The organism is Deltaproteobacteria bacterium (assembly GCA_016874755.1).
Taxonomy (GTDB): Bacteria; Desulfobacterota; Binatia; order UBA9968; family UBA9968; genus DP-20.
In genome coordinates, this window is sequence record VGTH01000040.1 from 1 (window position 1) to 49,968 (window position 49,968).

34 protein-coding genes, 1 other RNA gene and 3 pseudogenes are annotated in these 49,968 nt (G+C 60.2%); 29 read left to right on the forward strand and 9 right to left on the reverse strand.

The window, feature by feature from the left end:
- Window positions 1-334 precede the first annotated feature (334 nt).
- The 23 genes from FJ145_20405 (at window position 335) to ftsZ (ending at window position 26,509) form a co-directional block, all read left to right on the forward strand.
- Window positions 335-766: a hypothetical protein gene (locus FJ145_20405; GenBank protein ID MBM4263772.1), complete on the forward strand. Its 432-nt coding sequence runs from the start codon at window positions 335-337 to the stop codon at window positions 764-766.
- Window positions 767-858: 92 nt separating this feature from the next.
- Window positions 859-2,238, forward strand: coding sequence for an FAD-binding oxidoreductase (locus tag FJ145_20410; GenBank protein ID MBM4263773.1), 1,380 nt, complete (start codon window positions 859-861; stop codon window positions 2,236-2,238).
- Between the two features lie 85 nt (window positions 2,239-2,323).
- The gene (locus FJ145_20415) at window positions 2,324-3,526 is read left to right on the forward strand and encodes a M48 family metallopeptidase (GenBank protein ID MBM4263774.1); all 1,203 of its coding nucleotides are present in this window, start codon (window positions 2,324-2,326) and stop codon (window positions 3,524-3,526) included.
- Between the two features lie 359 nt (window positions 3,527-3,885).
- On the forward strand, window positions 3,886-4,977 hold the full coding sequence (locus tag FJ145_20420; GenBank protein ID MBM4263775.1) for a hypothetical protein: 1,092 nt from the start codon (window positions 3,886-3,888) through the stop codon (window positions 4,975-4,977).
- A gap of 26 nt (window positions 4,978-5,003) precedes the next feature.
- A complete protein-coding gene (locus tag FJ145_20425) occupies window positions 5,004-7,319 on the forward strand; it encodes a polysaccharide biosynthesis tyrosine autokinase (protein ID MBM4263776.1) in 2,316 nt (771 codons plus the stop codon).
- Between the two features lie 245 nt (window positions 7,320-7,564).
- Window positions 7,565-8,278 (forward strand): hypothetical protein, encoded by a 714-nt coding sequence (locus tag FJ145_20430; GenBank protein ID MBM4263777.1) that lies wholly within the window; start codon window positions 7,565-7,567, stop codon window positions 8,276-8,278.
- A gap of 55 nt (window positions 8,279-8,333) precedes the next feature.
- Window positions 8,334-8,699: RNase P RNA component class A (rnpB, locus tag FJ145_20435), an RNA gene on the forward strand.
- Window positions 8,700-8,991: 292 nt separating this feature from the next.
- Complete coding sequence (gene mraZ, locus FJ145_20440; protein ID MBM4263778.1) at window positions 8,992-9,450, forward strand: division/cell wall cluster transcriptional repressor MraZ; 459 nt, start codon at window positions 8,992-8,994, stop codon at window positions 9,448-9,450.
- Window positions 9,447-9,827 carry an STAS domain-containing protein gene (locus tag FJ145_20445; protein MBM4263779.1) on the forward strand — a complete coding sequence of 127 codons (381 nt, stop codon included), beginning with the start codon at window positions 9,447-9,449 and terminating at the stop codon, window positions 9,825-9,827. The genes mraZ and FJ145_20445 overlap by 4 nt, the downstream gene beginning before the upstream one ends.
- Window positions 9,824-10,756, forward strand: coding sequence for a 16S rRNA (cytosine(1402)-N(4))-methyltransferase RsmH (gene rsmH / locus FJ145_20450; GenBank protein ID MBM4263780.1), 933 nt, complete (start codon window positions 9,824-9,826; stop codon window positions 10,754-10,756). Before FJ145_20445 ends, rsmH begins: the two co-directional genes overlap by 4 nt.
- Window positions 10,753-11,106 carry a cell division protein FtsL gene (ftsL, locus tag FJ145_20455; protein ID MBM4263781.1) on the forward strand — a complete coding sequence of 118 codons (354 nt, stop codon included), beginning with the start codon at window positions 10,753-10,755 and terminating at the stop codon, window positions 11,104-11,106. Before rsmH ends, ftsL begins: the two co-directional genes overlap by 4 nt.
- Window positions 11,103-13,064, forward strand: a complete 1,962-nt coding sequence (locus FJ145_20460) for a PASTA domain-containing protein (protein ID MBM4263782.1) — start codon at window positions 11,103-11,105, stop codon at window positions 13,062-13,064. Before ftsL ends, FJ145_20460 begins: the two co-directional genes overlap by 4 nt.
- A gap of 3 nt (window positions 13,065-13,067) precedes the next feature.
- Window positions 13,068-14,654, forward strand: coding sequence for a UDP-N-acetylmuramoyl-L-alanyl-D-glutamate--2,6-diaminopimelate ligase (locus tag FJ145_20465; GenBank protein ID MBM4263783.1), 1,587 nt, complete (start codon window positions 13,068-13,070; stop codon window positions 14,652-14,654).
- A gap of 3 nt (window positions 14,655-14,657) precedes the next feature.
- On the forward strand, window positions 14,658-16,067 hold the full coding sequence (locus FJ145_20470; protein MBM4263784.1) for a UDP-N-acetylmuramoyl-tripeptide--D-alanyl-D-alanine ligase: 1,410 nt from the start codon (window positions 14,658-14,660) through the stop codon (window positions 16,065-16,067).
- A 1-nt stretch (window position 16,068) separates the two neighbouring features.
- Window positions 16,069-17,145 (forward strand): phospho-N-acetylmuramoyl-pentapeptide-transferase, encoded by a 1,077-nt coding sequence (locus tag FJ145_20475; protein ID MBM4263785.1) that lies wholly within the window; start codon window positions 16,069-16,071, stop codon window positions 17,143-17,145.
- 16 nt (window positions 17,146-17,161) lie between these two features.
- Window positions 17,162-18,496: a UDP-N-acetylmuramoyl-L-alanine--D-glutamate ligase gene (gene murD / locus FJ145_20480; GenBank protein ID MBM4263786.1), complete on the forward strand. Its 1,335-nt coding sequence runs from the start codon at window positions 17,162-17,164 to the stop codon at window positions 18,494-18,496.
- Window positions 18,493-19,587: a putative lipid II flippase FtsW gene (ftsW, locus tag FJ145_20485; protein ID MBM4263787.1), complete on the forward strand. Its 1,095-nt coding sequence runs from the start codon at window positions 18,493-18,495 to the stop codon at window positions 19,585-19,587. The genes murD and ftsW overlap by 4 nt, the downstream gene beginning before the upstream one ends.
- Before the next feature lies 1 nt (window position 19,588).
- Complete coding sequence (murG, locus tag FJ145_20490) at window positions 19,589-20,656, forward strand: undecaprenyldiphospho-muramoylpentapeptide beta-N-acetylglucosaminyltransferase (GenBank protein ID MBM4263788.1); 1,068 nt, start codon at window positions 19,589-19,591, stop codon at window positions 20,654-20,656.
- 25 nt (window positions 20,657-20,681) lie between these two features.
- Window positions 20,682-22,055, forward strand: a complete 1,374-nt coding sequence (locus tag FJ145_20495; protein MBM4263789.1) for a UDP-N-acetylmuramate--L-alanine ligase — start codon at window positions 20,682-20,684, stop codon at window positions 22,053-22,055.
- 63 nt (window positions 22,056-22,118) lie between these two features.
- Window positions 22,119-23,117 (forward strand): UDP-N-acetylmuramate dehydrogenase, encoded by a 999-nt coding sequence (gene murB / locus FJ145_20500; protein ID MBM4263790.1) that lies wholly within the window; start codon window positions 22,119-22,121, stop codon window positions 23,115-23,117.
- Between the two features lie 7 nt (window positions 23,118-23,124).
- The gene (locus FJ145_20505) at window positions 23,125-23,952 is read left to right on the forward strand and encodes an FtsQ-type POTRA domain-containing protein (protein ID MBM4263791.1); all 828 of its coding nucleotides are present in this window, start codon (window positions 23,125-23,127) and stop codon (window positions 23,950-23,952) included.
- 50 nt (window positions 23,953-24,002) lie between these two features.
- Entirely contained in the window at window positions 24,003-25,229 is a 1,227-nt protein-coding gene (ftsA, locus tag FJ145_20510; protein MBM4263792.1) for a cell division protein FtsA, read from the forward strand.
- A gap of 35 nt (window positions 25,230-25,264) precedes the next feature.
- Window positions 25,265-26,509 carry a cell division protein FtsZ gene (gene ftsZ, locus FJ145_20515; GenBank protein ID MBM4263793.1) on the forward strand — a complete coding sequence of 415 codons (1,245 nt, stop codon included), beginning with the start codon at window positions 25,265-25,267 and terminating at the stop codon, window positions 26,507-26,509.
- Between the two features lie 192 nt (window positions 26,510-26,701).
- On the opposite strand, the gene FJ145_20520 is transcribed toward ftsZ, so the two are convergent.
- Both FJ145_20520 and FJ145_20525 read right to left on the reverse strand, forming a co-directional pair.
- Window positions 26,702-27,691: an ABC transporter substrate-binding protein gene (locus tag FJ145_20520; protein MBM4263794.1), complete on the reverse strand. Its 990-nt coding sequence runs from the start codon at window positions 27,689-27,691 to the stop codon at window positions 26,702-26,704.
- 12 nt (window positions 27,692-27,703) lie between these two features.
- Entirely contained in the window at window positions 27,704-28,705 is a 1,002-nt protein-coding gene (locus FJ145_20525; protein ID MBM4263795.1) for an ABC transporter substrate-binding protein, read from the reverse strand.
- Window positions 28,706-28,965: 260 nt separating this feature from the next.
- Here FJ145_20525 and FJ145_20530 point away from each other — a divergent pair, with 260 nt between their 5' ends.
- Window positions 28,966-29,694, forward strand: coding sequence for a Rieske 2Fe-2S domain-containing protein (locus FJ145_20530; protein MBM4263796.1), 729 nt, complete (start codon window positions 28,966-28,968; stop codon window positions 29,692-29,694).
- Between the two features lie 114 nt (window positions 29,695-29,808).
- Window positions 29,809-30,618 carry a mechanosensitive ion channel family protein gene (locus FJ145_20535; GenBank protein MBM4263797.1) on the forward strand — a complete coding sequence of 270 codons (810 nt, stop codon included), beginning with the start codon at window positions 29,809-29,811 and terminating at the stop codon, window positions 30,616-30,618.
- On the opposite strand, the gene FJ145_20540 is transcribed toward FJ145_20535, so the two are convergent.
- From FJ145_20540 to FJ145_20565, 6 genes and pseudogenes are all read right to left on the reverse strand, one after another.
- Window positions 30,615-33,527 (reverse strand): AMP-binding protein, encoded by a 2,913-nt coding sequence (locus FJ145_20540; protein ID MBM4263798.1) that lies wholly within the window; start codon window positions 33,525-33,527, stop codon window positions 30,615-30,617. The two genes, FJ145_20535 and FJ145_20540, sit on opposite strands and share 4 nt — an antisense overlap.
- Before the next feature lie 456 nt (window positions 33,528-33,983).
- Window positions 33,984-34,406 (reverse strand): peptide chain release factor-like protein, encoded by a 423-nt coding sequence (locus FJ145_20545; protein MBM4263799.1) that lies wholly within the window; start codon window positions 34,404-34,406, stop codon window positions 33,984-33,986.
- An 89-nt stretch (window positions 34,407-34,495) separates the two neighbouring features.
- The gene (locus FJ145_20550) at window positions 34,496-40,240 is read right to left on the reverse strand and encodes a hypothetical protein (GenBank protein MBM4263800.1); all 5,745 of its coding nucleotides are present in this window, start codon (window positions 40,238-40,240) and stop codon (window positions 34,496-34,498) included.
- A gap of 483 nt (window positions 40,241-40,723) precedes the next feature.
- Window positions 40,724-41,152 (reverse strand): site-specific integrase, encoded by a 429-nt coding sequence (locus FJ145_20555; GenBank protein MBM4263801.1) that lies wholly within the window; start codon window positions 41,150-41,152, stop codon window positions 40,724-40,726.
- A 171-nt stretch (window positions 41,153-41,323) separates the two neighbouring features.
- A pseudogene (locus FJ145_20560) lies at window positions 41,324-41,431 on the reverse strand (transcriptional regulator).
- Window positions 41,432-41,694: 263 nt separating this feature from the next.
- Window positions 41,695-42,723 (reverse strand): hypothetical protein, encoded by a 1,029-nt coding sequence (locus FJ145_20565; protein MBM4263802.1) that lies wholly within the window; start codon window positions 42,721-42,723, stop codon window positions 41,695-41,697.
- A gap of 581 nt (window positions 42,724-43,304) precedes the next feature.
- Here FJ145_20565 and FJ145_20570 point away from each other — a divergent pair.
- Together FJ145_20570 and FJ145_20575 are read left to right on the forward strand one after the other, a co-directional pair.
- Window positions 43,305-43,448 (forward strand): annotated as a pseudogene (locus tag FJ145_20570) (tellurite resistance protein).
- A gap of 179 nt (window positions 43,449-43,627) precedes the next feature.
- On the forward strand, window positions 43,628-44,683 hold the full coding sequence (locus FJ145_20575; protein MBM4263803.1) for an amidohydrolase: 1,056 nt from the start codon (window positions 43,628-43,630) through the stop codon (window positions 44,681-44,683).
- A 251-nt stretch (window positions 44,684-44,934) separates the two neighbouring features.
- Here FJ145_20575 and FJ145_20580 read toward each other — a convergent pair.
- Window positions 44,935-45,344 (reverse strand): annotated as a pseudogene (locus FJ145_20580) (hypothetical protein).
- A 233-nt stretch (window positions 45,345-45,577) separates the two neighbouring features.
- Here FJ145_20580 and FJ145_20585 point away from each other — a divergent pair.
- Window positions 45,578-48,913 carry a hypothetical protein gene (locus FJ145_20585; GenBank protein ID MBM4263804.1) on the forward strand — a complete coding sequence of 1,112 codons (3,336 nt, stop codon included), beginning with the start codon at window positions 45,578-45,580 and terminating at the stop codon, window positions 48,911-48,913.
- A 327-nt stretch (window positions 48,914-49,240) separates the two neighbouring features.
- Window positions 49,241-49,876 (forward strand): IS110 family transposase, encoded by a 636-nt coding sequence (locus FJ145_20590; protein ID MBM4263805.1) that lies wholly within the window; start codon window positions 49,241-49,243, stop codon window positions 49,874-49,876.
- The last annotated feature ends 92 nt before the right edge of the window (window positions 49,877-49,968 follow it).

Sequence of the window (49,968 nt, forward strand, 5' to 3'; positions counted from 1 at the left end):
TCGAAGTGAAACTCTTCCGGAGCGAAGGCAACAGATATCCGCTTCGACGCCGCCTCGTAGGGGCGACCGGCGGTCGCCCTGCTCTGCGAATCGCAGTGGAAAGGTCGAAGAAATGCCCAGCATCGGCGAATCAAACCGAACGATTTGCGCTGATGCCTGCGCTCCTCCAGAGTTCCACTTCGATCGACACAGTGTCATGGGTTTTCCCGGTCGCATGAATAATTCGGGCTAGGGTGACTAAACTATCGTCGATTTCGCCGATCTTCCGCGAAAATTGGCGCGTTAATAAATGAGAGTATAGAACGTCTAAGAAATGGGGCGCGCACCGCAGATTATGAAACGTATCCTACTAACAATCGCCGTGGTTATCCTGGCGCTTGGCATGGCCGCACAAAATATTGCCGATGCCAGCGGCGTGCGCGGTCGGCGTGAGACGCCGGCGGTTGGGGCTTCGCCGGCGCCGCGCGCGGCTCATGGGCGCAGGCCGGTGGTTCGAACTTATGTTTACCCGCCCCACTACTATTACGCGCCTTACGGTTATTACCCTTACCATCCACCGGCTTTCGTGGTGTCGCCCTACGGCTCCTACTATTACCCACCGACAGTTGTCGTCACCCAGCCCTACTTTTGTGTGCTGCACCAAGCCGGTTGGGTGAGCCGTGCTGGATTTCTCGATCATGTCGCCGGCACGCACAAACTGCCGCTGGAATCGGCCGCTTCCTTTTGTCCGGACGGCGTCGATAGCTGCTTGTTCCCGGCCTATTGACTGTTTGCCCGCGTCGCTGTCTGTCTTTCTCACGTCCGGTCATTTCGCTATATTCACTTCATGTCACTTAGCCAAGCCCGGCGCCGCGTGTCATGACGACGTTGGCGGAGAAACTTGCGGGGATCATCGATCCGGCGCGGATCGTCACCGATCTGGAGCGCCTCGATGAGCTATCGTGGGATGCGCTCTCTGAGGCGCGCATCGACCCGCGCCATCGGCCGTCGACAGGTTTGCCGATCTGTGCGGTGCTGCCGCAGTCGACCGAAGAGGTGCAGCAGCTGGTCCGTTTTGCGAATAGTCAGAAGATTGCGATCTTACCCTACGGCGGCGGTTCGGGATTGATGGGCGGCGCGCTGTCGATCGGTGCATGCCTTTTGCTCGACCTACGCAGCATGAACCGGATTCTGGACATTGACACAGCATCGCGCTCGGCGCGGATGCAAGCCGGGGTGGTGTTGGAGAGTTTGGATCATGGGCTAAGCGAAAAAGGCTTCATTCTGGGCCATGACCCGTGGACGGTGCCGGTGGCAACGGTGGGCGGAGCGATTTCCACCAATAGTGTCGGCTACCGCGCCGGGTTGTATGGTTCGATGGGCGATCAAGTACTGGGACTCGAAGCGGTTTTGCCGAATGGCGAAATCCTCCGCACCCGCGCCGTGGCGAAGTCTTCGGTGGGCATCGATTTGACAGCGCTATTGATCGGCGGCGAGGGCTGCTTTGGGATTATCACCGAAGCGACGCTGCGGATTTTCCCAGTGCCGGAGGAGCGCCGGCTCCACGCTTTGCGCTTCGATTCGTTCGAGATTGGCTATGGCGCCATTCAAGCAATGTTTCGCCACCGTTTGCAGCCGGCGCTGCTCGACTTCGGCGATTCCGGCGCTAAGTACGACGGCGGTGCCGTGCTCTATCTTGGCTTTGAAGGGAACCGTGCGGTGGTCGAGGGGGAAGCGCGGCTGGCGCTGGATATATGTAGGCGCCATGGCGCCGGTGAGTTGCCGGAGCAAGAGGCGGAGCGCTTTTGGCGCGAGCGCCACTCGATCGCACGGCGCTTTATGCAGAACCGGCGCGAGCGGCGCCAGCGCGGCCGCGACGGGGTTTATCGCGACTGGATTCACGTGGCGCTGCCGCCTGCACAAGTGCTGCCGTTTCGCGCCGCAGCTATTACGCTTATTCGCGAACGCGGCGTCGAGCTGCAAGAGAGCGGCCTGTGGATAGAGCCGGGGCTTTTCTCGATGCCGTTGGCGCTCGCCGACGGCGCGCCCAATGCTCAGCTCAAGCTCGAAGAAGCCATTGAAGCGCTGCTCCGTTTAGTGCATTCGATGGGAGGTTCGATGGAGTATACCCATGGGGTCGGGGTAAAGTTGGCGCCGCTCATGGCTGACGAGCATGGCTATGGTATGGAAGTCATGCGGCAAATTAAGCGGACGCTCGACCCTAACAATATTCTCAATCCTGGAAAAATGGGACTGTAGGGAAACTCGAAATCAAAGATTCTGGGTCGGCCAATTTAGAAAGCGGCACGGATGACGTCTAATCTTTAGCTCTAGGCACACTGCTATGAAACATATTTGCGCGCTCATCGTTGCGGTCTTGTTTTTTTCGGCCTGTGCTTCCGCGCCTTATACCGGTCGCAGCCAAGTGATCTTGGTATCCGAGGGCCAGGAAGTGGCGTTGGGTGAAGAGGCCTATCGCCATATTCTACGCGACAGCGTCGTTACCCGTCAGGCCGAGGCTGAGCGGATCGTGCGCAAAGTGGGCGAACGCATCGCGCGCGCCGCCGAAAAGCCGGAATACAAATGGGAGTTTAGCGTCATCAACGAGCCGGAAACCGTCAATGCTTTCGCCGTACCGGGCGGCAAAGTTGCCGTGTACACGGGCATTTTCGGACCGGCGCGCGACGAGGCCGGTTTGGCCGTGGTGTTGGGGCACGAAGTTGCGCACGCGCTGTTGCGCCATCCCGCCGAACGCATGAGCCAGGGGTTGCTCTTGCAGCTGGGCGGCGTCGGTCTTGGTGTTGCCTTGGGACGTAACCCGGCGCTGGCCAATCAAGTGTTGCAGGCCTATGGCCTTGGCGCGGGAGTCGGCATTGCCCTGCCGTTTGGCCGCTCGCAGGAATCGGAAGCCGACCGAGTTGGGCTGATTCTGATGGCCAAAGCGGGCTACGACCCGCGCGTCGCGCTGGAACTTTGGGAGCGCATGGAGATGGGCGACAAGAGAAAGGAAGGGGAGAAGGGCAGCAGGCCGCCGGAGTTCCTTTCGACCCATCCGGGATATGAAACTCGTGTGAAACAAATCCGCGCGTATCTACCTGAAGCGCTGTCGTACTCTCAGCAGAGCAGCGCAAAAATCGAAAACTTGCCTGCGCCGGCGTCGCTGGATACGGCGGCGGCCAAGTCGGAGCGCGAGCTGCTCAAACGGGTGCAGGCCATCAATGCGTACGTCCAGCAACAAAACGGTGAACGGCCAGTGGTCGAGGCTTTAGGCTACGAGCTGCGCTTGAATCCGCAAACCATCGTGCAGGAGCGCCATCAGTTAGGCATCGGTTACGGTCAATATGCGGCGCTGCGCGGTGTCTCCTATCTCGGGCGCGGCTCGATTAACCGCGTGGTTGACGACTATAAGCGCGGTCGCTCTTGGTCCGAAATCAGCGAGGCCAACGGTAGCCGCATCAGCGAGCTCACGGTGTGGGTTGGCGACGTCATTCGCACCACCAACAACCGCGCCCGCGACCTGCGCAATCAGCGGCCTAACCAGCGCTGAAGCGCCCACTGAATTGGTTCCCCCAACCGGCTTTGCGAGAGCTTGACCTGCCTGTTTGATTGTGATGAAAGGTAGCCAGCGATAGAGGAGTCCCTCGATCGGCAAGTCGAAGGCAAAACGCTGCAACGGGATAGGACTTGGCCTTCCACGGACAGAATACCGGACGGATGTTGCACGGACGCACACTGGTGACTAAGACCATCCGTCCGAACTCTGCTACCTAAGAACCCAACGTTTTCTATCCCTCCGCTTTTTCCTGATAGGCAGTTTATCCGCCTTCGGTTGCCGGCTGTGACCAGTTGGCTGCAGTTTGCAGTGCCACGGGAGCGGCCGGTGGCGCAACCAGGTGAAGACAGTGTATGGCCGCAAAAGCCTCGATAGTTTTCTTTTTGCTGCTATGGCTCGCTAGCTGCAGCACGGCGCATCATGACCGCCTTTCACAGGGTGGCGATGCGATTTGGGTCACCGAATCGATCCCGGGCCGCGACCTGGACCGTTTGGCGCGCCTCTGGCAGCAGCGGCGCCTCGAAGGGGCTAACACCGACTACGCGCTCGGCCCCGGTGACCTGCTGCAGGTATCGGTTCCCGGATTGGAAGATCTGAAAGACTTTTCTGTGCGGGTTTCCGAAGAGCGCATGATCGCGCTGCCCTACGCCGGTACGCTCAACGTCACCGGCCTCGGAGAACGAGGCCTGCGAGAAGAAATTCGCCAGCGGCTGCAAAAAGACTTCATGCACCACCCACAGGTGACGGTGCTGGTCAAAGAATCGCGCAGCCGGCAGATCGCGGTGGTTGGCGCGGTGAACAAGCCTGGTCTTTTCGATCTCGCCAGCCGCGGCGAAACGATTTTTAATATGATCTCCTACGCCGGCGGCCTGCGCAACGACGCCGCCGAGCGCATTCTTTTCATTCCGGCAGAATCGTTGGAGCGCGAACAGAGCAAAGACATTTTCACTTCGCTGCCGTCGCACCTGGTGCGCCAGGAAGCACTGGCGCCGGCGCTGAAGGCGGTGGAGCCGATTGTCATCAACGTCGATCGCTTGGCACGGGGCGGCGACGAGCTTTACCTCAGCCTGCCGGCGCGCCCCGGCGACGTCGTCATGGTGCCCATCGGCGGGGAAGTCTTGATCCAAGGATGGGTGCAGAAACCGGGAGGCTATCGAATCACCGCGGGCATGACGGTGCTGGGCGCCATCGCCGCCGCCGGCGGCGTGATGTTTCCCGCCGACCTGGCAGCGGTGCGTCTGATCCGCACGGAAAAGGTCGGCAGCAAAATGTCAAAAGTCATCGACCTCGAGGCGATTCAACGCGGTGAAGAACCCGACTTGCGCGTGGAGCCAGGCGATATCGTCGATGTCGGCGCCTCCGCGGCGCGGCTCATCGGCTACGGCGTCTATCAGTTCTTCGTCAACAAATTCAATGTCGGCGCCAGTGTTCCAATATTCAAATAGCTCATTACGACAAAGGGTGTACCGACATGAAAAACCGACCGATCAGACAAATCGAACCGCAGGAACTCCAGGGCCGTATCCTGGTTTATCAACCCAATGATTTACCAATGGCGCAAAGCCGGCTGACCCGTGCCGAAGAAACCCTGCGCTTGCGCGACTACTGGCACATCTTGCTCAAACACCGCTGGAAAATCGCCGCTTGCCTGCTGACGGCGTTGTTCTTGGCTTCTATTTATCTTTCGTTGCGCCGTCCGGTATATACGGCGCGGGCAACCTTGTTCATCGAGCGACGCGCGCCGCAGGTCGTCGAAATCAAGCAGGTGCTCGCCGACTCCACCGAAGTGGACGACACGAGTTTCTATCAAAGCCAGCACGAAATCCTAAGGAGCCGTAGTCTTGCCGCCGAAGTTATTCGGGGGCTGCGCTTGGATCGCAATCCAGGTTTCGCGGGGGGCAGCGGCTTTAGCGCGCAAGCCGCGTTCGAGGGCGACAGCGGCGTGTCAGTGACGAATAATCAGGGGCAGATCGTTTCGACCGTCGATGCCGGGCTGATCGATCGCTATGAGGGGATGCTGCAGGTCGAGCCGATCAAGCGCAGCCGTTTGGTGAAGATCGCCATCACGAGTCCAGATCCGGTGCTTTCGGCCGAAATGACCAACGCCCATGCGCAGGCCTTTATTCAGCAGGGCATGAAACTGCGCTCACAGGCGAGTCAGGAAGCGCGCAAGTTTCTCGAGGGAAAACTCGTCGAGCTGAAAAACCGGGCGCAGCAGTCTGAAAGGGCGCTCAATGAGTTCCGCCGCAGCAAAGGTTTTGTCTCCCTCGATGAAAAAGAAAATACCGTGGTCGATCGGCTGGCCGATTTGAACAAGCGGCTGACCGACGCCGAGGCGGAGCGCATCGGGCTCGAAGCCCAAGCGCGCTTGATTCGCCGACGCGACTACGATTCGCTGCCGGCGGTGATCAGCAACGTTTTGATCCAAACACTGAAGGGGCAGTTGGTCACGCTCGAAGGCCAGGCCGCCAACCTGGCGACCCGCTACAAAGACGGTTACCCGCCGTTGGCGCAGTTGAAGTCGCAGATCGAAGAGACGCGCGAGCGTTTGACCGTGCAGATGAAGAGTGTGGTCGAAGGCATCAACTCGGCTTATCTCGCCGCTGCGGCGAAAGAAGCCGAGCTGCGCGGCCAGGTGGAAAAGCAGAAGTTGGCGGCCTTGGCATTGAAAGACGCGACCGTGGACTACGCGATTCTCTCGCGCGAAGCTGACACCAACAACCAGCTTTACGACAGTGTGCTCGAGCGGCTCAAGGAAATCAGCGTCGCCGGAGAAATTCCCAGCTCGAACATATCGATACTCGATGCCGCCGAAGTGCCGCGCCAGCCTTCCGGGCCGCAAAAAAGGATCGCCATTTTGTTTGCGCTCGCGATCGGGCTGCTGGCCGGGCTCGGCTACGCATTTGCGAAAGAAATTTTCGACAATACGCTCAAGACGCCTGCCGACGTCGAGCGCTATCTGCGGCTGGCGAACCTGGCGGTGGTGCCGGACTATCGCAGCTTGACCCCGGCGCAAACCGCGTGGAGTTTTCTCAACGGGCGTGTCGACACGACCAAAGAATTGAGCATCTCGCCGCTCGACACCGAAAGCATCGCCAGCGATCGCCGCCTGTCGATGGTCACCGAGTCCTATCGCAAACTGCGCACGGCGATCTTCTTCTCGCAGCCCGACGAGCCGCCGAAGACGCTGTTGGTCACGAGCGCGACGACCAAAGAAGGTAAGACGATTACGGCGGTGAACACGGCGATCATGCTGGCGCAGATGGGCCTCAAGGTGTTGTTGATCGATGCCGATCTGCGCCGGCCCTGCTGCGATCAAATCCTCGATGTGTGGGCCACCGAAGGGCTGTCGGACTATCTGGTCGGCCAAGATGAGCTCGACAAGATTATCAGCCCGACCAAGATTGCTAACTTGGCGCTGCTGAGCTCCGGGACGATCCCGCCGAATCCGCCGGAGCTTTTGGGTTCCAAACGCATGCGCGAGATGCTCGAAATCCTTAAGCACCGCTTCGATTTCGTGGTGATCGACACGCCGCCGGTCATTCCGGTGACCGATCCGGTCGTGGTCTCGACAATGGTCGACGGCGTGCTCTTGGTTATTGGCGGTCAACAAACACCGCGCGATCTGGTGCAGGCGGCGGTGGCGCAATTGTGCGACAGCCAAGCGCGGATTTTGGGCGTGGTGCTCAATCGCGTTGACATGCGCAGCGCCGAATACACCGATTATTTTCGCTATAACTACGGCACCTATTATTCGCGTTTTTCCAATTTCCGCGCCGGCGCTTGAAGCGGTGTCGCGGTTTGGCGTCTGGGCAGTACCGGGAGGGCGCAAGCGATGCCCAGCCTGGCACGCCAACGTTGGTTGGCGCGCCCGTCCATTTTGACAACGACGAGGATTAGCGATAGAAATTGGGTTGGAGCGAACCTACGGAGTGAGCGTTACAGAGATACAATCTAGTCACTTGTCGCACTACAGAGCGAACGAATGCACCCCCCAAGGGTGCATTTTTTTTAATTAGGTGGGGAGTCGAAGTGCAAGCACAAATTGAAATCCTGGCGTCGTTGCAGACGGTGGATCGTGAGATCAAGGAGCAGACCGGCCTCAAACAAGGGCTGCTCGGCGAGCTTGCGACCAAGGAAAAAGAGATCGCGGCGAAGAAGCGGGAGATCGATCAACTGACGGTGGTGGTGGCGGAAAAAGAAAAAGCGCGCGCTGAAAAGGACCGAGTGTGGCAGGAAGAAGGACGCAAAGCCGTCGACAAGCGCATGCGCATGAACAAGATTAAAAACATCAAAGAGCTGCAGGCGTTGCAGCGGGAAATCGAACAGATCAAGCAAAGTAACGGCGAATTGGAAGAGGTATTGATCCAGCTCATGGAAGAGCTCGACGGCGTCAAGGCCAATATGAAGACCAAGCAGGACGAGATGACGGCGATGCAAGCGGAGTGGCAAAAAAAACAGCAGGAGTTGCAAGCGCAAATCTCCGGCATCGACCAGGCCGTTTCCGAAGCCGCCAACCGGCGTCAGTCCATTGCCGCGCAAGTGGGCCGCGATTTGATCTCGCGCTACGAGCTGATTTTTTCACGCCGCGGCGGCACGGCGGTGGTGGAAGTTTCGGGCGGCATCTGCCAAGGCTGCTACATGAATATTCCACCGCAGCTGGGGAATGAAATTATTCGCAGCGAAAAAGTTCATCTCTGCCCAAGCTGCCAACGCATTCTTTACTGCCGCCCCGCGACTGAGTAGGGGCGATTTACAAATCGCCCGACCGATCTACAATCGAAGTGTATTCCCGCGGGCTAGAGTGAATTGAGCGATCGCTCTCCGTCCTCTGGCGGAGGGAGGAAAGTCCGGACTCCACAGGACAGGGTGGCCGCTAACGGCGGCCCCGAGCAATCGGGGGAAAGTACCACAGAAAACATACCGCCCGCCGCTTCGGCGGCGAGTAAGGTTGAAAAGGCGAGGTAAGAGCTCACCGGTCCATCAGTGATGGTGGACGCATGGCAAACCCCACCCGGAGCAAGACCCAATAGGAGAGTTGGGTGGTCCGCCCAAAACTCTCGGGTAAGGTCGCTGGACGCCGCGAGCAATCGCGGCGCAAGATGAATGATCGCTGTGGCTCGGTTGCGAGCCATCACAGAATCCGGCTTATCGATTCACTCTAGCCCGCAGTTTTATCCTCGTTTCAGGCCCCACTCCACAGGGGCCCAATCACCACCATTCTGGATGAAATTTGGGCTTTCGATGGGAAAATCTCCCACCCATTAGTACGGCCCATGATCGACTGACCTACCCCAGATATTGCGGTTCTGAGTCGAATCTCTTTTCAAGGTTAGGAAAAAAAGCGCAAATTAGTGAAACAGTGGAAGATTTTTATTGACTTCACTTTCGCTATAAGGTTATAAGTGTGGCGTTCGCCCAAAAAGTGGAAGTAATGGCCATTTTGGGCCTAAAGCGCTATGTTTACCGGAACTTTCCAGCAGACCATCGATAGCAAGGGACGGATTAGCGTTCCGGTGAAGTTCCGTGAAGTACTAAACGATCCGCGCATCATGATTACCCACTTTACCATGAATGGATTGAATTGTCTCGATGTTCATCCCATGGCCGAGTGGGCGAAGTTTGCCGAGCAACTTGGCAAACAGAATCCCTTCGATCCGAATGTGATTTGGTTCGAGACTTTTTACATTGGCGCGGCTTGTGAGTGTGAGCTCGACCCGCAGGGGCGCATACTGGTTCCGCCGGCGCTGCGCGATGAAGCGGGCTTGAAACGCGAGATCATGCTGGCCGGCGCCATCGCTAAGTTTCGTATCTTCAGTCGGGAGGCGTGGCAGGAAGCCAAGAACAACGCCAAGGAAAAACTGATGAATGATGCCAGTGAGCTTCGACGTTTGAGTGAAACCATGGGCCGTCCATGAAAGGGGAGCCATTCATGCTGCAGCGAAAACCGCTTCAAGATATCTCGGTGATCGACGTTGCCGGCGATATCGATTTTCGCGAAATGATCCGCATCAAAGACACCATCGGTGGATTGATCGAAAAGGACCGCACCAAAGTCGTGCTCAACCTGCGCTCGGTGGATCACATCAACTATCTTAGCATCGGCGTGTTGCTCGAGCGTTTGAAAGTGCTGCGCAATTTGAACGGCGATCTTAAGCTCGCCGGCATGAGTCCGTTTCTGCGCGATATCTTTCGCGTCGTCGGCATGGATCGATTTTTTGAAGACTACACTTCGTTGGAAGATGCCATCGAAAGTTTCGATGACGATTGGGAGGGTGACGGCACCAGCCATTGATGGAACCGGCCCATGTCACGGTGATGGCGCGGGAAGCGATCGCTTTCTTGCAGCCGCAACCGGGTCGACGCTACTTGGATGGCACGCTGGGCGGGGGAGGTCACGCAGAGCGGATATTGGAGGAGAGCAGCCCGGACGGGCAGGTTGCAGGACTGGATTGGGACGATATGGCGCTCGACATGGCGCAACGACGCTTGGCGCGCTTTGGCTCGCGCTTCATGGCGCGGCGGGCGAGTTATGCGGCAGCTGAGCAAGTGCTAGGCGACATCGGCTGGGGCGCGGTGGACGGCGCGCTGCTCGATCTGGGCTTATCGTCAATGCAACTCGACAGCGCGGAACGCGGTTTCAGCTTTCGTGCCGAGGCGCGGCTCGACATGCGCATGGACAAGCGCCAAGCACTCGACGCCGACGAGATCGTCAATCGTTATTCGCGCGAAGCGCTCGAGCGCATTCTGCGCGAATACGGCGAGGAGCCGCAGGCGCGCCGTCTCGCCCAAGCGATGGTTGACGCGCGGGCGATCCGGGCGATCGAAAGCACTGCCGAGTTAGTCGAATTGATTGTGCGCGTCAAAGGGCGCGGCGCGCGCGAGCATCATCCGGCGACGCAAGTTTTTCAAGCGCTGCGCATCGCCGTCAATCGCGAGCTTGAGCAGTTGGAAAATTTTCTCAGCGACGGCTATCGGCTGCTGGCGCCGCGCGGGCGAATAGTCATTATCTCGTTTCACTCTTTGGAAGATCGCTTGGTGAAGACCGCTTTTCGTAAATGGAACGCCACTTGTCTTTGTCCGCCGCGCACACCGATCTGCGGTTGTGGCTGGGCGCGCAAGGCCAGGTTGCTAACCCGCCGCGCCGTCAAGCCGCAAGCTGACGAGGTGCAAACCAACCCGCGGGCGCGCTCGGCGCGTCTGCGCGCGGTGGAAAGGATATGACCATGGCCGGCACTGCCCAAGCGCAACTCCAGCTCGCTCCGGCGCGGCGCCGCGGGCGCGCCGACGGCGCGTCGCGCCAACGCAAGCGGCGCTACCATCTGTCAATCTTCGGTCTGGCACTGGCGCTGGTCGTGGTGGTCCTGATGCATGTCTGGCTGCGCCTGCAAGTCGTGCACATGGGCTATGCGCTGTCGAGCACGGCCAAATTGCAGCAGCAGCTCGAACAGGAGCAGCGCGAGTTGAAGGTCGAACTGACGAGCTTGACTTCGCCGGATCGTTTGGAAGCGATGGCGCGCCAGCGATTAGGCCTAACACCGCCTGAGAAAGGGCAGGTTATCGTATTGCCATGAGAAGAGCGCTGCGCGCCAACCGTCGCCGCTTGATCTGTTCCTGGGTATTGTTCGGACTATTTTTTGTTGCGGTGGCCGGCCGCGCCTTTCAGCTGCAGATCTTGCAGGGCGAAGACCTTAAGCGCCTGGGCGCGCGCCAGCACTTGAAAGAATGGATCGTGCTGCCCAAACGCGGCTCGGTCTACGACCGCGCCGGCGAGGCGCTGGCTCTGAGCTCAGAGGCGCAGTCGGTCTACGCCCGGCCGCGCCGGATCGACAATCCCACCGAGGTGAGCCGCAGCCTCGCCAAGATTCTGCATCTCAACGTTAACGAGGTGCGCGCCAAGCTCGAATCGGACAAACCGTTTATCTGGATCAAGCGGCAAATCGCCGCGGCGGAAGCCGAAAAAATGCAAGCGCTCAAAGTTGACGGGCTTGGCATGTCGTTTGAGCCCAATCGCTATTATCCGCAGGGGCAATTGGCCGGTCACGTGCTGGGATTCGTCAACCGCGACTCCGATGGCATGGAAGGCCTGGAATTGCGCTATAATAATTTTGTCCGCGGTGAAAGCGGTTCGTCGATGGCAGAACGCGATGCACTAGGCCGGCGCGTCTTGGTCCAAGGCGTCGAAGGGTTGCAGATTCCGCCCGGCGGCGATCTGCATTTGACGCTCGACATGTCGATCCAACACCTGGCGGAAAAAGAGCTTGAAGCGACGATCGTCAAGCATCGCGCTAAAGCCGGCGTGGCGATCGTGGTCGAACCGCACACCGGCGAAGTGTTGGCGCTCGCCAACTACCCGTTCTTCAACCCGAATGATTTTTCTAAACAGTCGGCGAGCGAGCGGCGCAACCGCGCCGTCACCGACAGCTTCGAGCCCGGCTCGACGTTCAAAACCATGCTGGCGGCGGCGGCGCTGGAGGAAGATGTCGTCGGCAAAGAGGATCTTTTTTACTGCGAGATGGGCAAATACGCTTACGGCGGACGGCTGATTCACGACAGCCATCCGCACGGTTGGCTGCCATTCCACAAGGTGCTGCAGGTGTCGAGCAATATTGGCTTCACCAAAGTTGCGCAAAAAATGAATCGCGAGCGCTATTTTCGTTACATCGAAAAATTTGGCTTCGGCAAAACCACAGGCATCGACTTGCCCGGCGAAGTTCCCGGCCTGCTACGCCGCGTGGAGTCGTGGTCGCAGGTCGATCTAGCGACCCATGCTTACGGTCAGGGCATTGCGACAACGCCCATGCAAATGGCCATGGCCTACGCGGCCATCGCCAATGGCGGGTTTCTCATGCGACCCTACGTCGTGCGCCGGGTCCTCGGTCCCAAGGGCGAGGTGCTGCAGGAAAACCAACCGCAGGTTGTGCGCCGAGTGATTTCCGAAAAAACCGCGAAGCTCGTCGCTTCCATGCTCAAAGGCGTTACCACCGAAGGCGGCACCGGAACCAGCGCGAGCGTCGAAGGCTTTGACGTCGCCGGCAAGACCGGCACCTCGCAGAAAGCCGATCTGATCCACGGCGGCTACAGCAAGAAGCGCATCGCTTCATTCGTCGGCTTCGTGCCGGCCGATTCGCCACGCTTCGTCATTTTAGTTTTAGTCGATGAGCCCGAAGGGGCGGTCTACGGCGGCGTCGTGGCGGCGCCGGCGTTTCAAAACATCGCCCGCGGCGCGCTGCGGCACCGGGGGGTGGCGCCGAAGCATCACGAGGCGATTCCATCGAAGGTGGTTCAGGAACAGGCGCAGGGGCAGCCGGTGCTCAAACGCGCGGCGCTCAAAGAAGCGGCGCCAGAGCGCAGCGACGGGGCAGCAACCCCCGATTTCGTCGGCTTGAGTTTGCGCGAGGCCGTCGACAAGGCGCGCTCTCTGAACGTGCGCGTCAAAATGCAGGGTGCGGGCTACGTCGTTAGGCAATCGCCGGCACCTGGGGGACGTTGGGGCAGCGATAATGTTTTGGTGTTGAAACTCGAAGGTTGAGCGATGCGCATCAGGGATTTTCTCGCAGTCGATACTATCGAGGAGAGCCACGGCGACTTAGAGCAGGAGGTAAGCGGTCTAACGTACGATTCGCGGCAAGCGGGTCCTGGGCGAGTTTTTTTCGCCATGGCGGGGGTCAAAGCGGATGGCCACGACTTCGTCAAAGAGGTTTTTGCGCGCGGCGCCGCGGCGGTGGTCGTCGAGCGCTCGGACGTTTGTCCCGCGGGCGCGACCTGGGTGCGGGTTGCTAGCACGCGCCGCGCGCTGGCCCTGTGGAGCGCGCGTTTCTACAGTCACCCGACCGCCGAGTTGCCGTTGGTCGGCGTCACCGGCACCAACGGCAAGACGACCGTCACCTACTTGGTCGAAGCGATTCTGCGCGCCGCCGGGCTGGAGCCAGGGGTGATCGGCACGGTCAACTATCGCTATTGCGGCCGCGAGCTGCCGTCGCATCACACCACGCCCGAAGCGCTCGACCTGCAGGCGCTCCTGGTTGAAATGCGCCGCGGCGGCGCCACCGCGGTGGCGATGGAGGTTTCTTCGCATGCGCTGGCGCAGGATCGCGTGCGCGGTTTGGAATTCGACGTTGCGGTGTTTACCAACTTGTCGCGCGATCATCTCGACTATCATCGCGACATGGACGACTACTTTTTGGCTAAGAGCAAACTGTTCACCGATCATTTACAGCACAGCCGCAAAGCGAAAAAAGCGGCGGTGATTTATGGCGCCGACCCGCGGGGGCAAGATCTCTTGGCCACCGTGCGTGGCTTGGGTTTGGAGTCGTGGAGTTATGGCGTGGAAAAACCTTGGGATGTGCACGCTGTCGACGTCCAAAGCGATGTCAGTGGGTTGCGCGGCAAAATCGCAGTCAAGGATCGACGGTTCGATTTTGCTTCGCCGCTGGTCGGCGCCGCCAATTTGCAAAATATCCTCGGTGCGGTGGCCGTCGGTTTCGCGCTCCGGCTGCCGGAAGAAAAAATCTTCGCCGGGGTGGGCGATCTGAAAAGAGTGCCGGGACGATTGGAAAAGGTCGAGCAGTCGCTGGGGATATCGATCCTCGTCGACTACGCGCATACGCCGGATGCCTTGGAAAAAGTATTGGGCGCGGTGCGGCCGTTGACGCGCGGCAAAGTGATTACCGTGTTCGGTTGCGGCGGCGACCGCGACCGCGGCAAGCGGCCGTTGATGGGCGAGATCGCCGGCCGCTTGAGCGATGTGGCGGTGCTGACATCGGACAACCCGCGCACTGAAGAGCCGCTGGCGATCCTCGACGAAGTGGAGGCCGGGATCAGAAAGACGGCTATGAAGAAGTTTCGGATTTCGGGTTCCGAGTTTCGTGTTGAGCATCAAACGAACGACCCTGCAAAACCCGAAACTCGAAACCCAAAACCTGAAACCATTTCAGGCTATTGCGTTGAAGCCGACCGGCGCGCCGCGATTGGCATCGCCCTTGAGCTGGCGCTGCCCGGCGACGTGGTGTTGATCGCCGGCAAGGGGCACGAGGATTACCAAATCCTGGGAACGACGAAAATACATTTTGACGATCGCGAAGTCGCGCGTGAAGAAGCCGGACGGCGCGCCGGTGCGTAGTTCATGGGCTGGAAGCTAGAGGAGATTTTAGCCGCCACCGGCGGCCGCATTGAGCGAGAAGGAACACTGACCGTGTTGGGTGAGGTGATCACCGATTCGAGCAAAGTAAGCAAAGGCGCGGTGTTCGTGGCGCTCAAGGGCGAGCGCTTAGACGGCCACGATTTCGCAGCTGCCGCCGTGCGCGGCGGCGCTGCCTGCGTGATCGCCCATCGCGCGCTGAAAAAAACCGCGGTGCGCGGCGCCACCGTCGTGCGCGTGCCGGACACGCTGCGCGCGCTCGGTGATCTGGCGCACCATCGACGCGAGAAGCTGGCGCCGCAGGTGCTCGCCATCACCGGTTCCAACGGCAAGACGACGACGAAAGAAATGGTAGCGGCAATCCTCGAAGAGGCGAATATCGGCGGCCAGCGGCTGCGCGGCAAGGTGCTCAAGACCGAAGGCAATTTCAACAACCTGGTCGGCCTGCCGCTGACTCTGCTGCGGCTGCGGCCCGAGCACAAAGTAGCGGTGGTCGAGGCCGGCACGAACCAGCCCGGTGAGATTGCGCGCTTGGGTGAAATCGCCGATCCCGATTGCGCGATCATCACTTCAGTGGCGGCGGCGCATCTCGAAGGTTTGAGTAGCTTGGCCGGGGTCGCGCGCGAGAAAGGCGCGCTCTACAAGAAAGTCCGCAGCGGCGGCACGCTCGCCGTCAATCTTGACGATGCGCGGGTGCGCCAGCTCGGCGCGCGCGCGACGCAGCGCAAAATCACCTACGGCGCGCGCGGTCAGGTGCGCGCGCTCGACGTCCGGCTGCGCCGCGGGCGCGGCATGCAGTTTGCCTTGCAAGCTCAGCAGCGGCGCTGCCGCGTGCAGTTGAACTATTTAGGCCGGCACAACGTGACCAATGCGTTGGGGGCGGCAGCGCTGACGCTGGCCGCCGGGGTTTCTTTGCCGGCGATTCAACGCGGCTTGGCCAAGGCGCGGCCCTTCGCCATGCGCATGCAAACCAGCTCTTGGCGCGGCGTGACGATTATCAACGACGCCTACAACGCCAATCCGGCGTCGATGAAAGCGGCGCTGCAGACCTTGGCGGAGATCGGTATGAAGGGACAGCGGATCGCGGTTTTGGGCGACATGTTCGAGCTGGGTAAGAAGAGCCGGCAGGAGCACCTGCTGCTCGGCAAAGAAATTGCTCGCTCGGGAATCGAACGGGTTTATCTGCTCGGTAAAGAAGCCGCGGCGGTGCGGCGCGGCGGCGAGAGCGCCGGCATGAGCGCCGAGCGTATTACGATCGGCAGCGATCACGGCGACATCGCCGAGCAACTACGCGCTCGGCTCAAGGCGGGCGATGCACTTTTGGTCAAAGGTTCACGCGGCATGGCGATGGAAAAGGTTTTGCAATCACTGCAGAGCCAGGGATTGAGAGGGTAGCATGCTGTACTACTTGCTCTACCCGCTCAGCTCGACCTACTCCGGCTTCAACGTCTTTCGCTACATCACCTTTCGCGCGGCGATGGCGGCGCTGCTCGCGCTGCTTGTGTCGTTTTTGTTGGGCCCGTGGCTGATCCGCGCCTTGATCGAAAAGCAGGTGGGGCAGCAAATCCGCGACGACGGGCCGGCTACCCATGCGGTCAAAGCCGGCACGCCGACCATGGGCGGCGTCTTGATCATATTAGCGCTAACGCTGTCGACCTTGATGTTGGCCGACGTCGGTAATTTCTATGTGTTGGTGGCGTTGTTCGGCACGGTGGGGTTCGGCGTGGTTGGGTTTCTCGACGACTATTTGAAATTGACCAAGAAAAACAGCAAAGGGTTGCCGCCGCGCATGAAGCTGCTCGGGCAATTCCTAGTGGCATTCATCGTGGCGCTGGTGCTCTATTACAATCCGCGTTTTAGCGAGCATGTGGCGCTGCCGTTTGTCAAAAATGTCAGCTTCGATCTGGGGATTTTTTATATTCCCTTTGCCATGTGCGTGATCGTCGGCGCTTCCAACGCCGTCAATCTCACCGATGGCCTCGACGGTTTGGCGATCGGCCCGGTGATGATCTCCACCGCCACCTACGCGATCATCGCCTACGTCACCGGCCGGCTCGATTTTTCCGCTTACCTGCAAATTCCCTACGTCGCCGGCGTCGGCGAGTTGACGGTATTTTGCGCCGGCATCGTCGCCGCCGGCTTGGGCTTTCTCTGGTACAACGCCTATCCGGCGCAAATGTTCATGGGCGACGTCGGCTCGCTTTCCCTCGGCGCGGCGCTGGGCATCGTCGCGGTGATGACCAAGAACGAAGTGATCCTCGTCATCATCGGCGGCGTGTTTGTCATGGAAGCGCTGTCGGTGATTTTTCAAGTGGCGTCCTACAAGCTGCGCCGCAAGCGGGTCTTTTTAATGGCGCCGATTCATCACCACTACGAGCTCAAAGGCTGGGCCGAGCCGCAGATCATCGTGCGCTTTTGGATTATTTCGATCATCTGCGCCGTCATTGGTCTGAGCACGTTGAAGCTGCGATGACACGGATGACAAACCCATGGAGGTCGCTGGCAAAAAAATCTTGGTGCTGGGGTTGGCGCGCACGGGGCGCGAGTGCGCGCGTTTTTTGGCGCAGCGTGGCGTGCAGGTCTTCTTGAGCGACCTGCGCACCGAAGCGGAACTTAAACCGGAAATGGAAACGCTGAGCGGACTACCGATTCAATACCGCCTGGGCGGCGAAGAGCTCGCCTGGGTGAACGGCATGGACTATGTGGTCCCGAGCCCCGGTGTGCCGATGGACAATCGGCTGCTGCAAGAGGCGGTGCGGCGGCGAATTCCGGTCTTGAGCGAAATCGAGCTCGCCCAGCGTTTTTTGCCGATGCCGCTGGTCGCGATCACCGGCACCAATGGCAAGAGCACGACGACGACGCTGATTGGCTTAATGCTGCAAGCCGCCGGCCTGAAGACTTTTGTCGGCGGCAACATCGGCACGGCATTGGTCAGCTTTGCCGGCGGCGATTGGCAATGGGGCGTGGCGGAAATCAGCAGCTTCCAATTGGAATGGGTCGAGGAGTTTCGTCCGCGCATCGCCGTGCTGCTGAACATCACCGAGGATCATTTGGATCGCTACGCCGACTTCGCGGCTTATTGCGCCGCCAAAGAAAGAATTTTTGCGGCGCAGACGAAAGACGACGTCGCAGTGCTCAACCGCGACGATCCGCTGGTGTGGGCGGTGCGCGGGCGCATCGCCGCGCAAGTGGTTTCGTTTGGCTTTGGCGAAGTCAGTGACGGCGTGTTTGCCAAAGACGGCGCGGTCGTCTGGCGCCGCGCCGGCAAAGAAGAAACATTTCCGCTCGCCAATGCGAAAATTCAAGGCGTGCACAACGTCGAGAACATGATGGCGGCCGTCGCCGCGGCCAAGGCTGCGGGCATCGAGCGAAGCGCAATTCAACAAGTGCTCGAAACGTTTCCTGGCCTGGAGCATCGTTTGGAATTTGTTCGCGAGAAAGATGGCGTGCGCTATTTCAACGATTCCAAAGGCACCAACGTCGGTGCGGTGGTGAAATCGCTGGCGAGCTTCAATGGACCGGTGGTTTTGCTCGCCGGCGGCGTCGACAAGGGCGGCGATTACAGCCCGCTCAACGATGAAGTGAAGCGCAAAGTGCGCCGCCTGGTGCTCTTTGGCGCGGCGAAAAAAATCATCGCCAGTGCTTTAGGGAGCTTGACTGAAACGGTGGTGGTCGACGATCTCGCGGCTGCGCTCGCCGACGCCGCGGCCCATGCGCGGCCGGGCGAAGTCGTGCTGCTTTCGCCGGCCTGCTCGAGCTTCGATCAATTCAACAACTACGCCGAGCGCGGCCGGCGCTTCAAAGAGTTGGTGCGGGCCGTATGAGAGACGGTTTGGCCATCGATAAGTGGATTCTTTTTCCCGTGCTCGCCCTGTTGGCGCTCGGCGTCACCATGGTGTTGAGCACGAGCTATCTCTATTCGCAGGAGCGGATGGGCGACGGCACCTATTTTTTTCGCAAACAATTGATCGCCATGGGACTGGGATTTTTAGCCTTGATCGTGTGTGCCGCCATACCGTCGGCGAAGTATCGCAATTTCGCCTATCCGCTGTTGGGGTTGACCGTGATTGTTCTGCTGGCGGTGCTGATTCCCGGCATCGGTGCGGTGCGTGGCGGCGCGCGCCGTTGGTTGACCATGCCGGGCTTTGCTTTTCAACCGGCGGAATTGGCCAAGCTCGCCGTCGTCGTTTACCTGGCGCACTCCATGGCGAAGAAAGAGAGCACGATTCAAACCTTTTCGATCGGCGTGTTGCCCCATCTCATTGTCACCGGCTTGGTTTTGGGGTTGCTGCTTTTGGAGCCGGATTTTGGCACCGCGCTGATCTTGGTGATGCTGCTTTATCTGTTGCTTTTTGTTGGCGGCGCCAAACCGCTCCACCTCCTGGCAACGGGGTTGGTCGCGTTGCCCGCATTGGCTTACATTTTGATTAAAGCACCCTACCGTTTGCAGCGGCTGCTGACCTTTCTCAATCCGGGCAGCGATCCGGAGAACAAAGGATTTCAATTGAACCAGTCGTTGATCGCCATCGGTTCGGGCCAAGCCTGGGGGCGCGGTCTGGGCGAGAGCCGGCAAAAACTTTTTTATCTACCTGAAGCGCACACCGATTTTGTTTTTTCCGTCATCGGCGAAGAGCTGGGTCTGCTCGGCGTGCTCGTCGTCGTCGCGCTCTTTGGCGTGATCGTCTTTCGCGGCTTGCGCCTGACCAACCGCATCGAGGAGCCGTTCGATCAGTATCTGGCGTTCGGCTTGACTGCGTTGCTTGGCTTGCAGGCGCTGATTCACATGAGCGTGGCGATGGGGCTTTTGCCGACCAAGGGGTTGGTGCTGCCGTTCATCAGTTACGGCGGCTCGGCGATGGTGATCAATTTAATGGAGGCGGGGATTTTGCTCAGTTTATCGCGCCGGAGAGTTTAGCATGCGCGTCATGTTGGCGGGCGGCGGCACCGGCGGCCATTTGTTTCCGGGGTTGGCGGTGGCGCGCGAGTTTCAGAAGCGCGATGGCAAGACGGAAATCATATTTGTCGGCACTCAGCAGGGTATTGAGTTTCGTGTGATACCGAAAGAGGGGTTCAGGCTGGAAACCTTGACGGTCAAAGGGATGAAGGGACGTGGGCTGCGCGGCTTGCTCGACGCGCTGGTCGGCGTGCCGGCGAGCGTGCTGCGCTCGCTGTCGCTCATCTCTGAGTTTCGTCCCGACTGCATCATCGGCTTGGGCGGCTATGCTTCGGGGCCGCTCTTGTTGGCGGCCAAGCTCAAGCGAGTGCGCTCTGCGATCATGGAACAAAATCTGCGCCCGGGTTTTACCAACAAGCATTTGGCGCGCTGGGTCGACCGGGTTTTTACCACCTATCGCGACAGCGCCGAGTATCTGCCGGGTGCCCATGTGGTCGAAGCCGGCAACCCGGTGCGCTGGCAAAAGCTGCCGCAAGTAGCGCGGCGCAATAAATTTTCACTGTTTGTTTTCGGCGGCAGCGGCGGTGCGCGGCGGATTAATTTCGCGGTGGTGGAGGCGCTACAAAAATTGACCGACTTACAAAATCAATTGTTTATTCGTCATCAGACCGGTCAGGCGGACCATGCCGCGATCAAAGCGGCTTACGAAAAACTGCCCTTCGAAGCCGCTGTGACGCCGTTCATCGATAAGATGGACGAAGCTTTTGCCCAAGCCGATTTGACGATTTGCCGCTCCGGCGCCTCGACGGTGGCCGAGCTGACGGTGTCCGGCAAGGCGGCGATTCTCGTGCCGTTTCCCTACGCGATTTACGATCATCAGCGCGGCAACGCCGAGGCTTTAGAGAAAGAAGGGGCTGCGGAGATGATCTTGGATCAAGAGCTCAGCGGCGAACGGTTGGCGCAGCGGATTCGCCATTACTTTTCAGACCGCGCGGGCTTAGAAAAAATGGCAACGGCGGCCAAAGCGCTCGGGCGGCCCGATGCTGCGGCGCGCATCGTCGATGAGTGCTACGCGCTCGTGGGCGCATGAAATTATGGTTTTTGAAAAGCGCTTCATGCTGCACAAGAAGCACAGGATTCATTTCGTCGGCATCGGCGGCATTGGCATGAGCGGCATCGCGGAGGTGTTGTTGAACCAGGGCTACGCAGTGTCGGGCTCCGATCTGCACGAGGGCGAAGCGACGGCGCGTTTGCGCAAGTTGGGCGCGCAGGTGTTTGTCGGCCACAAGGAAGAAAACCTGGCGGCGGAACCCTCGGTGGTGGTGATCTCAACGGCGGTGAAATATTCCAATCCCGAAGTGCTCGAAGCGCGGCGCCGCCATGTGCCGGTGATTCCGCGGGCGGAAATGCTGGCTGAGCTCATGCGCATGAAATATGGCGTCGCAGTGGCGGGGAGCCACGGCAAGACGACGACCACGTCGATGGTCGCCGCCGTGCTGAGCGCCGCCGGCCTCGACCCGACCATGGTGATCGGCGGCCGTCTGCACATGCTCGGCAGCAACGCCAAGATGGGCGCCGGCGATATTCTCGTCGCCGAAGCCGACGAAAGCGACGGCAGTTTTCTGTTTCTTTCACCGACGATCACGGTGGTGACCAACATCGACCGTGAACACATGGACTTTCATCAGACAATGGAAAAATTAACCGACAGCTTTCTCACCTTCGTCAACAAGATCCCGTTCTACGGCCTGGCGGTGCTGTGCGTCGACAACGCCCACGTGCAAGCCCTGCTGCCGAAGGTGCGCAAACGTTTTACCACCTACGGGCTGTCGGCGGATGCCGATTTCTCGGCGCGCGATCTGCGCATGCATCCGGGCGGCGTCGAATACACCGTGCTTTACCACGGCAAGCCCCTGGGCGATTTGAAACTGCGCTCGCCGGGGCGCCACAGCGCGACCAACGCATTGGCCGCGGTGGCGGTGGCGCAGGAGCTGGAGATTCCTTTTGCGCAGACGGCCGAAGCGTTGGCGGCGTTCAGCGGCATTCATCGCCGCTTCGAAGTCAAAGGCGAACCGAAGGGCGTGTTGGTGATCGATGATTACGGCCATCATCCGGCGGAGATCCGCGCCACCATCGGCGCCATTCGCGATAGTTGGAAGCGGCCGCTGACGGTGATTTTTCAGCCGCACCGCTACTCGCGCACCCACGACTTGTTCGAAGAGTTTTTGACCGCGTTCGAAGGCGCCGATCGTCTGGTGCTAACGCAGATTTACGCCGCCGGCGAAGATCCGATCGCCGGCGCCACCGGCGAGGCGCTCTATCAAGCGATCAAACGCCAGGGTCATTTGGATATCGAGTTCGTCGCCGACAAAAACCAGATCGCGGCGCAGCTGACGAGCAAGGTGACTCCCGGCGACGTGGTCTTGACGCTGGGCGCGGGGGATATCTACCGCGTTGGCGAAACGTTGGTGCAGCAACTGGCGGAGTAGGCGGGGAGACCGGAAGACTTGGAGCCGGGGAGACTGGGAGACACGGAGGTTCGGAGTGGCGTGATGGATTGTCGGGTGGCGCGCGGCGCAAGCGAGACATTTTACGCTGAGCATTTCATGGCGGAACCGACTGAGAATTCTGCGGCGACGGCACTGGGCGCCGAATTGGCGTTGGTGGCCGGACTGCGTGTCAAGTTCGACGAGCCGCTGGCGCGCTATACCTCGATGAAGATCGGCGGGCCGGCGGATTGTTTCGTCGAAGTCGAAACCATTGCCGCCATGCGGGCGCTCTTGCCGCTGCTGCGACTACACCAGGCGCGCATCACGTTTCTTGGCAACGGCAGCAATGTTTTGGTCAGCGACCGCGGCGTGCGCGGTGTGGTGGTACGCTTGACCGGGGAATTCAAGAAAGTCGAGTGGCGCGACGAGGAAAACCATGTGCGCGTGCACGTGGGTGCGGCCTGCGCGATTACCCAATTGGTGCGCGAAGCAGCGCGCAAAGGCTACGCCGGCTTGGAGTTTGCCGAAGGGATTCCCGGCACCATGGGCGGCGCGCTGGTGATGAACGCTGGCGCCTACGGCTCGGAGTTCGAAAAAATCGTTGCCCAAGTCGACGGCGTGCTACCGGACGGCAGCGATGCGCGATTTGCGCGCGCCGAGCTGAATTTCAGCTACCGCACCTCGAATTTGCCCGCCGGCATGGTCGTCACCGCGGTGCACTTGCGCCTCGCCAAGGACGAGGCGAGTCGCGTCAGCGCCAAGCTCAAAGAGTTGGTGACCAAGCGCAAGACCAGCCAGCCGGCAGGTTTTCCCAACTCGGGTTCGATGTTCCGCAATCCGCCGGGGGACTTTGCCGGCCGGCTGATCGAAGCGGCGGGCCTGAAAGGCTCGCGCGTCGGCCAAGCGCAGATCTCCGAGCGCCATGCCAACTTCATCGTCAACCTGGGCGGCGCCAAGGCGGCGGAAGTGAACCAGTTGATGGAACAGGCCAAGGCCGCGGTGGCGGAAAAATTCGGCGTGCAGCTCGAAGCCGAGGTGCGGCTGCTGGGCGACTGGGCCTGAGACGACAATGAACGTCAACGCGCTCAAAGTATTACGCAAGGACAATCGGCGGCGCCGCGCCAAGGATTGGCGCCGCTACCTGCGCGTTGTTGGCGTGATAGTTTTAGTTTGTATCGTTCTGGCGGCGGCCTTCGCGGCCCGCGATCGGATCGGAGTAGCATTGAACGATACTGCCGCGTTCATTCTCGACAATGAGTATTTCGCGGTGCGCGATATTCAGGTGCGCGGCAGTGAAAAAGTCGGCGGCAGCGAAATCGTTGCCATGACGGGCCTGCGCTACGGTGTCAATCTATGGAAGGTGGATGCGGCTAACATCGAGCAAAAAGTGCTGCGCCACCCCTGGGTGCGCCGCGTGCTGGTGCGCCGGGAGTTTCCACACCGCGTCGTGATCGACGTCGAAGAGCGCCAGCCGCGCGCCATCGTCGCTCTCGGCAAGCTTTATTACGTCGACTCGGACGGCCTGCTTTTCAAGGAGATCGACGCGGTGGAAAAAACTTCGTTTCCGTTGTTGACCGGATTGCGCGCCGATGAGTTGGCCGCCGGCGGGCCGGCGCTGCGCAAGCGGGTCCAGGAAGCGATGCGCCTGGGCGAGCTGATGACCCGCGATGCGCGGCCGCTGTCGGAAATTCATTTCGCCGGACCGGAACAGGTGGTGATCTACATGACCAAGTATCCCATCGCGCTGCGCATGGGCTGGGGCGATTGGCAAAACAAAATCGCGCGCTTGGATCGTGTGCTGGCCCTGTGGAAGGGCCATGAGGAGCGTTTGGCGTCGTTGGATCTGAGCTTTCGCGACCAAGTCGTGGCGCGTTTGCGCCGCGCGCAGCCATCGTAGGTTGGAGTTAATCAAGTCTACTCAAGAGGGGGAGTGAAGGAAGTGGGTTTATGGCCAAGAAAAACAGCATTGTCGCGGGTCTGGACATCGGCACATCAAAGATTTGCACCGTCGTGGGCGAGATGACCGACCATGGTGTGGAGGTCATCGGGCTCGGCACCCACCCATCGCAGGGGGTGCGCAAAGGTGTGGTGATCAACATCGAAAGCACCGTCGCAGCGATCAAGAAATCGATCGAAGAGGCGGAGTTGATGGCAGGTTGCGAAATCCACAGCGTCTTTACCGGCATCGCCGGCGGGCACATCAAAGGCTTCAATAGCCACGGCATCGTCGCCGTGAAAAACAAAGAGGTCGGCGAGCGCGACCTCGAACGGGTGCTCGACGCGGCCAAGGCAGTGGCGATTCCCCAGGACCAGGAGGTGCTGCACGTCTTGCCGCAGGACTACATTATCGACGACCAGGACGGCATCAAGCAGCCGATGGGCATGTCCGGCGTGCGCCTGGAGGCGCGCGTGCATATCGTCACCGGCGCGGTGACGGCGACGCAAAACGTCGTCAAGTGTTGCAACCGCGCCGGCCTGAACGTCGCCGAAATCGTTTTCATGCCGCTCACCGCCGCCGAGTCGGTGCTCACCGAAGAAGAGCGCGAGCTTGGTGTTGCGGTGGTCGACATGGGCGCCGGGACGACCGAACTGGCGGTCTATCACGACGGCATGGTGAAACACACGGTGGTGCTGCCGATCGGTGGCCATCACGTGACCAACGACATCGCCACGGGTCTGCGCACGCCGTTTGGCGACGCCGAGCGGATCAAACAGCGCTTCGGTTTGGCCAAAGCGGCGCTGGTGCCGGACGACGAGCGCGTCGAAGTGCCGAGTGCCGCCGGCAAATCGTCCGGCAGCGTGTCGCGCCAGATTCTTTGCGAAATCATCGAGCCGCGTCTCGACGAAGTCTTCCAGCTAGTGCGCAAAGAGATCGCGAAGTCGGGCTACGAAGAATCGTTGCCGTCCGGCGTGGTCATGACCGGCGGCTCGATGCTCTTGCCGGGCGCCATCGAGATGGCCGAAGAAATCTTCGGCATGCCGGTGCGGCTCGGCTCACCGATGCACATCAATGGGCTGGTCGACGTGATCTCCAGCCCCGTTTATGCCGCCGGCGTTGGCTTGGTGCTCTACGGCATGCAGCGCCAGGACGGCAATCTATTTCGCGTGCGCGATGAAAATCTTCTGGCGAAGTTCAAACACCGTATGTCTGATTGGTGGAGCGAATTCTTTTAGAACAAAAATTTTAAAAACAGTTTTGAGGAGGATTTATGTTTGAGATTGTGGAGCAAACGCAAACGTTAGGGGCGCGCATCAAAGTAATCGGCATCGGCGGCGGCGGTGGTAACGCCGTCAATACGATGATCGGCGCACGGCTCGCCGGCGTCGACTTTATGGTCGCCAACACCGACGCACAGTCGCTGGAAAAGAGCCAAGCTGGCGTGCGCGTGCAGTTGGGCGGCATGGTCACCAAAGGACTGGGCGCCGGTGCCAACCCGGAGATCGGCCGCAAGGCGGCGTTGGAAGACCAGGAGAAGATCAAGGAATATCTCTCCGGCTCCGACATGATTTTCATCACCGCTGGCATGGGCGGCGGCACTGGCACGGGCGGGGCGCCGGTGGTGGCACGGGTGGCGCGCGACGTCGGCGCGCTGACCGTCGGCGTAGTGACCAAGCCGTTCTTGTTCGAAGGCAAGAAGCGCATGCGCCAGGCTGAGGAAGGCATCGAGGAATTGAAAGACAACGTCGATACCTTGATCGTCATTCCCAATCAGCGCCTGCTCAGCATCGCTGCCAAGACCACGACCATGCTCGATGCCTTTCACAAAGCTGACGATGTGCTGCTGCAGGCGGTGCGCGGCATCTCGGATTTGATCATCACGCCCGGCTTGATCAATCTCGACTTTGCCGACGTGCGCACGGTGATGGCGGAGATGGGGCTGGCGCTGATGGGCGCGGCATCGGCCACCGGCGAGAATCGCGCCGTCGAAGCGGCGCAAAAAGCGATCTCCAGCCCGCTGCTTGAAGACATTTCGATCCAGGGTGCGCGCGGCGTGCTGATCAACATCACCGGCGGCGCCGACTTATGCTTGCACGAGGTCAACGAAGCGGCCTCGATGATCCAGGAAGAAGCGCACGAGGACGCCAACATCATTTTCGGCGCGGTGATCGACGAACGCATGACCGACGAGCTGCGCATCACCGTCATCGCCACTGGTTTCGGCGAAGCGCGTCGGGAGCGCCGGCCGCAGCCCGAGCCGGAGCCGCAAGTGCAGGCGATCAACAATTTGACGTCGATGAACAACCTCAACGCGGCCCCAAAGCCGAACAAGAAAGTGGTCCATCTAGGTACCATCACCGACGATTTCGACACACCGACCTGGCAGCGTAAAAAGCAGGGCTCGAACGAAGTCGAAACTGTCACTTTGGACAAAGCCAACTTTCAGTTCGGCAAGGACAAGGAAGAGGACGATACCTACGACATCCCGACCTTCCTTCGGCGGCAGATGGACTAAACAAGCGGCAGAACACCCCATGTTTCCGGCATGCCGCAAACATGGGGTATGAGCATCACCTTCTTCTAAAGAGCACGCCTGCCTAGGCTGGCACGGTTGTCTTTGCTCGTGTCGGGGCGGCGCGAGTCATGACCAAGTTCGACGCGAAGGATTTCGGTTGACGAGGCTCAAGTAGCCCATTCGTCGCGCTTGCTACCGCTTGTACAACTGCTTGATAAACCCCGAGGACTCGAGTTCCTGCACTAAGCTCATATCGACGAAACTCTTCGCATCGGCCACCGCGGCCTTTTTGTCACGCGGGGCCATGTCGTCGAGCAAGGTCTTAACGCCCTCCGGGTGCGGATAGGGAATTTCCGGGAAGGCCGCGTTGTAAGCTTTGTAGGCGCGCTCCAAGCCTTCGGGGTCTTTAACTTTGAGGCTCTTGGCGATCAGCGCCTTGGTGTCTTCTTTGTTGGTTTTTATGTAGTGAAGCGCTTCGGTGAAAGAGCGCACGACTTTTTGCACCAGGGGGCGGCGTTCTTTGACGGTTTTTTCCCGGGTGACGATGGAGTTGACGTGGTATTGGATTCTTAGTTGACCGATATCGTAAAGGTCGCGAAAGCCCAACTTCTCGGCTTCGCGCACGAGCGGCTCGCCGAGGAGCGTGAACTGGGTCAGGTTGCGCGCCAGCGCGGCAAGGCGCTGCGGGTTTTCACCGGTGGCGATGATCTTGGTGTCTTTGTCTGGGTCGACGCCCAGGCGGCGTAGTGCCAAGCGCAGCGTCATGTCCGACGTCGTGCCTAAGCGATTGACGCCGCCGGTCTTGCCCTTGAGCTGCTCGACGCTGGTGATGTCGCCGGTTGAAACGATGTGGTCGATGAATAGCGGCAGGTTGGTCGAGACCATCACCGTATCGGCGCCGGCCATTTTTGAAGTCACGAGCGTCGCCGACGGCGCGACGATGGAATCGACCTCGCCGGTGAGCAGCGCTTGAATGACGATGGTGCTGGCGCTGATGTTGATGACTTCGGCGCTGAGACCGTTCTTTTTGAAAAAGCCTTTTTGATCGGCTACCCAGATCGGCGTGTTCGAAGGCGTGCTGCCGGCCCAGGCGATACGCATCTTGTCCTGGGCAAGGGATGGTTTTGCGTAGATTGATAAGATCGCGGCTAGCGCTATCGCGAGCGCGCATTGCTTCACCATGACAGCCTCCCGTTATCTTTTGTAGAGCTGCTTATAGAATCCGGCGTTCTCCAATTCCTGCACGAAGCTGGCGTCGACAAACGTTTTCGGATCGGCACTGGCCGCTTTGGCTTGTTTGGGTGCCATGTCATCGAGCAGAGTCTTTACACCATCGGTATGCGGTTTGGGTATTTCGGGGAACGCAGCGGCGTAGGCACGGTAGGCGCGCTCAAGCCCTTCGGGATCGCTCATCTTGAGATTCCTGCCAATAATCTGTTTCGCGCCTTCCTTGTCGGTCTTGATGTAGTGAATCGCTTCGCTGAATGCTCTGACGACTTTCGCTACCATCGGACGTTTGGTTTTGATGACCCGCTCGGTGGTCACCAGGCAGTTCCAATGAAAAGGAATCTTCATGGTGCCAAAATCGATCAGATCTCTGAAACCGAGCTTCTCGGCTTCGCGCACATGGGGCTCGCTGATGATCGTGTAGTGCACGATCCCCTTGCTCAGGGCCGCTAAGCGCTGCGGGTTTTCGCCGACGGCGATGATCTGGGTGTCTTTCTCAGGGTCGATGCCAAAGCGGCGCAGGCCGATGCGCAGGCCAGCGTCGGAAGTGGTGCCCAAGCGATTGACGCCGCCGATCTTGCCTTTGAGCTGCTCCGGACTGGTAATGCTCGGAGCGCTAACCACGTGGTCGACGAAGTGCGGCACGTTGGCGAAGATCACCACCGTGTCGGAGCCGGCAAGGCGCGAAGTGACTAATGTCGCCGCAGTGCCGATGGTCATGTCGACTTCGCCCGTGAGCAGCGCTTGAATGACAATTGTACTCGCGCTGATGTTGATCAGCTCGGCTTGCAAGCCGTTCTTTTTCAGAAAGCCTTTTTGATCGGCCACCCAAGTGGGTGTGTTGGATGGCGTGCTGCCGGCCCAGGCGATGCGGACTTTGTCCTGGGCGCTAGCTGGGGCATTAACGCCGAAGCCCGTGGCCATTAGCGCAGCGAAAAACACGATCGGCGATAGCGGTCTGTGTCTCAAATTTCTCTCCTGGTGCCGCTAGCTCTGGATTTGCCGGGGAACTGGAAGCGGCTTTGAATTGCGCGGAATATATCGTTTGGTCCGGTGCACTGCAATGCCGGGGAATTGGCATTGTCGCTCGATCGCGATTATGATCGCGCCAATAAACGGCGCGAAACCACGGAGAGCGCTGGCCTCGAAGCAAGGGTTCAAGTAAATTTGGGCAGTACTTTTCCGAACTTCGTGCCCTTCGCGTCTTCGTGGTGAAAGATCCTAATCGCATGATCGCTGAAGAAGAAGATAATTTACTCATGCACACCGGCAAGGGCACACCTTGCGGCGAATTGATGCGGCGCTATTGGCAGCCCTGCGTTTTGTCTGGCGAACTGGGCGCGGACAAACCGTTGCCGGTGACGATCTTTGGCGAAGAGATGATTCTGTTTCGCGACGGCGCCGGCAAGCCGGCGATGATCGGCCGCTACTGCGCGCACCAGGGCGTCGACATGATCTATGGCCGCGTCGAGCCGGACGGCTTGCGCTGCATGTATCACGGCTGGCTCTTCGATCCATGCGGTAAAGTGCTGCTGCGCGGCGAGTGGCTGCCGGGAAAAGAGCGGCGCTGGGACGTCGGTCAGCCTTCTTATCCGGCGATGGAAATCGGCGGCGTGATTTTTACTTACATGGGTCCCGGCGATCCGCCGGCGCTGCCCGCATTGTTTTCGTCGTCCGCGGCGCCGATTGAAATCGCCACGAGCCAGCGTGAGCAAAACTACTGGCAAGGAATGAGCGATTTACCCGAGGTCACCAGAGCAGACTCCCGCTTCTGGGTGCCGAACCTTGTGAACGCGGCTGCCGTGCTACGTTGGTTTGTGCCCGTGGACGACGCGACCCATGTGCAATTTGTTTTTCGCTGCCCGGATGGCGGTTTGCCGGGCGGCGAGCCGCTTAAAGACGCAGCGGCGACCCTGCGCCAAGCGATCCGCGATCTGGCGATAGCTACCCCAAGCTGACGATCATTCATCCGGCACGAGTTTCCCGGCGGGCGTTGCGCAGCTGTTTTTTTCATTGACAAGCTTCCGACAATTGGGCTATCGAGGCCGTGCATTTCACAAGGAGGTGTGAACATGGAGCTCGGAAAGACGTGGCAGTTTATTGTCGACAACGGTGTTTATTTCGGCATGAAAGTTCTTGGTGCCATCGCCATCTGGATCATTGGCCGTTGGCTGATTGGTTTGGCTGTCAAGCTCGCGACGGCGGCGCTTGACCGGCAAAAGGTCGACACGACACTGTCGCGCTATCTCGGCACGGTGATCTCGGGCACCTTGACGATTATTCTGGTCGTCGCCATCCTCGGTTTCTTCGGTGTGGAAACCACCAGCTTTGCGGCGATTGTTGCTGCCGCGGGCGTCGCCATCGGTATGGCGTGGAGCGGTTTACTGGCCAACTTCGCGGCCGGCGCATTTATGATGGTCCTGCGGCCGATCAAAGTCGGCGACGACATTACCGCCGGTGGCGTGACCGGAACGGTGAAAGAGATTGGCCTGTTTGCGACTACGATCAACACGCCGGATAATGTGTTGACGATGGTTGGCAACAATAAAATTTTTGGCGACACGATTCAAAACTACACGGCGAACCCGTACCGGCGCGTCGATTTGAAAGCGCAGCTAACGGACGCTGCCGATCACCATTTGGCGATCAAGATGCTCAAAGAGCGGGTGGCTGCGGTGCCCAACGTGCTCAAGGATCCGCCGCCGGACGTGGCGATCATGGAATTGAACGGCACCGGGCCGTGTCTGCTGGTGCGCCCGTACTGCAACAACGCGCACTACTGGCAAGTGCATGCCGATACCAACCAGGTGATCAAGCAGACGATGATTGACGGCAAATTCCCAGGGCCGGTGGGCGAGATGATCGTGCACAACCGCAGCTAGCGGTAGCGCTGCTGCGCTTGCCAGAGATTGCTGGGCGAATCATCGGCGCGGTTATCCGGTGCCGCCGAGATAACTTCGCTGGCTGATTGTCTAACTGCTGCCGCCTGAGCCTTGCGCCCTTCGAACCGGCGCACTGCTTTGTCGAGGCAATCGTTGAGAATTCTAGCGGCGAGCGGGATGTTTTTCGCAAATGCGCTGTCATGATCCCCCGGTAGCTGGTAGCTTTGCACGCTGCCCGTGGCGAAGCGCCGCCAGCCCAGCGTGGGTTCGAGGGCGTGCCACTTCTCATTGACCAGGAGCACCACAGGCCCAGCGTAGGGCGTGAAGCGGCAGCGATGGGCGGCGAGGTAGTAGTGTTTCTCGGCCGCGCCCATGGCTTCGATGCGATAACCCGATGCACCGAGGTTGTCTGTGTGCAGCGCGCGCAGGTGCGCGAGGTGGTCAACCTTTCGTGAGAACGCCAGGACCCCGGGCGCCGAACTTGCCTTGGCGAGAAAATAACCAACGCGGTCGCGGCCGCGCAGGCTACGGAGCGCGGCCAGGTGGTACGCGGCGCGCGCTTGAATGTAGTCGCGCAGCCAGGCGCACGCGCCGAATTTTTTATGGAAGCGCAGTCGTTCCTGCGCGCAGCGCAGCATGTACTTGCCCAGCGACCAGGCGTGGGTGTCGTATAGCCCCAACAGTCCTACTTGTTCACCGAGAGCATTGAGGCGCTGCGCAGTGGCATAGGCGACGATGCCGCCGCCGCACTCGGCGAGGAGATAGTAGGGGCCGCGCGGCTGCACCGACTGAATGTCGTCGACCGCATCGTTGACGATTTCACGCAACGAGCGGCGCGCTGGTTGGTTGCCGTCGGCGCCGTGCGCGCGGACGCCATAAAACGAGTAGCTCGCGTCGAAGTATCGGGAGAGCTGGCTGAACTTGACGTACTCGCTGCGAAAGCCGCCGCGAAAAGGAAAACAGAAGACCGCGGTTGCCCCCGGATTCTCACTCAAGACGACGACGCGCTGCGCCGCTGCCGTGCTCGCCCCGGGCTGGAGCCCGGAAGAATCGACCGCCATCACCTTGGCGACTTGGGCGACGGTCGGTCCGTGAAAAAAAATCGCAGGCGCAATGCCGGTGGCGAACTCGCGATTGAGCCGCGTCAACACGCTCGACATCAGCAGCGAATCGCCGCCCAGATCGGAAAAGTTATCGTCAACGCCGATTTCCGCACGGGTGAGCACGTCGGCCCAGATGGCGACCACCTGTTTCTCCAGCGGTGTGCGCGGCGCGATGTAGCCATTTGCCAGTGCGGGCCGCTGGCGGCTGGGCTCGCGCAGCGCCTGGCGGTTGATCTTACCGTTGGCGGTGAGCGGCAGGTCGTCCAACATGACAAAGTCGGCCGGCAGCATGTAATCGGGCAGCGACTCCTCGAGGTGTTGGCGCAGGGCCGACACCGTTGGGGTTCTGTCCTTGTGTGCCACCACATGGGCAATCAGCTGTGCGCCGCTCGCAGGGTTCGGGCGCGACACAACGACTGAGTCTTTGACCGCATCATGGCTGCGCAGTCGGCGTTCTACTTCGGAGAGCTCCACGCCGTAGCCGCGAATCTTGACGCGAAAATCTTTGCGCCCTTTGTGGACGAGGCCGCCATCGGCAAGCCGGAGTCCGAGGTCGCCGGTGGCATAGACGATCTTGTTGGGATCTAGCGGATCGCGGTTGAACTTGGCGGCGCTCAGTTCCGGGTTACGCCAGTAACCCGGAGACAAGTACTTGCTGCGCACGACGATTTCGCCGGTTTCACCCGGCGCTACCGGATCGCCCGCTTCGTCTACTAACAGTATCTCTTTATCGCGAACCGGATAGCCGACCGGCACCTCTTTGCCCGCAAGGGTTGTGTTTGCATCGATATAGAACTGCGTCAACATATGGCTTTCGCTGGAAGAAAGGCCGGTGGCCAAGAAGGAGTCGCGGCCGAAGTGTTTCTGATAAAGCTCGACATCAACACCGCGCACGGTCTCGCTGCGCAGCCGCAGCAATCTTAGCTGAGGAAAACGATCGGCCGCGGTCAGGCCTTCGCACAGACCACGAAACAACGGCGCGGCCACCGGGCAAAAGGTGATGCTTTCGTTGTGGAGCCAGCGGCGCAAGCGGTCGATGCCCGCCTGTTTGACGTCGAACATGAGCAAAGCGGCGCCGTTCAAGAGCGCGAAGAATGGGTTGGTGATGGCGTTTGATGTGCCGGAGGAAAGATGGGCGATGCGATCTTTAGCGCTGTAGCCGTCGCTATTGGTGCGCACCATTACGTGATGGAGCAGAGTGTTGTGATTGTTGATGACCCCTTTGGGTCGCCCGGTGGAGCCCGAGGTGTGCACGACAAAAGCAAGATCGTCGGGAGCAATGGAGCGGCCGAGATTGTCGCCGGATAGACTGTAGTCGATTGATTCGACGGCGATCGCCCGATGGCCCGGTCGCTCCAGTGCCTTGGCCAGCGCGGCATTATTGCCGTCGTGTAGAACTAGCTCCGGCGCGCAATCTTGCATGATCTGGTGAAGACGCGCTTTGGGCGCCGATGAATCGAGCAGCACAAAGGCACGACCGGCTTTGAGAACGCCGATTATGGCGGCGACCTGCGCGATGCTTTTGTCGATCAGGATGATAATCGGTTCCGCGCCGGTGTCGCCGCGATGCAAGATGCTGCGCGCGATGCGATTGGCCGCGGCATTCAGTTCGGCGTAAGTAATGCTGCGATCGGCGTCCTTAATCGCTAGCTGTTGCGGATAGAGACGAACGATTTTTTCAAAGCGGACTGGTATTGAAGTCTCGACATCTTCGATCGGGAACTCGACAAAAGTACCGGATCGATGCTGACACTTTCCGCGGATGGCTACTTGCTCGGGAGGAAGTTGGACCATTGATGCGTTCATACGATTGCGTTTCCTCGTTGCCCTTTCTGTAGCAGCCCGTATTGCGATTGATTCTAGTCGCGAACTCCGTAGCCATGCAACCAAAGGTGTAAACTACCGGAATGCTCATTCGGGCCTACGCAATTTTCGGCCCCCCCCCGGTGCAGGAAAACACGGCAGGATGCAATCGCGGTAGGCGCGCAAAAATCGGCAGTTTTAGCGGCGTTTTGGTTTGCTTGAAGATTTTTCCGGAATTTAAGCAGCGAATCGGCGGCAAAGAGAACTAAAGAATGACCCTGGCTGATTGCCCGAACTCATGGCCGTTACGGCAGGGCGTATCAATTTGGAGGCACGCCCGTTCGCCGCGTGCACAGTCGGCGATCGCGCTGAAGTGAATGCGTTGACTGCTTGGTCAGGTGGTCTGTCAAGGCAAATCAGGCGGCCGATTCTTTGAGCGCCTGCCGCAAGTAACTGCGGTCAATCGTGACGATCGGACCGGACCGAGGCGCGCCGCTGTTTCTTCTCCGACTGGTGATGCTTCGCTTCCAGCATGCGCTGTTTGGCGCGGCGCGAGCGTTTGCGCTTCTGCCGGCGGATCTTTTCGATTTCTTGTTCCTTGGCGGCTGCTACGCCGCGCTGCTGGGCTTCGATCTTTTCGAGCAAGAGCCGGCGTGCCAGAAACCGATTGAGCCCTTGGGAACGCTCCTGCTGGCACTTGACGCGAATACCCGTGGGCAGATGATGGAGCACGACGCAGGACGCGACTTTATTGACGTTCTGCCCGCCGGCGCCCGACGAGCGGATGAACTGTTCGTCGATGTCCTGCTCGCGCACACCCAGGGCGAGCATACGCTGGGCGAGCTGCTCTTCTTTGTCGGAAGAGATGGGGAAATTGGCCATAAAGCACCGGCTGGCGTTTTACCAACCACGATACAACAATCGTTGGCAGATCGTAATCGGATGCCAACCTGAATCAAACAATCCGGCTTCTAATCGAACATATCCTCGAAGGCGGTGAATTTTTTGCTGTTGCCTCGGGCGACGATCAGGCCGAGCTTGCCGTCCTGCCAGCCAAGGGTGAGCGAGAACTGGAGCGGCTTGAGCATGCTGGCGCCGTCGGCGAACGAAGCGTTGAAGCGGGTCGGCAGTTTGAACAATTCAAATTTCTGATTGGCTGGCACCGAGGCAGGCACGGAGGTTCCGACTCGGAACACTTTGATGTCGGGCAGGTCGAGGTCTTGGTCGGTTAACTTGATGTACTTCCAATCGGTGATGCCGAAAGTCGGCACGTTGATCTTCACCGGCGGGGCTGGCAACCCGAAGGCGTTGGCGATGGTTGCCGCGATATCGAGATCGCCGGTTTTTCCCAGCGCGCTGGGAAAGCGCGGGTCGCTGGTGCTGCCGCTGTTGTTGATGCTGACCTTTTTGTAAGTGAGGTCGCCGGTCTGCGCGATAGCGTCCCAGTAACCGTAGAATTGGGTAAATTGATCCGCCGCGATCACCGGGATTGGCAGCGCCAGCTTGTCGAGCGGCAAGAACAGCGCGCCGCTGACGTTGAGCAGCGGCAGCAGATCTACCATGTTAGGCGTGGCGCTCTGCGGCGCATTATAGGCGAAGCGCTTTTTTTGCATGGCGATCGGGAACTGTTGTTCGATGCCGGGCATCTTGAGCGCCAGAGACCAATCGACGTCGAGGCTGCAGTGGCGCAGTCCGCCGGTTTTCGTCAGCCGAAAGCCGCCCGCCAGGTCGACGCGAAAAAACAGATTGGCAAGCTGGATGCCGGTCGGCAGCTCAGCCGGCGTCAGATCGAGGGCGAAAGCGGTGCGCCCTTGCAGCGCGATCTGCTCGGTGCCGAGCTCGATCCGGCCGCCGAGCCACTCGCGCCCCTGCCAGTAAAGAGCGCCTTCGACAAACTGGCTCAGCTCTCCCCCTTGGGCACGGATGCCGCCGCGCCCGGAGATTTCCGCGCGCGCTTTCGAATTGGCCGCGCCGAACAGCCGGATCTTGCTATCGCCTGCCAAGTGAAACGACGGCGCACCTGGTTGGCTCAAATCGATTTTGCCGCTGAGGGTCATCTGGCAATCCTTCAGATCGATGCCATTCCAGTTCCAGGCGCCGCTGTCGAGCCGCGCTTCGACTTCGATGCCGTTATTGGAAACCTTGCCGCTTGCCTGGCTGAAGGTCTTGCCGAGGATTTTCAACGTCCCCGCGCCGCCGAGATCGAATGCATTCGCCGGACCGACGCGGCCGGCACTGGCCAGGTTCAGCTCGATCAAGCGCTGGCCGCCGATTTGAAAATTGGGCTTGTAGTCGAGCGCGCCGCTAACGAAGCAATGGGTATGGCTGATATCGACGATGCCATTGACTACTGCGGCGCCGCCGAAGAGCTTCAGTGCGCCGCTGCCGCGGAGCGCGAAGCGGCCGCCGGTGTGGAGCATCAGCTCGATGGGATTAGCTTTGCTGCCCGCGTTGATTTCAACGATTCCCGGCAGCGGCTGCCAACTGCCGTATACGGTAGCGCTGACTTGCGCGAACGAGCGCGCGCCCGCGGCCCGGCCGCTCAGTTTCAACCGGCCGCTTATTTGCAGCGGCAGCTCCACCATCAGGCCGGCGACCGACAGACGGAGCGGCTCGAGGTCGAGCGCGCTGATCAAGTTGAAAGTGCCATCCGTGAACAGATAGCCCAAAAAACTGAAGCGCTGATCGTCGAGAACTTTGACTTCGGCGCCGACCAATACGCCGCTTGCGCCGGCTGCGGGCACGGGGAGCGCCGCGAGCGCCGCAGCGTCAAAGGCGTCGAATGGTGCGCTTCGAAGCAGCGAGTTGGCCGGATCGCTGGGATCGTAGAGCGGTGTCGCCGGTCTGGAAAAATTGGGCCGATAGGAGGTAAGCCACGCCGAGTCGGCGTATTCGCCCAGGAGCGGCGTCCGCGGCGCACCCAGGCGATGTATCTGCAGGCTATCGAAGCGCGCCGCCGTGTTGGCGTCGCAAGACAGGCCGAGCCGGCCGGCTTTGAATGGGTTATTCGAGTCTTGCACGTCGAGCCGGTCGCGCCCGTCGACGGCGACGCGCAGGCGCACGCGGCCGCTGGCCAGCGCTGGCGCGGCGCCGTCGCTGCGTACGGTTACGGTATAGCTGCGCTGCCGTTCGGTGTCCTGGCGCAGCTGTTGCAGCACGGCGGTTTGGGCGCCGCGCACCTTTACGAGCTCCCAAGTTTTCGCGCGCGGGTTCATGGCGAAGCGATAGTAGTTCTTCTCATCTTGGTAACCGAAGACGACACCAACGGCGTTTTCGCCGGCGGCGCGGAGCACCGTGGTGCAGCTGACATCGTCGTACTTGTTGGCGCTCAGCACGAAACTGGGCGCGGCGCTGCCGCGATGGGCGAGGGCGCCGCGCTCGATTTGCCAGCTGCCGCGCGCGCCCGGCGGCTGCACTTCCCAGCCCGAAAGGCTCGGGTTGGCAAAGCGCTCATCGAGCACCAACCGCGGCTTTGTCTCCGCCACCGGCTTGTCGCGTTGGGCGAACGCTTGGGCTGCTTGTGCGGGCGTCAAAAGCACGAACGCGGCGCTGGCGTCGAAGCCGACAAACGAGCCGTCGAAGTCAAAGCGGCGGAGCTCCGGCGGCAGGAGCGCCAACAACGCAGCAGGGCTAAAATCGGGCGGCTGTTTTTTGACGCTGTCCAGCCACTGGCCGAAATCGTTGGTTGTCTCTTGCGCCTGCTTGAGTATCTCTCCTATCCCTCCGGCGATCGCCTGAACGATGGTGATCAGCGTGCCCAGGTTGACGGTGTAGTTCACTTCGCGGGTCAGCAGCGCGCCATGTTCGGGAAACATGCGCACCAGCGCCGGCGGCAGCGTGATGCGCGCATTCTCGATGGAAGCGCGGATGGTATTCGCCAGCGCGCCGTCAGGATCGATGGGCATCATCGGATCGGCGAGCAGGCCAAAGATTTCAAACAGCGCCAATGGCGAGAAGCTTGGAAAGGGCCGCTGCAAGTCGAAGTTGACGCCGAAGCCGGCCAGTCGGATGTTGACGCAAAGATTGTTGAAAAACGGCGTGCCGTCGGTGAGCAGCGGGATGACTGTGTTCGGCGCAGCGGCGACGATCACGAAGTAGTCGTTGCAAACGTAGGTCAGGCCGTTGTGCGCGTCGCCCAGCATGAGATCGAAACTGAGATTGTAGTTGGGGGCGAACAGCGTGCCGAAAAACGGCGCGAAGCGGAGCCGCTTGAAATCCTGGCGAATAACGTTCGGCGCGATCAGCTGGAGCCCGTCCCAGAACGGCGCGCAGCTTTCGCCGCCGAGAATGCCCGGCGAGTACTCTTTGCGCAGGTCGATATCGAAGTCGAAAACCGGCAGCAAAAAATCGATCTCGCCCAGGACGATCGGAATCACGTCGAGCTTAAAGCCCAGGCGGCTTCGTTCCGGCAGGCGCACGCCGATGCCCACGGTGTCGGCCGTGTTCAAGTCGTCGACCAGCGGCGGCGCGAGCTTCAGCTCGCCGGCAAAGGCGACCACCAGCGAATTCTTGGTGTAGCCGTAGCCGATGCGCGCATGGTTCAAGCGCAGGCTGACTTTGGCTTCCTCGACGCCGGCCTGGTTGCGGTAGCTGCCGAAGGCGGGCAGCGGAATCGGCTCGCCGCCCTCGACATTGAAATAGACATAGTCCGCCGACAGGCCGACTTTGAAGACCATGGCGCCGAGCGGCGCCAGCGGATCGTCCGGCTTGAAGCCTTCGAGCTGGGCGCCGCCTTCGACGCGAACCTCGCTCGGGTTCTGAAACGGCAGCACCAGCCGGACGTCGCGCAGAACAAAGTCCAATTTGGTATCGAAGGAAAACTGGTGCAGCGTCGCGTCCATCAGCGCCATGTAGGCTTCGACAAGACTTTGGTAGGTGGCGCGGTTGGGCGCGCCGACCAGCTGCTGCACGGCGAAGATCGCCTCGGTGAGAAATTTGCGCGCGCTGTTGTCGAACCATTGGCTGCGCTTGCGCCGGAGCATGGCTTTGAGGTCCAACTGCGCGGCGCCGGACGATTGCTCGATCTGTTCTCGCAGGCTGTCGATTTCGTTTTTCAGATTGCGGATGGCGCTGGTTAACTGCGGCTCGGTCGCTTGCAGCCAACGATTCTGGTAGTCCCATTGGCCGGATGGCGCTTTCAATTCGTTTAGCTGGCCGAGGCTCAGAGGAAAATGGGGCAGAGCAATCGGCACGGCGAGGCGGCCGATGCCAAAGGAAAATTCTCGATCGGACAAGTCGAACCGGCAGTTTTCCAACTGCACGCCGGCGAAACGGCCGTCGAAGCCCAGGCTAAAGCTGAACTGGCTTTGCTGCGCGCCGCCGGTTTCGATGGAGCCCAAGGCGAGCTTGATTTCGCGCAGGCGCAGATCGAATTCGATGTCGAGATCGATGGCGTTGGCACCGCCATCGATGCCGGCGGGAGCGCTCATGCCGCGCGCCAAGCCGGCAATCATATCAAACAGATCGGCCTGAATGCCGGCGTCGTCGAAGCGGCACGCCACGCTCGCGGCGCAGCGCCCGCCGGCAAACTGCACATCGAGAGCCGCGCTGCCGGTCAAATCGGTGAGGCCGACGGCTTTGAATAGTTTCGCCATGTGCGCCGCGAGCGCCGGCGGCACAGGCAGCGCGCTCTTGGTCGGATCGATGGGGCGCAGTTGGAAGTGGCCGGCCAGCGCAACCCGGCCATTGGCAGCGCCGCTCGCGCCGCTCAGATCGAAGTTGATGGAGTTAACGCCGATGTGGATCGGCGGCTCGGTTTGCGCCAAGCCGGGCAAGTTGATGTCGAGCGCAAGCGGCTCGAGCACCTCCAGCTCCAGATACGGTTCGCTCGCGCCGTTGGCGCCGCTGCGCAAACCGCTTTGTAAGCGCGCCTTGATCCAGCGCGCGCGGTCCGTGTCATTAATGACGAGCAGCTCGCTGCCGGGCACTTGCGGCAAGGGCGGCGGGCGCAGCTCCAGCTCGACCGCGAGATCGCCGTTGAAGACGCCGCTGGCGGCGGCATTGTCGAACGCCGCGCCATTCGCATAAGTGATCGCCAGCATGAAGCGCGCGTTGCGCACCGCGGGGCGAAACTCTTCGGCGATAAAGCGCCACAGTGAGCTGAGATCCGCCACCGCCGCAGCCAGGCGCAGCACGACCTTGCCGTCGTTTTGCCAATCGACAAAGGCGCTGATCTCGCTATCGTCGGGGGGCAGCGGAAACTCGAGCGGCAGCCGATCGAGGCCAATGCGCTGGCGAATGTCGGCCCAGGTGAGCACGGTTTCGATGGTCACCGATTCGAGCCTCCTGGTTTCGCTCGCTTCGTCGTGGCTCACAGCGATGGCCAGCCGCGCGGTTGGCACCACGCCGAGATCGCCGAGCTTGAGACCGTTGACGTGGACGGCCAGGCGCGTAGCGTTCGTCGAGTGAGCAAACGTCAGCGCGGCGTTTTGCAGCGCTATGGTTCCGTTGGGCAGTTGCAGCGTGCCGCTGGCGCTGCCCTGGGCGGTCAGGCCGTCGTCTTGGTGTTGTCCGGCCAATGTCAGGCTATCGATAGTCAACTTGGAATCGGCGCGGCCAAGGCTTAGCACCAGCGGCGCTTCGAGGGCGGCGGAGAGCGCCCGGTGGTTTTTGTCGAGGCCGAAGTTCAAGCGCAGCCAGTTTACTGCGCCGGCGCTCTCCAGCGCGGCGACTCTGCAACAAGTATTTTCGAGCATCGACTTGGACAAAAATGGCACTCTCAGCTCGGTCGAAGTGCAAGGCGCCAAGGGCGGCGACGACAAGTATTGCGGCGTCAACTGCGATCAGACCAACGGCAGCGGTTGTCCCGCCAAATGTCACTGTCATCGCAACGAAGGCCGTTGCGCCCATGACGGTCGCTGAGGAGGGCCGCGAAATCAGTCCGCGGCTCACCGGATACGTCGAGTGATTGAGCACGCTCGGCGACCTGGGTCGGGGAACCTCCCCACGACACTACCGATTCGCCGTCGAGAAGCGGAGCGGGCCAATCCTTCACGGCACGGGAAGAGTAAAATTTAGTTAGATTGTGTCGTGAGCCCCGGTTCAGCTTGGTGGGCACTGGGGAGAGTCTGGCGGAGAAGGGAGGGAGTCGAACCCTCCGGGGACCTTACGGCCCCCTGACTGGTTTTGAAGACCAGCGGCACCACCGGGCACCTTCCTTCTCCATATGTAAAATCAGGTACTTACAAGTATGGGGTGTGTTAGAGCCCTTTTATTTTGCCATTTTTTTCGCCGGTGCCAAAAGCCTTGGCGATGTCCTCACCGACTAGCTGCAGCAAATAACGCTTGTGCATCTGAACCGAGGAGTGGCCGGCGGCGAGCATCGCAAGATCTACGTTGATACCCTGGCGTGCCCACTCGGTCAATGCAGTGTTGCGGTAATTGTGGAACACGAACTTCTTAACGTCGCCTGCCTTGACCGCCCGCTCCACTCGGTAATCAACCATCCCTTTCGTGATCGCTCGGCCATCTTCGCGCGTGAAGACCAGCGCGTTGATATTCTGGACAATCCCCCCAGCCCGCTCAGGCAGGGTCCCAGCGGAAAAGATCGCCGAATACCGGAGTGATCGACAAACCGCGCGTAATAGCGCACGCTTGGCTTGGCCCCAGGCTCCATGACGATCTCGCAACGATAAAGATTCTTTTCTACTTTAGAAAACTTCATCCCATGCCCCTCCTTTCCCTGGTTCTGTGTTTCATGTTGGCTCCTCCTTTCCCGAAAAATTTCCTTTCTCGACGCCGTGGCGCGCTGCAAGCACACGGTGGGAAGAATTATGATGATTTAGCAGCTAAACGGACTCCTAGGAGCGTTCGCGCAGTTTCTTGCGCGTGGCTTCGTCCCACTTCCGGACGATGAAGGCTTGATGTTCTGGCAAGACCGCCGAGACCCGAATGTAGCCTTGGGGCAAGCGGGTACCGTTACATCTGGAATCGAGAGTCTGATCAGGCACCTCATCCGGTGGCGCCGCGCGGCATCGATCAATACGTTGCTCACTAGCTGCACTAGCTAAAGTTTGTCCAGTATATTAACAGCGTTCCGCTCCTGGGTCCCGGCCGCGCTGCGGCGGTGGCGCGCGAAATGTTGCTTATGGCGCCGCTCACTCGAACTCAGAGCGAGCGGGGACGTCGGTTTGCGTTGGCATGCGTTTTTTGGCTCTCAAACTGTGAATTCCTATTTCAAAATATCCTTCAACTGCTTCACCAGCGCCGGTTCGAGCTTGAACAGCGCCTTCACTTCCTTTTCGATCACCTCGCCGTCCAGCGGCTCGAGATCGAGCCGCGCCCGCTTGGCGTCGGCGAGAAACTCCGGATCCTTTATCGCTTCCATAAATGCTTTGCGGAGAATTCCGACCCGCTCTTTCGGCGTCCCAGGAGGCATCACATAGGGACGATTAATGACGCCGTTGACGCGGCTAAGGGTCTGGATCATCGTCTTGGCGTCATCGCTCTTCGCCAGATCGACAGCCCATGGCAGATTGGGAAACTCGGGATGGCGCCGCAACCCTGCTTGCAGGATGAATAATATTTCGCCGTTGTCCATTTCGTTGCGCCAGTTGGCACGAAACGATTCGATAGAGTTGCAAATGCCTTGCACCTCACCCGCGTTAAACGCGAGCCGCACGGGTCCGGTGCCCTTATACCCGCTGACCAACTGCAGCGGCAGCCCCAAAACCGTTTTTAGCAGCTTGGGAATATCGTCGGTGCCCCCGCCCGGCGCAATGCCGCCAATTTTTAGCATGGTACCGGAAGCTTTCCACTGCTCCACGCTAGTGATCCCGGCGCCCTTCGCGACGCCAAAGAGAAAATTGTCTTGCGCCGGTACCCCGAGAAACTCAAACCGTGGGGCGTTAAATTCAACGCCGGGGAGTCCGAGCATCTGCTGTAAGAATAGACCGCCAACGAAGGTCCCGACCGAAAGACCATCGGGGCGGGATACGCGGTACACATGGTTGGCCGCAAGCAACCCGGCAGCCCCAGGCATGTTGTCGACGAGCATCGTCGGGTTGCCAGGAATGTATTTGCCGAGATGGCGCGTGATCGCCCGCGAATAGGTATCGAAGCCGCCGCCCGGCGGCGCGCCGACGATGAAGCGAATGGTTTTGCCTTTGTAAAAGGAGTCCTGCGCCTGAGCCGGAATATTCGCAATCAGAATAAGCAGCCCACCGATGAGAGAGGATAATCCGCGTCCGATAAAGCGCATGACATCACCTCGGTTGGGTTATAGACGACCTGCTGCCCCTTGTCTCATAAGTATAGGAAATTTAGACCGCGTTTTTTCTGCCCGGAGATATATCGCTGGACCGGTGCGGTTTCAATCGTCGGAGCGATTAGTGAAATTTGCGCTTTTGCCTGGGTCGGCTCCGGCCGCGCTGCGGTCGGTGGCGCGCCAAGTGTTGCTTATGGCGCCGCTCGGTCGAACTTAGAGCGAGCGGCGCCGTCGGTTTGCGTTGCCTGGGGAGAGTGGGAACCCGGTGAGAACTCTCCGCAGACCCGAAGCACACAATCCAGTCGAAGGATCAAGAACCGTGGTCAGCCGAACGTTGTCGATGTAGTTCCGGTCAACCGGCGTGCCATTGCTGCCAAACAAAAGTATAGTCGGTTGAATTCACTTGCGTTAGCCCCTTCCGCGTCCTGTCCGGGCAGCGCGCTCCGGATTTTTTCCGTATAGGAATTTTAAACGCGCTTTTCTATGACCCAGAGTCATAGCGGAGCACCGGCGGAATTGTCAATCCGTTTTCTACTTGATGAAAAACCCTGCGCTTCTATTGGTCCGCTCGGCCAGGATCGCTCCTATACCGAATTTTGGAGCCAACAGTTGAAGAGGTGGGTCTCATTCCGGACCGGCACGGTGTTGTCGAGCCGACCGTGAAGCATGAAGTTGTTCCAGAGCCGGGAGTGCGCTTCTACGTCGAGTTCTTTCGCTAAGCTCAACCAAGAAGCCAATAGCATTGTGAATGATTGAAGTGATATAGAAAGTAAAGGGTGACCCTATTTGGTTTTTGGACTTGCTAAGCTTCCGCCCGCCCAGGCGGCCAAACTGAACGACGCTCTTGGGGTACAGAATTGATCGATCCTCGAGCGCATAAAATAGCAGGAGGGAGACCATGGCGCCGCACAACTTTCCCGCAGTGTTCGATGCCGACGGACATGTGATGGAGACTGACGCCGATATCTTTGATTATCTGCCGCCTCCCTACCGCGGCCAGACGCAGCTTTTTACGGCGCCCTTCTTCCCCGGCCTCGATGCTTGGCATCGCGCCGCGAGCCGCGTTGGCGACGGGCTGGGGCGCGTGCTGGAGCGGCCCACTGCCCAGGATTGGCTCGGCTTTCTCGACGCTGCGTCGGTAGCCGTCAGTGTGTTGTTTCCCACCAATGGTCTGGCCCATGGCGTCCTCGCCGACCCGAAGTGGGCCGCTGGCTTGGCGCGAGGGTACAATGACTGGCTGTACGATCGCTTTTTGCGCGTCGCTCCCGACCGTCTCAAGGGCATGGCGCTGATCGCCATGCAGGACCCGGCGCAGGCGGTCGTAGAGCTGCGCCGCGCGGTTGGTGAGTTGGGTATGATCGGCGCCGTCTTGCCGGCGGTCGGACTCCCTGAGGCGCTTGGCCATCGCAGCTACTGGCCAGTCTATGAGGCGGCGCAGGATCTCAACTGTCTGCTCGCCGTGCACGGCGCGCCCACCTGGGGACTCGGGCTGGAAAAGCTGCGCAACTTGATCGAATTGCGCGTGCTCAACCATGCCATCGCCCAGCAAATCCAGATGACAAGTCTCATTTTGAGCGGCGTGTTCGAGATTTACCCCGGCCTGCGCATCGCCTTCTGCGAAGCCGGCTGTGGCTGGGTGCCCTACCTGATGGAGCGGCTCGACCGCGAGTACGCCAGCCGCCACACCCAGGTGCCCCTGCTCAAGCGCCCACCGAGCGAATACTTGCGCACCGGCCAAGTTTTCTTGCATGCCGAGCTGGACGAGCGCGGCCTCGCTTATGCTATAGAAGTGCTCGGCGAAGGCGCCTTTTTCTGTGCCTCCGACTTTCCGCACGAGCCGAAGCAGGATTTCATCCGCACGCTCGCAGAGTTCGCGGCCCGCGAGGATATTCGCGCCAGCGCGAAAGGCAAATTGCTCTGGGACAATCCCCAGCGCATGTACGGGCTAGTGTAGTGTCTTCAATATGAGCGTCCTTAAATTTGGCAACTGGTCATTTACTTTCACCACGAAGGGCCTAGAAGTTCACGAAAGTAAGAGAAGAAAAAACATGTTTTTTCCGAACTTCGTGTGCTTCGTGGTGAAAAACTATTAGCGCACTTCGACAAGTTACATCGAATTGCAGCAGCGCTGATCTGCAAATCGCCGCCGCAGTTGGGGCAATGTGTCTCGTCAAGGTCGAACCCGTTTCAGCAGCCGAGCCCAAGTCATGCGCGCCGGCGCGCTGTGTGTGGGAGCGTCCTCGCTTGCGGTCTCGGTGGCACGCTCTGGCGCAGCGGGAACGATTTGACGGCGCAGTAGTGCTCGGGCTTCACACCCGCCGGTGCAACCTCGCGCGCATCGATCATCACCTGCTTGTTGTCGGCCGCGCGATGCAACAAAAAAATCCGCCGCCGCCGATACCCGAAGAATACGGCTCCACCACGGCAAGCGCCGCGGCCACGGCCACCGCAGCATCGAATGCATTGCCGCCGCGTTCGAGAATTTCATAACCCGCTTCAGTTGCCAGCGGATGCGCCGAGGCAATCGCCGCGCTCTGCTGCGCGTGCGCCAGCGGCGCGACCACCAGCAAACAAAGGATAATACGTAAGTAGTTGATTTTTTCATTAAAGCCCAAAAGCTTACTTTACTCCTTTGGTTTTTCTCCCCGCCCTGCGATATGGCTCCGAGCATAGAAAAAGGTCCTTTAAAAATCCTCTCCATCCCGAGGAGCCGTTCATCCGGCGGCTGTCGGCGTCATTCAATCGTAGCGGTCAGGTCAAACCGACCATTCGACGGACATATCCTGGACTTGTCGGTGCGGCTCGATCATCATGCCCGCATGGGTAAGAGACTATTTGCGAGGAGACGATGATCGTCGGCGATTGGCTCAGAAACTTGGGTCTTGGCCAGTACGAGGCCACGTTCCGCGAAAACGAAATCGATGCGTCTGTCCTGTCGGACCTGACCGAGGACGACCTGGAGAAGCTGCGTATCCCGCTGGGGCATCGCAAGCGTCTGCTCAAGGCGATCGCGGCGTTGGATGACACGGCGATCGCGCCAAAGGCTACGGTCCCGCCCTCGGCCTTCGATGGCGCCGAGCGGCGCCAGCTCACCGTTATGTTCTACGATCTCGTGGGCTCGACCGCTCTGTCGGCCCGGCTCGACCCCGAGGACATGCGCGCCATCCTCGGCACCTATCATCGCTGTTGCACGGAACGGATCGAACGTCACGGCGGCTTCGTCGCCAAGTACGTGGGCGACGGGGTGCTCGCCTATTTCGGCTATCCGCTCGCGCACGAACACGACGCCGAGCGCGCGGTGAAGGCCGGGCTCTCCCTCGCCGACGCGGTACCCAAGCTTGCGACGACGGCCGACACGCCGCTGAGCGTGCGCGTCGGCATCGCGACGGGAACAGTCGTTGTCGGAGATCTGGTCGGAGCAGGCGATGCCCAGGAGCGCGGCGTCGTTGGAGAAACGCCCAACCTCGCGGCGCGCTTGCAGTCGATCGCCGGGCCGGGCATGGTCGTCATCGCCGAGGGCACGCGGCGGCTTCTTGGAAATCTCTTCGAGCTTGCGGATCTCGGCAACCAGGACCTCAAGGGCATCGCGGGGCCGGCGCGCGCCTGGGCGGCCCTTCGCGCCGGCTTGGCGGAAAGTCGCTTTGATGCCCTGCACGCGACCCACATGACCGCGCTCGTCGGGCGCGAAGAGGAATCCGAACTGCTCGCGCGACGCTGGTTATGCGTCACATCGGGCGAAGGCCAAGTCGTGCAGCTCAGCGGCGAAGCGGGCATCGGGAAATCGCGGCTCACCGCCGCGTTGATGGCGCACATCGCCGAAGAACCGCACACGCGTTTGCGCTATTTCTGCTCGCCGCAACACACCGACAGCGCGCTGTATCCGGTCATCGTCCAGATGGAGCGCGCCGCCGGGCTGGCCGATGCTGAAACCACGCAAGGCCAGCTCGACAAGCTGGACGACCTGCTCCGGCAAACTTCGACCGCACGCGAGGACGCCGCCCTCCTCGCCGAGATGCTATCGCTCCCCAACGACGGACGCTATCCCGCGCTCGAGCTCTCGCCGCCCCAGCGCCGGCAAAAGACACTGCAGGCGCTCGTTAGGCAATTGGAGGCACTCGCCCGTCAGAGTCCCGTCCTGATGATTTTCGAGGACGCACATTGGACCGACCCCACCAGCCTGGAGTTGTTCGGGCGCGTGGTGGAGCGCAGCGCGACCCTTCCCGTCCTGCTGATCGTGACGTCACGGCCGGAATTCAAGCCGCCCTGGATCGGACGGCACGTCACGGTGCTGACCCTCAAGCGCCTGGCGCAGCGCGATGTCGGTACGATGATCGATGGCGTCATCGGCAATACGCCGCTGCCGGCACCTATCCGGCAGGACATCATCGAACGTTCCGACGGCATCCCGCTGTTCGTCGAGGAAATGACGAAGGCGGTGCTGGAGGCCAACAGCGACAGCGAAGCCCGGCGGACAGCCGCAGGGATCCCGTCGCCCGCTCTTTCGGTTCCCGCAAGCTTGCACGCCTCGCTGATGGCGCGGCTCGATCGTCTCGGATCGGCCAAGGAAGTCGTGCAGATCGGCGCCGCGATTGGCCGCGAATTTTCCCATGCCCTGCTCGCCGCCGTGGCGGCCAGGCCCGAGGCGGAGCTTGGCGCGGCTCTCGACCGGTTGGTTGAGGCCGGCTTGCTGTCGCGCCAGGGCATCGCGCCACACGCGAACTACCTGTTCAAACATGCGCTGGTGCAGGACGCGGCCTACGGCCTGCTCCTGCGCGAGCCGCGCCGAGCGCTTCACGCCAGCATCGCCGAGACGCTCGAAAGCCAGTTCGCCGACATGACCGCGTCCGAGCCGGAGATCGTCGCGCATCATTTCAGCCGGGCCGAACGCGCCGAGCCCGCGTTTCTCTACTACGAGCGGGCCGGCGACCGCTCGGTCGCCCGCTCGGCCTTTGCGGAGGCGATCGCTCATTTCAACGCGGCGCTTGCGCAGGCGAGTAGCCTGCCGACCGGAGCGGAACGCAGTCAGCGCGAGCTTGCGATCCTCCTCAAGCAAGGGCCTGCCGTTATGATGTTGAACGGGCAGCGGGTGCCTGAGATTGAACAGATTTATCGGCGCGCGTGCGAAGTCGCAAAAACGTTGGATGATGAACACCGGCTGTTCAAGGCGCTTTGGGGATTGTGGCTCTACGCCAACCTGAATAGCCAAACGGATGTCGCGCGCGATCGTGCCGAAGAGCTTGTCGCGCTGGGAAGACGATCGGGAAGAGAGAATCTGCTTCTCGAAGCCATCCACTGCCGTTGGTCGACGGCAATTTTCTGCGGCGATGTGGCCGGAACTCTCGCCGGCATCCGCGATGGGCTCAAACTCTACGATCCCGTGCGGCATGGCGGGCTCGGCGATGAATTCGGCGCGCACGATCCGGGCGTTTGCGCGTACTTCACCAACGGATTTTCCTTTGCGCAGTTGGGTAGACCGCGCGAAGCGGCGGAGAACATCGAGCGCAGCATCGCGTTGTCGCGGGAGATCAACCATGTGCCCAGCATTGCGTTCGCAATGACGAACGCGTTGACGGTCTATCAAATGATCGATGATCGGGCCGCGGTCATCCGACAGGCTCCACAAGTGATCGAACTTGCGGACAAGTTCGACTTGCCCGGACCTCGGTCACTCGCACGCTTCTTCGCTGCGTGGGCGCGCGCGTGCGGAGGCGAACTCGATGCAGGGTTGCAGGCGATGGAGGCGGAATTCCCGCGTGTCTCGGCCATAGGGCCGATGCCGGTACTCTACGCCGGCGTGCTCGCAGGTGTCCGGCTCGAAGCGGAGCAGGCCGCGCGGGCGCTGGAGCTGCTGGATGGCGTGCTTTTGACGGTGAAGGAGCCGGGCGTCGGTCTCTACCTGCCGGAAATTCATCGGTTGCGCGGTGAATGTTCTCTTCGGGTGGCTCAACCCAATTTCGATGAAGCGGTGCGCGATTTCGAAGCGGCCATCGAGACCGCGAAGCTGCAGCAGGCACGCGGGTTCCAGCTACTCGCGGCGATCAGCCTGGCGCACGCGTGGTCGTCCGTGGGCCGGTCCGAGAAAGGCGCCATGCCCTTGCGCGAGGCGGTGAGCGCGTTTACCGACAACGATGCCCCTGCCCAGCTGGAGACGGCCCGGCGGATTCTTGCCGGCCTTCCGCAGTAGGGCGCGCTAATCGGCAACTGTATAGCCTCATAGTATAGCCTCATAGGGTCACCCATTAGCAAAACTACGTTGCTTCGCAACTGAACAAAGGGAAGTAACTTGTAGCGTGCTAGGTTTGGCGTATAAGAGGGGCGGGACGCCGTGGGTCGAGGAAACCGAGCCGGCATTGGTGCTTTATGCCCGTCCATTAGCATGGTTCCGAAGGAGTGCGACAACATGATTGGTGACACGCGATCGGCCGCGTGATCCCGTTTGGGAGAGTGCAAGGAGCGCACCTTCGCGCCCAGGGCGTCCCACTGAGAACAACGTGTCAAAGGAGGGACCTCCATGAAGACAACGCCCGCTCATGCCAAGCGGCGCCGTCAAGTTGGTACCGCAACAAAGCGCAAGGTGCCACTTCCCGCGCAGCTTAAGCGGATCAATCTCAATGCTGCTGGCATCGACATCGGATCGGAGGAGCACTGGGCCGCAGTGCCTCCGAGTCGCGATCCTGAAGGGAAAGATGTTCGCCGTTTCGGGGCCTTTACGGGCGAGCTATGCGCGCTGGCCGACTGGCTAAAGCAATGCGGGATCGAGACGGTGGCGATGGAATCGACCGGAGTTTACTGGATTTCGCTCTACGAGTTGTTGGTGGAACGAGGCTTCGAAGTGTTGCTGGTCGATGCCCGACGGGTCAAAAATGTTCCTGGGCGCAAGACTGACGTGCTGGATTGCCAGTGGCTACAGGAGTTGCACACCTACGGACTGTTACGTGGCGCGTTCCGTCCAGCCGATCAAGTTTGCATCTTGCGCAGCTACTTGCGGCAGCGCTCGATGTTAGTGGCCTATGCCTCGCATCATATCCAGCATATGCAAAAGGCTCTGGAACAGATGAATCTCAAGCTCGCTCATGTAGTCAGTGATATTACTGGGCTGACCGGCATGGGGAGAGCCGTTGTCAATAGGTGTGTAAAAAGATACTAGGCGGCGACCCTCATCTCTTTGCCATTGTCATACTTCGTCCCGCGCGCTACTTTTCCGACAAGCTGTGGTGCGTTCAGTTTGCGGAAGCTCTT

What these genes read in the sequence shown, in the direction of transcription:
- FJ145_20465 (MBM4263783.1), top strand. Translation starts at nt 13,068, where the DNA reads ATGCGCATCAGGGATTTTCTCGCAGTCGATACTATCGAGGAGAGCCAC.
- FJ145_20530 (MBM4263796.1), top strand. Translation starts at nt 28,966, where the DNA reads ATGATCGCTGAAGAAGAAGATAATTTACTCATGCACACCGGCAAGGGC.
- FJ145_20415 (MBM4263774.1), top strand. Translation starts at nt 2,324, where the DNA reads ATGAAACATATTTGCGCGCTCATCGTTGCGGTCTTGTTTTTTTCGGCC.
- FJ145_20575 (MBM4263803.1), top strand. Translation starts at nt 43,628, where the DNA reads ATGGCGCCGCACAACTTTCCCGCAGTGTTCGATGCCGACGGACATGTG.
- FJ145_20475 (MBM4263785.1), top strand. Translation starts at nt 16,069, where the DNA reads ATGCTGTACTACTTGCTCTACCCGCTCAGCTCGACCTACTCCGGCTTC.
- FJ145_20505 (MBM4263791.1), top strand. Translation starts at nt 23,125, where the DNA reads ATGAACGTCAACGCGCTCAAAGTATTACGCAAGGACAATCGGCGGCGC.
- FJ145_20590 (MBM4263805.1), top strand. Translation starts at nt 49,241, where the DNA reads ATGAAGACAACGCCCGCTCATGCCAAGCGGCGCCGTCAAGTTGGTACC.
- FJ145_20535 (MBM4263797.1), top strand. Translation starts at nt 29,809, where the DNA reads ATGGAGCTCGGAAAGACGTGGCAGTTTATTGTCGACAACGGTGTTTAT.
- murD (MBM4263786.1), top strand. Translation starts at nt 17,162, where the DNA reads ATGGAGGTCGCTGGCAAAAAAATCTTGGTGCTGGGGTTGGCGCGCACG.
- FJ145_20520 (MBM4263794.1), bottom strand. Translation starts at nt 27,691, where the DNA reads ATGGTGAAGCAATGCGCGCTCGCGATAGCGCTAGCCGCGATCTTATCA.
- FJ145_20545 (MBM4263799.1), bottom strand. Translation starts at nt 34,406, where the DNA reads ATGGCCAATTTCCCCATCTCTTCCGACAAAGAAGAGCAGCTCGCCCAG.
- FJ145_20585 (MBM4263804.1), top strand. Translation starts at nt 45,578, where the DNA reads ATGATCGTCGGCGATTGGCTCAGAAACTTGGGTCTTGGCCAGTACGAG.
- ftsA (MBM4263792.1), top strand. Translation starts at nt 24,003, where the DNA reads ATGGCCAAGAAAAACAGCATTGTCGCGGGTCTGGACATCGGCACATCA.
- ftsW (MBM4263787.1), top strand. Translation starts at nt 18,493, where the DNA reads ATGAGAGACGGTTTGGCCATCGATAAGTGGATTCTTTTTCCCGTGCTC.
- murB (MBM4263790.1), top strand. Translation starts at nt 22,119, where the DNA reads ATGGATTGTCGGGTGGCGCGCGGCGCAAGCGAGACATTTTACGCTGAG.
- FJ145_20420 (MBM4263775.1), top strand. Translation starts at nt 3,886, where the DNA reads ATGGCCGCAAAAGCCTCGATAGTTTTCTTTTTGCTGCTATGGCTCGCT.
- FJ145_20410 (MBM4263773.1), top strand. Translation starts at nt 859, where the DNA reads ATGACGACGTTGGCGGAGAAACTTGCGGGGATCATCGATCCGGCGCGG.
- FJ145_20460 (MBM4263782.1), top strand. Translation starts at nt 11,103, where the DNA reads ATGAGAAGAGCGCTGCGCGCCAACCGTCGCCGCTTGATCTGTTCCTGG.
- mraZ (MBM4263778.1), top strand. Translation starts at nt 8,992, where the DNA reads ATGTTTACCGGAACTTTCCAGCAGACCATCGATAGCAAGGGACGGATT.
- ftsZ (MBM4263793.1), top strand. Translation starts at nt 25,265, where the DNA reads ATGTTTGAGATTGTGGAGCAAACGCAAACGTTAGGGGCGCGCATCAAA.
- FJ145_20470 (MBM4263784.1), top strand. Translation starts at nt 14,658, where the DNA reads ATGGGCTGGAAGCTAGAGGAGATTTTAGCCGCCACCGGCGGCCGCATT.
- FJ145_20445 (MBM4263779.1), top strand. Translation starts at nt 9,447, where the DNA reads ATGAAAGGGGAGCCATTCATGCTGCAGCGAAAACCGCTTCAAGATATC.
- ftsL (MBM4263781.1), top strand. Translation starts at nt 10,753, where the DNA reads ATGACCATGGCCGGCACTGCCCAAGCGCAACTCCAGCTCGCTCCGGCG.
- FJ145_20495 (MBM4263789.1), top strand. Translation starts at nt 20,682, where the DNA reads ATGCTGCACAAGAAGCACAGGATTCATTTCGTCGGCATCGGCGGCATT.
- FJ145_20425 (MBM4263776.1), top strand. Translation starts at nt 5,004, where the DNA reads ATGAAAAACCGACCGATCAGACAAATCGAACCGCAGGAACTCCAGGGC.
- FJ145_20540 (MBM4263798.1), bottom strand. Translation starts at nt 33,527, where the DNA reads ATGAACGCATCAATGGTCCAACTTCCTCCCGAGCAAGTAGCCATCCGC.
- FJ145_20405 (MBM4263772.1), top strand. Translation starts at nt 335, where the DNA reads ATGAAACGTATCCTACTAACAATCGCCGTGGTTATCCTGGCGCTTGGC.
- murG (MBM4263788.1), top strand. Translation starts at nt 19,589, where the DNA reads ATGCGCGTCATGTTGGCGGGCGGCGGCACCGGCGGCCATTTGTTTCCG.
- FJ145_20565 (MBM4263802.1), bottom strand. Translation starts at nt 42,723, where the DNA reads ATGCGCTTTATCGGACGCGGATTATCCTCTCTCATCGGTGGGCTGCTT.